Here is a 44,302-nt window from a genome sequence, read left to right as displayed (position 1 = left end):
CCCCGCCGCCCTCCCTATCTGTGGCGGGGCGCGCGCTGGGGGCCGCCCGCCGCGGCGCCAGCTGATCCCGGGCGCGGCCGCGCCGGGGCCCGGGCGCGGCCGCGCTACTGGCCGCGCTACTGGACGGCCGTGCCGGACTTGGCCCAGTTGTCGTGCAGCCGGTCGAGGTAGGACTGCGCCTGGGAGCCCACCTTGACCCCCCGGGCGAAGGCCAGCATGTTGCCCGCGCCGGCGTTGTAGCCGAGGGCGAGGAGCTCGTCGTGGTTCAGCGGCGCGCTCGGCCGCGCCGGGAGCTGCCCGGCCAGGTCGTGCAGGTGCCAGGCGGCCGCCTGGACGGCCAGGTCGCGGTCGTCCGGCAGCTCCTCCCACCGGCGGTCGGCGAAGCGGCCGGGTTTGGTGTCGTCGAAGGCGGCGCGGTGCATGTTGGCGATGCCGAACGAGGCTTCGGGCTTGCCGCGCTGCCAGGCCCGTTCGAGCTCGGGGTCGTGCGGCTTGTACGACTCGTTGTAGAGGATCGCCATCAGCAGCTGCGGGTCGACCCCGGCCTCGGCGGCGTACCGGCGCACCGGGGCCGCGTAGTCGGCAGGGTCGTAGCGGCCGGACGGCTTCGGCGGCGCGGTCGAGGCAGGCGCGGACGCGGAGGGTGCGGCACCGTCCGGGGAGGGGGTGGCCGACGGGGAGGCGTCGGACGACGCCGTGGTGGGGTGGTCGCCGCCGCGGACGATGCCCCACCCGGCCGCGACGAGTACGCCGACGACCAGCCAGCGCCCCCAGCGCGACCCCTGCTGCCCTTCGCTCATCGCTGCCGACCCCTCCCCGTCCGCCCGTGTCCTTGTTCGACCGTCGTACTGCCGATCGTGCCGGTGACCGTGCCCGGTGGCAGGCTACTCGGCCGGCTTCTGCTCGCCGTCGAGGTTGCGCAGGAAGCCCTTGGCCTTCTCGACGCCGGTGTCGATCTGGCCGCTGTACTTGCCGTCCGTGCGGTCGTCGATCACGTCGCCGACCTTGTCCAGGCCCTGCCCGAGCACGTCGCTGTGCTCGCGGGCGAGGTCGGTGGCCTTGTCCGCGAGGTTCTTCAGACTCTCAAACATGGTGACGCTCTGCTCCTCTGACGCGTTCCTGATGGTGTGCCGACGTGGCGGGGGATCATGACCATCCTAACGACGGCCCACCGGGCGCTCGGCCGCTGCCGAAGGACGGCGGATGACTTTGCTGAAATGGATTTGTATGCTCCAGCCCAACTTCTACAGCACTGTAGAAATTGGGAACCGCCACCAGGACGGAACGCGTCCCGGCACGCACAGCGGCGCGCACGCGCCGCGGCAGCCGAAACGAGCGAGGGAAGTGCGCATGGCCGGGCAGCGGGCGAGAACGCCGTACCAGGACGCGGGACCGCGCGCCGAGGACCCCGCCCTGCCCGCGCAGCGCTCTCGCGCGGCCGACCGGGCGGAGCCCGCCGGGCCGCCCGCCGCCCGCCCGCCACGGCCCGCGGCCTCGCGCCGCCGGCCGCAGGCCCGCCGGGCCGGCCGGCTGCCGGTGCTGCTCACCGCCGTCGGCCTGCCCGTCCTCGGCGGCGTCGCGGACGAACTCGGCGGGCCCGGCGTCGGCGTGCTCTTCGCGGTCGGTGCGGTCGGCGGGACGGGCGCCGCGGCGGCGCTGTGCAGCCGGGCCGGCCGCTGGTGGGTCGTCACCGCGGCCCCGCTCGTGGTGCTGCTCGGCGCGGCCGGCATCGAGTACCTGGCGAACCGGGACGCGTACCAGGGCAAGCAGCTCGGCACCGGCGCGCTGCGGTGGGTGGTGGGGGCGTTCCCGGTGATGGCGGCGGCGGTGGGGGTCGCGCTGCTGGTCGTCGCGGTCCGCGTCGCGCTCGACCGCCGACGGCCCCGCAGTGCGGGCACCCCGGCCGGAAGGAGCCGTCGTGGCTGAACGCGTCGCCCGCCTCCGCCCGCGCGGCCGCGCCCCGCGCCGCGGCGCCGCCCCGCTGACCGTCGCCGGGCGCACCCTCGCCTGCACCGTCTCCGTCGCCGTCCTCGGCGCCAGCGGCTTCACCTGGTACGAGTACCGCAGCCTCGACGACGGCATGACCAAGTCCACCGCGCTGAGCGAGGCCAAGAAGAACGCCCCGCCCCACCTCGACAAGTCCGTCAACCTGCTGCTGATCGGCCTCGACAGCCGCAAGGACATGGACGGCAACGACCTGCCCAAGCAGTTCGTCGAGGACGAACTGCACGCCGGGTCGAGCGAGATCGGCGGTTACAACACCAACGCCCTGATCGTCCTGCACATCCCGGCCAACGGCGGCAAGGTCACCGCGCTGTCCGTCCCGCGCGACGACTACGTGCAGACCGCCGGCGCCGACGGCAAGATGCACAAGATCAAGGAGGCCTACGGCATCGCCAAGGTGGCCGCCGAGCAGAAACTCGCCGGCAAGGGGCTCTCCAAGGCCGACCTGGAACGGCAGAGCCGCGAAGCCGGACGCTCCGCCACCATCCAGACCGTGCAGAGCTTCCTCGACGTCCCGATCGACCACTTCGCCGAGGTCAACCTGATCGGCTTCTACGACATCGCCAAGGCCGTCGAGCCGATCCAGGTCTGCCTCAACCACCCCGTCGACGATCCGATCACCGCCCGCACCGCCGCCCACGAGGGCGGCGGCACCGGCCTCAAGCTCCCCGCCGGCATCAGCTCCCTCAACGCCGCCCAGGCCCTCTCCTTCGTCCGCCAGCGCCACCACCTCGCCAACGGCGACCTCGACCGCACCCACCGGCAGCAGGCGTTCATCTCCTCCGTCGAGTACCGGCTCAAGCAGCAGGGCATCCTCAACGACTTCGGGCAGATGCAGAAGCTGTTCGGGGTGGTGAAGAAGGACGTCGTCATCGACAACGAGTGGAACATCCTCGACTTCGCCCAGCAGGCGCCCAACCTCACCGGCGGGAACGTCGAGTTCAACACCCTGCCGATCACCGGGTTCAAGACCGTCGGCGGCCAGGAGGTCAACACCGTCAACCCGGAGCTGATCAAGAAGATCGTCCGGCAGCTGTTCAACCGCGAGCCGGCCCCCGTCCAGGCCGTCCCCGCGCCCACCGAGACGGCCGCCGAGACCGCCACCCCCTCGCCGTCCGCGGCCTCCCCGACCGCGACCAGAGCCGTCGTGGACGTCAACGCCGCCGCGGGCGCCGGCGCGGCCGCCACCGAGTCCAAGGCCCTCACCGAACTCGGCTACCAGCCGGGGAGGATCGGCGACGCCGCCGCCAGGACCAGGGCCACCACCGTCACCTACGGCGGCGGCGCCAAAGCCGACGCCCAGCAGCTCGCCACCCGCTACGGCGTCACCGCCACCGCGGCCGCCGTCGTCGCCCCCGGCCACATCGTCGTCACCCTCGCCGTCACCCGCACCCCCAGCCCCTCCGCCGCCACCACCGGGCCGGGCGACGCGGCCACCGACCCCGCCGCCGGCCTCCCCATGCAGGGCCCCGCCGTCAAGGCGGGCGGCATCCCCTGCGTGGACTGACGGGCGGCGGCGGGCGCCGCGCGGCCGCACCCGCGAGGCGGTGGGCGAACCGGCCCGGCGGCCGAACCGGCCGTCACGGGTGGGGAGTCCGGCCCCGGGCGCGCTGGACCAGCAGGCCGACCAGCCACAGCAGGACCGCCGTGGCGCCCACCGCGGCCAGCACGTAGGTCGCGGGCATGTCGTCGTTGGGGTAGTGGTCACCGGCCACGCGGACGGTGGCCGGGTCGTCCGCCGCCGCCTCCAGGGGGACGGTCATCCCGACGTGCGGCTTCTCCACCCGTTTGAGGCCGAGCGCCGACGTGCGGTAGTCGCGATCCCCCACCCGGTAGGTGACGGTGTAGAGCCAGCCGCCCTTGCGCAGGGCCACGGCGCTGACCGTCCCGTCCACCCGCAGCGGCGCGGCGTCTATGCGGCTCGCGGCCCGCCACTGCGCGGACGCGGCGAACAGGCTCCAGCAGAGCACCAGCAGCGAGACCACCGCGCCCGCCAACGGAAGGGACCACACCCGGCGTAACACTGCCTTCATGGCCGGGACGATACCCGCCCCGTGACGCGCTGTCGGCCCAGCGGGAGGAGCGGTTCCGAGGATGCGTCAATTCTGCTTCCTGGCAAGCCAATAGAGCAGGGCGGCCAGGCTGGTGGCCGCGCCGAGGAGGCAGACGGCCGTCCAGCCCCAGCGCTCGTAGACGACGGTGGAGCCGATCGCTCCCGCCGCGCAGCCGGCGGAGTAGAGCAGCATGTACCCGGCGGTGAGCCGGCTCTGCGCCTCGGGGCGGACCTGGTACAGCAGGTGCTGGTTGACCACGTGCACGGACTGCAGGCCGTAGTCGATCACCACCATGGCGAGCACCAGCCACCACACCGAGTTCGGCAGCAGGGCCGCCGGGATCCAGGCGGCGAGCATGGCCGACAGACCGATGCCGGCGGTGCGTTCGGCCCGGCCGAGGTCGGCCTGGCGGCCCGCGCGGCCGGCGCCCAGAGCCCCGGCGGCGCCGGCCAGGCCGAACAGCCCGATCTGGGTGTGGCTGAGGCTGAACGGCGGGGCGGCGAGCGGGAGCACCATCGGGGTGAGCAGGACGGTGATGGAGGTGAAGGTGAGCAGCGCGAGGACCGCCCGGGCGCGGAGCACGGGCTCCTCGGCGAAGAGCGTGAATACCGAGCCGATCAGCCTGGGGTAGCTGATCCGTGCGGTCTGCCCGGTCTGCCCGGTCTGCTTGGTCCGCGCCGACGGCTGGTGGCGTTCGGTCGGGAGGACGACCGCGACGGCGAGGGCCATCGCGCCGGTGGCGACGGCGGACACCACGTAGACCGCGCGCCAGCCGGCCAGGTCGCCGATGGTGCCGGCGACGGTGCGGGCGAGCAGGATGCCGACCACGATGCCGCTGGTGACGGTGCCGACCACCCGGCCCCGGTCGGCGGGCGCGGCGAGCGAGGCCGCGTACGCGACGACGACCTGGGCGACCACCGCGAGGACGCCGACGGCGGCCATCGCGGCGAGCATCAGCGGCGCGGAGGGGGCGAGTGCGACGGCGGCGAGGGCGAGCACCGAGAGCCCGAGCTGGGCGGTGGTGAGGGTGCGGCGGTTGACACGGTCGCCGAGCGGGACGAGCAGCAGCAGGCCGAGCGCGTAGCCCGTCTGGGTGAGGGTGCCGACGAGGCCGATGGTGGCCGGGTCGATGCCGTAGTCCGCGGCGATGAGGTCGAGCAGGGGCTGCGAGTAGTAGACGTTGGCGACGGCGAGGCCGCAGGCGACGGAGAGGAGCCAGGCGGCGGCGGGTGGCAGGCCGCGCGGAGGCGCTTCGGCGGTGGCGGCGGCGGTGGCGCGGGTGGGCGAGGTCATGGGCGGGTCTTCCTGGTGGCGGGCACGACCAACTGGTTTCAAAGTGCTACCACGCCACCCTGGCATACTGTGGTTTCAATAAGCAACCACGCGACTCGCCGATAGGCTGGGCGCCGACCGGTGGAAGGTGGGAGAAGTGCCGAAGCGCACCACGCACGAGGAGTCGACCTGCCCGGTCGCCCGCCCGCTCGACGTCGTCGGCGACGGCTGGACGCTGCTGATCGTCCGCGACGCCTTCGACGGGCTGCGCCGCTTCGGGCAGTTCCAGAAGAACCTGGGCCTCGCCAGGAACATCCTCTCGGCCCGCCTCGCCAACCTGGTCGCCAACGGGGTGTTCGAGCTCGCTCCGGCCGCAGACGGCAGCCCGTACCAGGAGTACGTGCTGACCGAGAAGGGGCGCGCCCTCTTCCCCGTGATCACCGCGCTGCGGCAGTGGGGCGACGAGTGGTTCTTCGCGGAGGGCGAGCCGCGCGCCCGGCTGGTGGAACGCGGGACGGGCGCGCCGATCGAGACGATGGAGGTCCGTACGGCCGACGGCCGGGTGCTGGGGCCCGAGGACGCCGAGGTGCTGCTGCCCTGAGACACGCCGCCGTCACCGGGGGGTGGGCGGCCGGTGGCGGCCGGTGGTGCCGGGGAATCGGGCGGATCAGCTGGGGGTGGCGCTCCCGGCCGTCGCGGTCTTCGGGGGTTCGGTGGCCGTCGCCGTGGTGCCGGGGGCGGTGCCGTTGGTGGCGTTCGTCGTGGTGGAGCCGGTCGTGGTCGCCGGGGCCTTGGTGCTCGGCGTCCTGGTGGTGGACGAACCTGTGGACGAGCCGGTCGAGGGGCCTGCGGACGCGGACGAGGTGCCGCTCGTCCTGGTCGTTCCGGTCGGGGCGCCCGAGGAGGTGGACGACGTCGCCGAGGCGGAGCCCGCCCCGGTCGAGGTGCCCGAGGATGTCGCCCCGGATGAGGTCGAACCCGAGGTCGTCGCCGAGCCGGACCCGGAGGTCGCCCCGGAGGACGTGGAGGAGGTCGAGGCGGACGTCGAGGCCGTGCCCGCCGGCGTGGTGGGCGTCATCTTCCCCGGCGGCGGGATGCCGGGCGCCAGCGGCCCCCCGGGCGGTCCGACGTTCCGGTCGACCACGTTGATCCGCCCGGTCAGCCGGGAGAACCAGCCGCCCGTCTCGATGTTCACCAGGATGATCTCGGTCACCGGGTGCGGCGCGGGCACCACGACGACCAGCGTGGTCGGGTGGAAGCCGGCCCATGCCTTCCCGGTGTACGTGGCGTCGCTCACCAGCACCGGCGGCTTCAGCGGGTTGCCGCAGGAGCAGCGCACCCGGGGCACGCCCTGGGCGTCCACCAGGACGGCGGTGCCGGCCTGGAGCGCGGACTGGTACTCGACGACGGCGCCGCTCCGGTAGTTGTGGTTGGTGACCCGGGTGTCCACCCGCAGGTAGGCCGAGGTCAGCGAGCGCAGGTAGGACGGGACGTCGGACTGCTGGATGCCCGCGGCGGAGGCCCAGGCGCGGCCGGCGTCCCCGTTGGAGACCATGGCGACCAGACGCTCGGTGTCGCAGCTGGGCTTGGTCATCGTCCCGCCGTACAGCCCGGCGGAGCTGCCCTCGACGCTGTGGATCACCGCCGGGGAGGCGGCCGTGGACCGGCCGCCCGGCCCGGACTGCGGCGCCTGGGCGGACTGCGGTGCCTGCCCGGACTGCGGCGCCTGGGCAGGGGCGGGGGCGCTCACGCCCTGGGTTTCCACCGATGGCGTGAACGGATCCGGCCCCGGGTCGGCCGGGGCCTGGAGGGCCACCTCGTTGGCGACCGGCAGGGTGTCGTGGTGACCGCCACCCTGGCTGTTCAGGATCAGCACCGCAGCCACCGCGGTGACCGCCAGCGTGCCGGCGGCCAACGCGAGCCCCCGCCCGGAGCGCCACCACGGCGTGCGCGGCTCCCGACCCTCGCCGGACGGCGGACCCGACGGCCCGGACGGACCAGGCGGCCCGGACGGACCCGACGGACCCGACAGCCCGGACGGACCAGGCGGCCCGGACGGGGGGCCGGGCGGCCCGGACGGGCCGGATGACCCGGACGGCGGCCCGAACCGGCCGCCGCCCGACGGGGGACCGGCCAGCGGCCCGGACGGGGGGCCGTGGGGCGGCTCGCTCGGCGGCTCGCTCGGAGGGCCGGACGGCGGCGGTTGGGAACTCATCGAGGCTCCGTTTCGCAGGCGGCCGACTGGCGCGCCGACCCGGGAAGCTCCTGCCACTGGCCTCCATTTCCCCCCGGCCCCCCACCCGCCGCAACAGCAGGTGCGGAATCCGTCGCCGAGCGTGCCCGTCACCTGTCGGCCACCCTGGAACGCGAAGCCCGACGCACCGAGGAGGCGCCATGCAGCAGCCCACCACCCGGGTCGCGGGCCCGCCCGGTGCCCTGCGCGGCTGGCTGGACGCGCTCGCCGTGGTGCTGGCCGGGTTCGCCGCCATGGCGGCGGTGGCCGCGCTCGGCCTCTGGCTGGCCGGCGCCGACGACCTCCCGGGCGGCGGCTTCCCGGCCGTGCTGGCCGGGGCGGTGGTGCTGGCCGTCGGTGGAGCCGTCCAACTCGACGGCGGAGCCGGGCAGTTCGCCGCGGTGGACGCCGGGATCAGTGCCATGCCGCTGTCCGTCTCGCTGGCCGGCGCGGTGGTGATGGCCGAGGTGTTCCTGCGTCAGCTGCGGTTCCGCGCGGTGGCCGGCGGCGGTGAACTGCTCGGCCGGATCGCCCGCACGGTGGTGATCTGGCTGGTCGCCCTCGTGCTGCTCACCCTCGGCGCCCGGCACACCTTCGACGTTCCGCTCGGCGGCGACCTGGCGCAGACCATCGGCGGCGTGCTCGGGCTCACCCCGGAGGTCGGCTTCCACGCGGACGCCCCGAGCACCGTCGGCATCGGGCTGGCCTGGCTGCTCGTCGTCCTCGCGGGCACCTTCGCGGTGTCCCGGCGGGCACCGCTGCCGCGCGCCCTGCTGCCCCACCAACTGGCCGTCCGCCCGGCCGCGTTCGCGCTCTGGCTGGTCCTGCTGGCGTACCTGGTGATCGGGCTGGCGGCCGGGGTGCTGACCGCGATCGTGCACGGCAACGCCCGGCAGACCCTGGCCGTGCTGCTGCTCGCCCTGCCCGACCTGGTCTGGCTGGCCTTCGGTGTCGGGCTCGGCGCGCAGTGGCACGGGCGGCTCAGCGGCGCGCTCGGCCTGCCGGTGCCCAGGCCGCTCGCCGAGGTGCTGCGGGCGCCGGACGGGCAGCAGGCCACCATCAGCCTGGGCACCCTCGCCGACCAGGACGCGCGCAGTTGGTGGCTACTGCCGCTGGCCGCCGTGCTGCTGCTCGCGGCCGGCTTCCTCGCCGCGTACCGCTCGCCGCGCACCGTCCGGCTCTGGCAGCACGCCGTCCGGTTCGCTCTGGCCGGCGCGGTGACGGTGCTGCTGGTCGGGCTCTGGACCAGGGCGGACGCCGACTACGGACTGTCGGTGCTCGGCGTCGGCGTCGGCCAGGGCGGCCTCGGCGACCTGATCGGCTCGCTCCTCGGCGGCGCCAACCCGCTGGCCGGCCTCGGCAGCGGAAGCCTCACCCTGAGCCCGGTGCTGTGGACGGCCGTCCCGCTGGCGGCGGGCTGGGGCCTGCTGACCGGCGCGCTGGGCGCCCTGCTGGCCGCCCGCACCGGCCGCCGGGGCGAGGTCTCCAGCGACGACGTGCCCGGCGGCGAGGTCTCGGGCGGCGAAGTGCCGGGGGCGGGGTGACGGCTACCGGGCGGTGCGCGCTCAGAATGCCTCGGCGATGAGGATCGCCGCCGCCGGCAGCGCCTGGGCGAGGGCGCCGCGCCAGACCCTCGGCTCCGAGGCGAAGAGGGTGATCCCGCCGGCGACCATGAACGCGGCGACGTAACTGATCACGGCGCGGCCGGAGGCGGCGTGCCCGGTGTGCAGCAGGACGAGTCCGGCGACCAGGCCGAGCGCCAGGAACAGGTTGTAGAAGCCGACGTTGAAGCGCCACAGCCGGACCTCCGGCGCGTCCGCCGTGCTGCCGGTGAGGAGGAAGCGCACCCGTGGATGGCCGTACAGGAAGCTCTCCAGCGGCCACGCGAGGAGGTGGACCGCGGCGGCGATCACGGCGAAGACCTGGCTCACGGCGTTCATGGCGGTCGGCTTCCTGGGGGTGATGGCGGATGGCGGTGGGTGGTACGGCGCTCACCACGGCGGCGGGTGGACGACCGGGGCGGCCCACGCGGGCGGCTCGGGCACGACGGCCGCCGCGGCGAGCCCGGGGACGGCCGCCTGGACGACCCGGGTGGGCGGCCCGCTCCCGCTCCACGGTCTTGGTGCGGCGCTGTGGCCGGGCACGACGGTGGTGGCCGCGCGCAGCTCGGCGACGAACTGCAGGCAGCTGGCGTAGCGGCCCTGGGGGGCCTTGGCGAGCGCCCGGGCGACCACCGCCCCGACGGCGGTCGGCAGATCCGGGCGGTGGCCGCGCAGCGTGGGCGGCGGGTCGTTGAGGTGCGCCCACAGCAGTGCCACGTCGCTCTCCCGGCGGAACGGCGGTGCGCCCGCGAGCATCTCGAAGACCACGCAGCCGAGGCCGTACTGGTCGCAGCGCCCGTCCAGCGGCTTGCCGGAGATCTGCTCGGGCGCGGCGTAGTCCAGCGTTCCGACGATCTGGCCGACGCTGGTCAGGCCGCTCAGCGAGAGGGACTTCTTGGTGAGGCCGAAGTCCGCCAGGTACAGGTGCTCGGGGTGCTCGCTGTCCGTCCCGGCGGCGACCAGCACGTTGCCGGGCTTGACGTCCCGGTGGACCAGGTCGTGGTCGTGTGCGGCGTCGAGCGCGGAGGCGATCTGCAGGGCGAGTCGGACGGTCCGCTCGGCGGAGAAGGGGCCTCCCCGGTTCATCAGCCCGCGCAGGTCGCCGCCCTCGACGTAGCGCATCGCGATGAACAGGATGCCGTCGTGCTCGCCGGCCTCGAACACCGGGATGATGTGCGGGTGGTCGATCGCGGCGGCGGCCTCGGACTCGTGCATGAAGCGCTGCCGGAACACCTCGTTGCGGGCCAGTTCGGGGGCGAGCAGTTTGACCGCGACGGTCCGGCCGAGCCGCAGGTCCTTGGCCCGGTACACCACGGCCATGCCGCCGCGGCCGATCTCGCGCTCCAGCTGGTAGCCCGCGATCCGGCGCCCGACCATGCCGGCCGGCAGGCCGGGGGCGGACGGCCGGTCGGGGTGGTCGAGCTGGCCGGGCTGATCGATATGGCCCGGGCGGCCGGGGTGGTCCTCGGGCACCCGTTCGGCCGAGGTCACGGCGCGCCCGGCCGGGTGGGGGCGTGCGGACCGGGCGCGGGCCCCGGCGGTGCGGCGGGGGCGGGCGACGGGGCGGGGGGCGGTGTGGGCGACGGCCCGGGCACCGGCCGGTCGGTGGCCGCGTACGTCTGGAGCTGGAGCCCGTCGCAGTAGCACCAGCGGTCGCGCACCGCGTCGAAGACCCAGAGCGCCTCCGCGTCCACGACCAGGCCGATCCGCAGGCCGCGGGTCCGCTCCCGGAAGGCCTCCAGGTCCAGGGCGCCCGCCGCGAGGTCCTCCAGCAGGGCCCGGTAGCGGGCCACCGCGGCCTCGGCCTCCACGAGCGCCGGGCGCGGGTCCGCCGTCCGGGTGGGCGGGCCCCCGGCGGTGGGCGGCGGCTCCGGGAGGGCGACCAGCAGACGGCCGTCGACCCAGGCCGTCCAGCCGTTGGAGCAGAGGATCTGCGCCCAGTCGCCCTGCCGGGCGACCACCCGCACCGGCAGCAGCGCGTCCAGCCGGGTGGCGGGCCGGGCCGGGTCCGGGGCCGCCCAGGTGGCCATCCCGGCCGGTGGGGCGACGTGGGTGGGGCGGAACGCGAACTCGTCCATGGGCGGCTACATTTCCTCCGCCGCGCGAGCCCGCGGCTGCGCGCGGTCATCGCGATGGGACTCGCACCACAGGTCGGTTCCCACTCTACCGGCGGTGGTCGGCCGGGGCCCGGGGCCGCTGTCCAGGACTCATCGCCGCATGATCGCGGGTTCGTGCCGCCGCAGCAGGACCAGCACCAGCAGCCCGTACGCGACCGAGAGGCCGGGCAGCACCGCGATGTCGAACAGCCAGCCGGCGCGCTCGTGGCGGAACATCGGGTCGGCGGTGATCGCGCTCGGGAAGATGCCGTGCAGCTCGACGGTGCGGGCCATCGCGGCCATGCCCCAGCGGGACGGGATCAGCCAGGCGAACTGCTCCAGCCCGGGGACGCCGTGCAGCTTGAGCATCAGGCCGCTGAAGACGATCTGCACCACCGAGAGGAGCACCAGCAGCGGCATGGTGGCCTCCTCCTTGTCCACGATCGCCGAGACCACCAGACCGAGCATCATCGCCGAGAACGCCAGCAGCGCGACCGCGATGATCAGTTCGGGCAGCTGCGGCATCACCACCCCGGTCGGCACCGCCCAGGAGAGGTCCACCCCAGCCAGGCCGACCACGGTCAGCACGACGGCCTGGGCGGCCGTGACCGTGCCGAGCACCACCACCTTGGAGACCAGGTACGCCGATCTGGACAGTCCGACCACGCGCTCGCGGCGGTAGATCGCCCGTTCCTTGACCACCTCGCGCACCGAGTTGGCGGCGCCGGTCAGCAGGCCGCCGATGCACAGCGTGAGCAGGCAGTTCACGGCGTTGTCCGGGGTGAGCCGGGAGCCGGCCATCACCCGGCACATCAGGCCGATCACGAAGGGCAGCGCCACCATGATGGTCAGGAACAGCCGGTCGGCGGCGAGCACCGCGGTGTACCGGCGCACCAGGGTGCCCAGCTGGGAGAACCAGCCCTGCGGCTTCTCCCAGCCGATCGGGTCCCGCCCGGCCGCCGGTGCCCGCGCCGGCCCCGCCGCCTCCGGTGCTCCCGCCGCCTCCGGTGCTCCCGGTGTCGCGGCCGGTGCCACGGCCGGCGTCAGGGACACCGCCTCGGCGGCGACGTACCGCTCGTACTGCGGGGAGCTGCGGAAGCGGCGCTGCCAGGCCCGATGGTCCTCGTTCTCGAAGGCCTCGAAGGCCTCCGGCCACTCCGCGAAGCCGAAGAACGCCAGCGCCTCGCCCGGCGGGCCGTAGTAGGCCGTCCGGCCGCCGGGGGCGAGCACCAGCAGGCGGTCGCACACGTTCAGGCTCAGCACGCTGTGGGTCACCACGACCACCGTCCGGCCGTCGTCGGCCAGTCCGCGCAGCATGTGCATCACCGAGCGCTCCATGCCCGGATCCAGACCGGAGGTCGGCTCGTCGAGGAACAGCAGCGAGGGCTTGGTGAGCAGCTCCAGCGCGACGCTGACCCGCTTGCGCTGGCCGCCGGAGAGGCTGCCGATCACCTGGTCGGCCCGGCCGGCCAGGCCCAGCTCGTGGACCACCTCGACGACCCGGGCCTCCCGCTCGTGCTTCGCGGTGTCGCCGGGGAAGCGCAGTTCGGCGGCGTAGCCGAGCGCGCGGCGGACGGTGAGCTGGGTGTGCAGGATGTCGTCCTGCGGCACCAGGCCGATCCGGCGGCGCAGTTCGGCGTAGTCGCGGTAGAGGTCGCGCCCGTCGTACAGCACGGTGCCCTCGTCGGCGGGGCGCAGCCCGGTCAGCGCGTTGAGCAGGGTGGACTTGCCGGCGCCGCTCGGGCCGGCCACCGCCAGCAGCGCCTTCTCGGCGAGCGGGAAGCTCACGTCGTCCAGCAGCACCCGGTGGTCGGAGCCGACCCGGACCACCAGGTGCCGCACGTCCAGGGAGATCTCGCCGGTGTCGGTGTACTCGACCAGGTGGTCGTCGGCGAGGCAGAGCGCGGAGTGGCCGATGCCGACGATGTCGGCCGGGCCGACCGGTGCCCGCTGCACCGGGCGGCCGTTGTGGTACGTGCCGTTGTGGCTGTCCAGGTCGACGATCTCGTGCCCGCCGTCGGGCAGTTCGCGCAGTTCGGCGTGGTGGCGGGAGACCACCAGGTCGTCCAGGACCAGGTCGTTGTCGTGCGAGCGGCCGATCCGGACCGTGCGGCCGGGCAGCTGGAGCACCGAGCTGGGGCTGCGGAAGGTGCCGGAGGCCCGCGGGGCGAGCAGGGAGGGCCGCTCGCCGGGGTCGTGGCGGGGCAGGCCGGCGAAGGTCGCGGACGGGCCGTCGGCCGGGTCGCCGAAGCGCAGCCGGGTGCCGGGGCCGATGTCCTCGCGCTCGACCCGGCGGCCCTGGTCGTAGGTGCCGTTGGTGCTGCCGGCGTCCTCCAGCAGCCAGTGCCCGTCGGTGGCCCGCAGCACGGCGTGGTGCCAGGAGACCCGGGGGTCGTCCAGGACGACCTCGCTGGTCGGGTCGCGGCCGAGGTGGTAGGCCAGGGCCGGGTCGATCAGCAGCGACCCGGTGTCGGTGACCAGGACGAGGGGCGGCGCGGTGGGTGCGCCCGGGCGCTCTCCCATGCTGGGCATTCTATCGCCGCAGCAGTCCAGCGGCCTTTCCGGATCCTGGGATTGGACTGGACCACTGTGACGGCGCGGCACTATCGTTCGGCGTGCCCGCTCGCCACCCGCAGAACAATCGGGGACGGAACGCATGAGTAGTTGGCCGGTGTTGCGAAGATCCCGGACTGTCAGGGCCGGCCGCGCCCCAGGAACCGTGCTGCACTGCGGCCTGATGGACACCATGCTGGCGGATCTCGCCGTCTCGGTCGTGCTCTACTTCGACCAGGCGCTGGACGAGGACCGGCTGGCTGCCGGACTGGCCCGCGCGCTCGACCGGGTGCCGGTGTTCGCCGGGCGGCTGCGCACCGGCGGGGGAGGCGCCCTCGAAGCGGTCTGCGACGACTCCGGCGTCCCGCTGGACGTCTACACCGTGGACGGCACGCTCGCCGAGGCGATGGGCCGGGTGACGGCCGCCGGCTCCGAACTGGTCGATCCGGTGGACGCTCCGGCCGCGCGCGGCGGCGGTGTCCCGCTGCTCACCGTCCGGGTCACCCGCACCGGAGACGGCGGGACGGTGCTGGGCTGCTCCTGGCACCACGCGATCGGCGATCTGCACAGCTTCATGCTGCTGCTGCGGATCTGGTCGGCGGCGGTCGAGGACGAGGAGCTGCCGGAGGCCGAACTGGTCGAGGACCAGGATGAGTTGCTGGACCGGGTGCTCCCGGCCGAGGACTGCGGACGGCCCGGCTTCCGGGTGCCCTCGACGGCGCAGGCGCAGCTGCTGGCCCGTGAGGTGTCGGTCGGTCCGCGGGCCAACCGGACCGTCCAGATCTACTTCGGGGACGCCGAAGTCGAGCGGATGCGCGCGGAGTTCAGCGCGACGGCCGGCCGCCGGCTCTCCTCCGGTGACGTGCTCTGCGCCCATGTGGTCAGCGCCATCAGGGAGTTGGACGGCGACAAGGAGGAGCGCTGGCTGACCGTACCGGTCAACGCCCGGCGCTGGCTCGGACTCTCGCCCGCCCTGGTGGGCAACCTGCTGGGCGACGTCCACGTGTCGCACCGGCCCGAGGACGGCCCGGCGGCGCTCGCGGGCGCGCTGCGGGCGGCGGTCGAGGAGTTCCCGGCCGCCCACCTCAACCTGCGTTCCAATCTCGGCTTCCTGGCCTCGCTCGGCCGCTCCCGGCTGCGGGACTGCGTGCCGCTGGGCTTCGACCCGCAGCAGCGCCGGTTCAGTTTCTCGAACTGGAGCCGGTTCGGGGCCTATCGGGTGAGCTTCCAGGGGCACCGGCCGGTGTTCTTCAGCCCGGCCGCCAACTATCCGCTGCCCTGGGTGAGTTGGACGGTCGAGGGGTTCGGCGGCGCCGGATACCTGACCACCGTGGTGCTGCCGGCCCGGCTCGCCGCCCGGGTGCGGGGGGCGGAGGGCCGGGCCGCGCTGCACCGCTTCCGGACGGCGGCGGACGAACTGCCCGCTTCGGCCGCCGCCGTCCCGAAGGTGATCTGAGCCGTACCGCGCCGCGTGGGGCGTGACGCGCGGGGTGAGCCGCGCTCGGCCGGGCTACGCGAAGGCGGCCTCGATCGCCGTCCACAGCTGCACCCGGGCGCTCAGCGCGGTGCGGACGGTCTCGGCGCACTCGTCCCACTTGGCCTGGTCGTCGCCGCACAGGTCGATCAGCATCTGCATCGCCATCGGGGTGTGCTGCTCGCCGTCCACCTCGATGTGCCGGGCCAGGTAGTCCTTGAAGACGGTGAGCACGCCGTCCGGGTCGTCGATGCCGACCACCTGGGCGAACATGTCCGGGATCAGGTCCTCGCGGCCGAAGGCGAAGGCGGCGGCCCGGCAGTGCACCGGCGCGTTCTCGATGATCGACCAGGTGGTGCCGGTGAAGTCGACGGCGGCCTGCGGTACCGCGGCGGCCTTCAGCGCCTGCGGGACGGCGGTGCCGGTGCCCAGCAGCCCCAGGAACTCCTCCACCGGGCCCGGGTCGGCGCCGGCCTGCCGCATGCCCTCGACGTACAGCTCGAAGTGGCTGGTGTAGCCCTCCCCGAGTTCGTCGCTCTCCTCGACCAGCACGATCTCGTTGATCAGCCGGCGGCTGGCGGTCGGCCCGCTCGGGACCCACGGGACCTCGACGCTGGTGAGGTCGCGCTGCAGGCTCTTCAGCAGCGACATGAAGTCCCAGACCGCGAAGACGTGGCTGTCCAGGAAGGTGCGGACGCGCCCGATGCTGGTCAGCCCGCCGTACACGCCGTGGCCGACCACCTCGCGGCGCAGCGGGTCGATGGCCTGCTGGAGGCTGGTCAGGCCGGGGTGCGAACGGTCCCAGTGGTAGCGGTTGGTGGACAAGGCGGCTCCTTCTGCTCAGGGGTCTCAGGGGTCAGGGGTCTCAGGGATGCTTGAGGACGGCGTGCAGGGCGTGGCGCAGCTGTTCGCGGCCGGGCTGGAGGGCGCGGTCGAGGGCGGGGGCGAACGGCAGGACGGCGCCGTCGGGGCGGGTGACCCGGCGGGGCGGGGCGATCAGGCGCATCTCCTCGGAGGCGGTGGCCAGCACCTCCGCGGCGAAGCCGCAGCTGCGGTTGGAGTCGTCGAAGACGACCAGCCGGCCGGTGCGTTCCAGCGAGGCTGCGAGCGCGGCCCAATCCAGGGGGTACAGCGTGCGGGGGTCGAGGACTTCGACCGAGATGTCCTCGGCGACCTCGTCCGCCACGGCGAGCGCGTCGTGCACCAGGTGTCCGACGGCGACCACGGTGACGTCGGTGCCGGGGCGGTGGATCCGGGCCCGGCCGAGCGGGATCGGCGCGAGGTCCCAGGTGACGGTCTCGCGCACCGGGAGGGCGGCGGCGGGCGCGAACACCACGACCGGGTCCGGGTCGCGGATCGCCGAGCGCAGCAGCCCGTAGGCGTCGGTCGGGGTGGCGGGCACCACGGTCTTCACCCCGGCGTGCGCGAACAGGCTGTACGGGTGGTCGGAGTGCTGCCCGGCCCAGCCGTCCCGGGAGCCGGACCCGGGCACCAGGCAGGTCAGCGGGACGCTCGCCTGCCCGCCGGTCATCAGCGAGAACTTGTGTGCCTGGTTGACGAGTTGCTCGAAGACCAGGAACAGCAGCGAGGGGATCTGGAACTCCAGCACCGGGCGCCGCCCGGTGAGCGCCGCGCCGATCGCCATCGCGGTGAAGGCCTGCTCGGACAGCGGGGTGTCGACGATCCGCTCGGGCCCGAAGCGGTCCAGCAGGCCGAGCGTCGGGCCGGCCATCCCGGCGCCGATGTCCTCGCCGAAGACGCAGACCGCCGGGTCGTCGGCGAGTTCGTCGGCGATCGCCCGGTTGAGGGCCTTGGTGTACGAGAGCCTGGTCATGCCACCGCCCCGGCCCGGGGCCGCAGGCCGTCGGCGTACAGGTGGTCCAACGCGCCCGCCGGGTCGGGGTGTTCGGAGGCGAGGGCGAACTCCTCGGCGGCGGCGAGCTGGCGGGCCACCGCGTCGTCGAGTTCGGCGACGGCCGGCTGCTCCAGCTGGGCGGCGGCCCGGGGGAGCGGGTCGCGGGCGCGCCAGGCCTCGACCTCCTCGGGGGTGCGGTAGTGCAGCTTCATCCGGCGTTCCATGGTGTGGTGGCCCTCGTAGCGGTAGGTGCGGCATTCCAGGAAGCCGGGGCCGCCGCCGGAGCGGGCCCGCTCCACCGCGCGCAGGGCGGCGGCGCGGACGGCCTCGGTGTCCATGCCGTCCACCTCCTCGGCGGGGATGCCGAAGGCGGCCGCCCGCCCGGTCGCGCTGCCCGCGACCGCGGTGGCGGCGGGCAGGGTGGTGGCGTAGCCGTTGTTCTCGCAGACGAACACCACCGGAAGCCGCCACATCGCGGCGAGGTTGAACGACTCCAGCAGCACGCCCTGGTTGAGCGCGCCGTCGCCGAAGAAGGCCACGGCCACCCGGCCGTCCCCGGCCTGGCGGGCGGCCCAGGCGGCGCCGACCGCGATCGGGGCGCCGGCGCCGACGATGCCGTTGGCGCCGAGGATGCCCAGCGAGAGGTCGGCGGCGTGCATCGAGCCGCCCCGGCCGCCGTTCAACCCGTCGACGCGGCCGGCGAGTTCGGCGAGCAGCCGGTGCGGTGCGGCGCCCCGGGCGAGCACGTGGCCGTGGCCGCGGTGGGTGCTGGTGAGCCGGTCGGCGGGGCCGAGCGCCGAGCAGACGCCGACCGCGACGGCCTCCTGGCCGATGTACGGGTGGATGCCGCCGGGGATCGCGCCGGCCTTCACCAGGCCGAGCGCCAACTCCTCGAAGCCGCGGATCAGCCGCAGCATCCGGTAGCGCTCGGCGGGCGTGTCCAGCGGCGCGGTGCCGGGAGCCGTGGTGCCGGGAGCAGCGGTGCCGGGAGCCGTGGTGCCGGGAGCAGCGGTGCCGGGAGCAGCGGTGCCGGGGGGCGGGGCCGCCGGGAAAGCCGTCACCGCGCCCCTCGCCAGATGGTCGGGCAGAACTGCGGGTCGGCGTAGTCGGGCCGGCCGTCGGCGGTGCGGCGCACCAGCACGTCGTGGTTGTACACCACCGGGCCGCCGTCCGCCCGGGTGTGGTGGCGGTACTCGTTGGCGCCGTCCTGGAGGTGCAGCGAGACGGCCCGGCGCGGGAAGGAGGCCAGGTTGGGGCCGCTGCCGTGGTAGGTGCGGCAGTGGTGGAAGGACATGTGGCCGCGCGGGATGTGCATCGGGACGGTGCGCACCTGCTGCCCGTTGTGGGCGGCGTTGGCGGCCAGGATGTCGTCGAGTTCGGTGCGGTCGCGGTCGGCGAAGTGGCGGGTGGAGTCCTCGCCGGAGTCCAGCTCCCGCCAGCGGTGGCTGCCGTCCACCATGGTGATGGTGCCGTTCTCCTCGCGGCAGTCGTGGAACGGGATGAACGCGGTGAGCATCTCCTCCGAGGTGGAGGTCTGCCAGTAGTGCTTGTCGAAGTGCCAGGGCACCTGGTTGCTCGGCTCCCCGGGCACCGGCGGCTTGTAGATCAGGGTGGCCTGGAACACCCGGATCTCCTCGGCGCCGGCCAGCAGGGCGGCGACCGCGCCGATCAGCGGCTTGCGCAGGATCGCGCCGATGGCGTCGCTCTCGTAGTGCACGTAGTCGTTGTGCCGCTGGATCGGGCCCTGCGAGGGGTCCCAGGCGGCCAGGCGCGGCGGGCGGGCGGGCAGTTCGCGGTCGCGGTGGCCGCCGTAGTAGTGCTCGGTGGCGGCCTGGAGGGTGTCCAGTTCCTCGTCGCTGAACAGCTTCCGGGACAGGTACCAGCCGTGCTCGCGGTAGTGGGCCACCTCCTCGGGCGTGGGCAGCAGGGCGTGTTCGGCCTCGCTGAGGCGGAACTCGACGGCGGTGGTCATGGGGTGTGCCCCTTCTTGAGGTGTGGGCGGCGGTCAGACGGCGGCGTCGGAGCTCTGCCGCTCGACGGCCTCGTACAGGGCCTTGATGTTCGCGGTGCCGAAGGTGCCGGCGCCCTGGCGCTCGATCAGCTCCAGGAAGTACGTCCGCCGCGGGTGGGTGGAGCGGACGAAGATCTGGAACAGCTGGCCGCCGTGGTCCTGGTCGACGAGGACGTGCAGATCGCGCAGGGTCTCCACCGGGATGGCCGTCTCGCCGAACCGCTCGGCCAGGGCGTCGAAGTAGGCGCCCGGGGTGCTCAGGAACTCCACGCCGTTGGCCCGGGCGGTCCGGACGGCGGTGGCGATGTCGCCGGTGCGGAAGGCCAGGTGCTGCACTCCGGCGCCGTCGTGGGAGGCGAGGAACTCGTCTATCTGGCCGGGCCGCCGGGTGGTGTCCGGCTCGATCAGGGTGAAGGTGACCTCGCCGGAGGCGCTCTGCACCACGCTGGAGTCCATGGCCTGCCGGCCGACCTCGATGTACTCGCCGAAGATCCGGTGGAAGCCGAGCGCGGCCTCGCAGAACTTTACGGCGTCGGCGAGTTCGCCGGCCGGGACGCAGATCGCGACGTGGTCCAGGGCGTCCAGCAGGCCCGGTTCGTCGGCGGGTTCGGCCGTGGGCAGCGGCACGAACCTCAGGGCGGTGTCGCCGAAGCCGGCGATCAGCCCGCCGTCCCGGTCCAGCACGCGGGCGCCGTGCCGCTCGGCGCGCTCCAGCGCGGCCTGCGGGTCGGTGCAGGCGAGGGCGAGGGCGGCGACGCCGTCTCCGTGCCGGGCGACGAAGCCGGCCACCGGGTGGTCGGGGTCGGCGGCGGAGGCCAGGTGCATCCGGATCGAGCCCTGGCGCAGCCGGATGGTGCGGGCGCCGTCCGGTGCGGTCTCCGGGGCGTCGGCGGTGAAGTCGAAGTCGGCGCAGAGCCCGGCCGCGGTCTTGTCGGCGTCCGCGCAGTGGAACTCGACGTGGGTGATGGACTGGATGGACAACGGGATCTCCCCCGGAGGGATGGAAGGGCGTGGATCGGCGCGCTACTTGGCGGCCCGGGTGGACGCCGGGCCGAGGATCAGGCTGAGGTTGTGGCCGCCGAAGGCGAAGGCGTTGCTCAGCGCGGCGCGCACCGGTGCGGATCGGGCCCCGCCCCGGACGTGGTCCAGGTCGCAGGCCGGGTCGGGGTCGGTCAGGTTGAGTGTCGGCGGCAGCGTCCCCCTCGCCACCGCCAGGGCGGTCACCGCCGCCTCCAACGCGCCTGCGGCGCCGAGGAGATGGCCGGTGGCACCCTTGGTGGAACTGACCGCGGGCGGGTGCGCGCCGAAGACGGCGTGCAGGGCGGCGGTCTCGGCCACGTCACCGAGCTTGGTGCCGGTGCCGTGGGCGTTCACGTAGTCGATGTCGCCTGGCGCCAGGCCGGCGTTGGCGAGCGCGGAGCGCATCGCGTCGGCGGCTCCGGAGCCGTCGGCGCGGGGCATGGTCGGGTGGTGGGCGTCGGTGGAGGCGCCCCAGCCGATGACGTCCGCGTACCCGGCGGCGCCGCGGGCGTCGGCGTGGTCGGCGCGTTCCAGGACGAGGACGGCGCTGCCCTCGCCGAGCACGAAGCCGTTGCGGCGGGTGTCGAAGGGCCGGCTGGCCTGCTCCGGATCCTCCCAACCCTGGGCGAGCGCACGGGCGTTGGTGAAGGCGGCGGCGATGGTCGGGTGCAGCGAGGACTCGGTGCCGCCGCACACCACCACGTCCGCGTCGCCGGAGCGGATCAGCCGCAGCCCCTCGGCGACGGCCTGGGCACCGGCCGCGCAGGCCGTCACCACGGCCGAACTGTAGCCGCGGATGCCGTGTTTGATGGCGATCCGGGCGGTGGCCATGTTGGAGAGCATGCCCGGCAGCAGGTACGGGCTGACGCCGGGGCGGCCGCGTTCCAGCCGGCGGTGCGACTGCTGCTCGAAGGTCTCCAGTCCGCCGCCGCCGGTGGCCAGCACCACGGCGGTGCGGTGCGGGTCGGCGTCCCGGCCGACGACCAGGCCGGCGTCGGCGAGCGCGTCGTCGGCGGCGGCCAGGGCGAGCAGCACGAAGCGGTCCACGCAGCGGGTTTCGGTGGGCGGCAGCACCTCGCGGCCGTCCACGGCGGGGGCGATCCCGGCGGCGGGCAGCCAGCCGTGCGCCGCGTGGCCCTCGGGGACGGCGGTCAGTCCGGAGCGCCCGGCGTTGAGCGCGTCGAACACCTCGGCGGGCTTGCGGCCGAGCGGCGAGACCAGGCCGAGGCCGGTGACGACGGCGCCCTCGCGGCGGGTCATCGGGCACCGGCCGCGGCGTCGAGGTAGCGCTGGCGCAGCAGCACCTTGCGGACCTTGCCGGTGGGGCCGAGGGGGATGTCGTCCCCGGAGACGACCAGGACCTGGCGCACGGTCGCGGCGGCGGCCTCGTCCAGGGCGGCGATGACGTCCTTGGTCCGGTCGGCGGTCGGGTCGGCGTCGGCGGCGAGGATCAGCAGCACGTCGGTGACCACGCGCTCGCCGTCCCGCACGGCGACCACCGTGCAGTCCGCCACGTCCGGGCGGGCGGCCAGCACCCGCTCCTCCGACATGGCGGTGAACAGCCGCTTGCCGTCGCCGAGTTCGACCGAGTCGACGGCCCGGTCGACGTGGTAGTAGTAGCCCTCCTCGTCCCGGTACATCAGGTCGCCGGTGAGGAAGCGGCCGCGGATCCGGGTGCGGAAGGTGGTGGCCGAGTCGTTCCAGTAGCCGAGTGCCAGGGTCGGTGAGGAGGTGGCGAGTTCGCCGACCTCGCCGGGGCCGAGCGGCTCGCCGTCCGGGCCGACCACCTCGCAGTCGACGAAGGCGTGCGGGCGCCCGACGCAGCGCCCGTAGCGCTCGGTGCCGGGGCCGTGGGTGATGAAGAAGTGCGAGTGGCCCATCTCGGTGGAGCCCAGGCCGTCGACGAACAGCGAGCCCGGCGTCCGGGTGCGGCCCGCGCGGGTGACGGACTCCCGGCTGCCGGCGGCGATCAGGCGGCGGATGTGCACCTCGTGCGCGCAGTCGCCGGTGTTCCACCACAGGGCGACGGTGGCGAGGTCCCGGGCGGCGAGGTCGTGGTGGGCGAGTTCGGCCCAGGTGGCGGCGAAGCCGATCACCCCGGTGGGCCGCCACTGCTCGATCGCGTCCAGCACGCCGGCGCCGGACTGCCGGGACAGCACGGCGAGTTCGGTGTGCGAGCTGAGCGCCAGGTTGAGCGCGATCAGGGTGGCGGCATGCGGCGCGGGCAGTGCGCTGAGCATCCGGTCCTGGCCCTGCGGGCGGGGCAGCCGCAGCCGGTGGCGGATCGCCGCGTACAGGCTCGCGTGCGAGTGGACGACGGCCTTGGGCATTCCGGTGGTGCCGGAGGAGTGGGTGATCGCCACCGGGTCGCCGGACCAGTGCCGGTACGGCTCGGGGGCGGTGTCCGGGTCGCCCGCGCCGAGGGTGGAGATCTCGGGCAGCAGCGGCGCGCCGGGGTCGTGGCCGGCCAGCGCGGCCAGGTGGGCCGGGTCGGCGAGGACCCCGACGGCGCCGAGGCGGGCGATGTAGCGGGCGGCCCGCTCGCCGTCCACGTTGGGGTTGAGCAGCGCGGGGATGGCGCCGAGCCGGGTCAGGGCGAGGAAGGCGAGCACGTGGTCGGCGGCGTCGCTCGCGAAGACCACCACCGGGTCGCGCCGGGTGATGCCGAGGGCGTGCAGGGCGGCGGCGCGGGCCCGGACGGCGCGGTCGAGCTCGCGCAGGGTGAGCGGCTGCCAGGCGGGGTGGTCGTCCACCGGGGTGTCGAAGGTCAGCAGCGGTTCGTCGAGGCCGAGGCCGAGTGCGAGCCGGGCGGTCAGGACGTTGCCGGCGCCCACGTCGGGGTCGTCCGCGATCAGGCTGCGGACACTGCGGATGGTCACGGGGTGGATCCCTCCCTCGGGGCCGGAGACGGCCCGGGCGGCTGATCGGTTGGCGTGGGTCGGGCGGCCGCGCGGGCGGCGAAGGGTGTCGGTGGGCTGTCGGCGGGTGCGACGGGGCCTGGGTGGGTGACGGGGCCGGGTGCTGGTCTGCCGGGTGCGGCTGCTTCAGTCGTCGGGCCTCGTTCATGGGTACGGGCGGCGGTGGCCGGACGGTTCAGCCGGTGACCGAGGCGGTGACTCGGCCGGTGACCGGGACGTCAGCCGGTGACCAGGGCGTCAGCCGGTGACCAGGACGGCCACCGCGTGTCCGGCGGCCTCGCCCGGTCGGTCGTCGCCCGGTTCGGCGGCGATGACCAGCACCTGGTCGGCGTCGCCGTCCGCGAGGAGCAGCGCCGCGAGGTCGAGCGCGTCCGCGGGCACCTGCCCGGGGACGGCGTGGGCCGGGCTGATCGCCACGACGGGGCCGGTCAGGCCCCAGCGGGCGGCGATGTGCCCGAGGACGGCGTTGGGGTTGGACTGGAAGAACAGCAGGGGCGCGGGGCGCCGTCCGGGTTCGGCGCTCTGGTCGATGGCCCGCGCGGTGGCGCGGTCGCCGCCGGCGCTGGCCAGTAGCAGTGCGGTCCGTCCGGGGGCGGGCGGGGCGCCGTGGTGGGCGCGCAGGCAGCGGTCGGCGGTGTCGGCGACCAGCGGGTTGAAGCCGGAGGTGGCGAAGCCGGGTAGCGGTGGCGGCGGGCCGGCCAGGTCGGGGTCGGCCGAGCCGGGGTCGGGTCGGCGGGCCTCGGCGAGGACCCGCAGCCGGGCGGCGGCCGGGGTGGGTGCGGCGCCCGAGCTCGTGGCGTCCGGGTCTGCGGAGTCGGGGTCTGTGGCGTCGGGGTCTGTGGCGTCGGTGGTCATGGTGTGGGTGCCGGGGTACGGGGTCGGCGCCGTCGGACGGCGGGCGGGTGCCGGTGGCCGGTCATGCGGGAGCCACCAGCAGGGCGGTGTTGGCGCCGCCGAAGGCGGAGTTGAGGCTGAGTGCGTAGCGGGGGCGGGCGGCGCGGGGGCCGTCCAGGACGAGGTCCAGGCCGACGTCCGGGTCCGGACCGAGCCAGCCGGCGTTGACCGGGAGCAGGCCGTTGCCCAACGCGCCGATGGTTACGGCGAGTTCGAGCAGGGCGGAGGCTTCCAGGGCGTGCCCGTGGACGGATTTGCTGGAGCTGACCGGGAGTTCGGCGGCGTGCGCGCCGAAGACCCGGTGCAGCGCGCTCGCCTCGGCTTGGTCGGCGAGGGTGGAGCCGGTGCCGTTGGCGTTGACGTAGCCGACCTCGGCCGGGGCGACGCCGGCGCGGGTGAGCGCGGCCTCGACGGCCCGGGCGACTCCGGCGCCGTCCGGTTCGGGGCGGCACACGTGGTGGGCGTCCCCGGCCCGGCCCCAGCCGGCCAGCCGGGCGAGGGCGGCGGCGCCGCGCCGTTCGGCGGCCGGGGCGGCCTCGACCAGCACGGCCGCGGCCGCGTCGCCGAGCAGGGTGCCCGTGCGGCCGGTGCTGAACGGGCGCAGCTCGCCGTCCCGGGCCAGCGCGCGGCCGGCGTCGAAGACGGCGAACACGCCCGGCTCGACCAGGTGCCCGGCCGCGACCAGGACCCGTTCGTGCCGCCCGGTGGCGACCAGCGCCGCGGCGTCCGCGACGGCGGTCGCGGCTGCCACGCAGGCGCCGGTGTACACCCGGGTGACGCCCCCGGTGCCCCAGGCGGCGCGGACGCCGGCGGCCACCGCGTCGGCGGTGCCCCTGGTCCGTTCGTCGCTGTGCAGGGCGAGCAGGACGGGCGTGTCCGCGCCGTCGGCGGCGGTCAGTCCGGCCTGGCGGCAGGCCTGGCCGACGGCGTCGAGCACCGCGCGGGCCAGCGGGAAGGTGTGTGCGAGCGGCACGTCGTCGGGCAGCAGGGCGGCCCGGGTGGTGCGGCGGGCGCTCACGTCGAAGCGGGTGACGGGGCCGAAGGCGGTCTTACCGTGGGCGGCGGCCTCGGTCAGCGGGCCGAGTCCGCGCCCGGCGGCGCTGAGCACGCCGAGCCCGGTGACCACCGGCCGGCCGCGCGGCCGGTGCGCGGAGGGCGCGCCGGTGGTCACGGCCGGGCGCCCACACGTTCGGCCAGGACGGCCGAACGCAGCAGTTCGGTGGCGTCGTCGACCGTCCGGACGGCGCCGAAGCGGTCGTCGTCGAGGTCGACCTGGATGCCGTAGCGCTGCTCGAACTCGGCTATGAGCCAGGTGAGTTCGAGCGATCCGAGGTCGTCGGGCACGGTGTCGGCGGCGCGCTGCCCGAACGCCGCCAGCATCGCGCGGACCTCGGCCCGGTCGGGGAGGGCGGAGCCGCTCACGCCGGGCTGCCGGCGGTGGCAGTGGCGGTGGTGGCGGCGATCCGCTTGACGACGTCGGCGGTGAACTCGTCGAGCGTCATCAGCGCGGTGGTCTCCATCTCGTCGAGGTCGAACTTGATTCCGAACTCGTCCTCGACCTGCACCGACAGCTCGGCCAGTGCGAGCGATTCGAGGTCCAGCCCGGCCGGGCCGAGGTCGGTGTCCCCGGTGACCTCGGAGACGTCGTACTGCATCTCGGTGAGCGAGGCGAGGACGAACTCGCGGACGCGGTCCTGCATGGTGTGGCTCCTTGTCGGGGTGCGTGCGGTGGATCAGAGCGCGGCGGCCGTGGCGGTGGTGCGCAGGGCGGCCGGGTCGCGCAGGAGTTTTCCGGTGGCGGTACGGGGGAGTCGGGGCAGCAGGGCGAGCCGTCGCGGCCGCTTGTAGGCGGCGAGCCGGCGGGCCAGCCCGTCCTGGACGAGGGCGAGGTCGGCGTCGGGTTCGGTGGCGAGGTAGGCCTCGATCGCGCCGTCCTCGAAGACCACGACGGCCTCGCGGACCTCGGGCAGCGAGGTGAGCGTCTGCTCGACCTCGGTGAGGTCGACCTTGAGGCCGCCGATCGAGACCTGCGAGTCCAGGCGGCCGAGGACGGTGACCAGGCCGGTGGCCGGGTCGAGTTCGGCCGCGTCGCGGGTGTGCAGCCAGCCGTCCGACCAGCGGGTCGGGTCGTCCAGCCCCGGGTAGGGCGAGGACTCCGCGCCGATCCGCAGCTCGCCCGCGACCAGCCGCAGCCGCATCCCGTGGACGGGCTGCTTGGCCGGGTGGAGCGTGCCGGACAGGTCGGTGGCGATGACTCCGGTCTCGGTCATGCCGTACATGGTGCCGAGCGGGACGCCGTAGCGGTCGGCGAACAGCGCGGGCAGGCCCGGGCGGACCAGTTCGCCGGCCACGATCATCCGCCGCAGCCCCGGCAGCGCCGGGGGAGTGACGGCGCCGGCCAGCAGTTCGGCGTGGAAGGGCACCCCGATGACGGTGGTCGGCCGGTCGCCGGCGGCGACCGCGGCGAGGATGCCCGCCGCCGTCATCCGCTCGGGCACGGTGAGCGCGACCCGGGCGTGCAGGCTGTTGAGCAGTCCGCCGACCAGGCCGAGCACGTGCACCACGGAGGACAGCAGGACGACCCGCTCGCCCTCGCCGGGGAACTCCACCAGCCGGTGGTAGCAGTCGAGTTCGCGGATCAGGTCGGAGGCCGTGCGGGCGATGACCTTGGCCGGGCCGGTGGATCCGGAGCTGAGCTGGATCAGCGCGTGCCCGGTGCGGGCCGGGAGCCCGTCCGGCAGCCGGACGGCCACCGGCTCGACCTCGGAGAAGCCGCGCAGGGCCGCCGCGGGCCGGTGGGCGGAGCCTACCAGGACCTGCGGAGCCAGCCGCGCCACCGCCGCGTCGACCTCGTGGTCCGTCAAACGGTGGTCCAGCAGGGCCACTTGGGCGCCGAGCCGCCAGCACGCCAGCAGCACCGTGACGAACGCCACCGAGGGCGGCAGCCGTAGCGCGGCGGTGCCGCCGGGGCCGAGTCCGGCCGCGGCGAGGTGTGCGGCCTGTTCGTCGACCAGGGCGCGCAGGGCGTCCCGGTCGAGTGGTCCGCCGAGATGCAGGCACTCCTCGCCTCCGGGACCGGCCAGCAACAGCCGGTCGACCCAGGCGTCCGGGGCGTCGGCGTGCGGCGGCGAGGAAGGCGGAAGTGAAGAGGGGGAAATGCCGGTCAACACCGCTCCACACAAGTGAGGGGATTTTGACATGAACGCCGTTCACAACCAAAACGGTCAATTCCGTTGCCAGACGATTGCACAGACGTTTGGTCAAATCAAGGTCTATACCAATGTGGTTGTTGCTCCTACGCTGCCGAACCGGGGCTGGTCCACGCGTGGCCGCCCGGAATCGAGGACGCCCGTGGGAGAACTCACGCTGGCCGGGATGGAGCACGCCGCGCGCGCGCAACTTTCCCCGGAAATATGGGACTTCATCGAGGGTGGCAGCGGCACGGAACGCACCGTGGCGGCGAACCGGGAAATGTTCGCGCGCTATGCACTGCGCCCGCGCACGATGGTCGACGTCTCCGACTGCTCGCCCGGGCGCACGCTGCTGGGCGCGCAGCTCGGCCTGCCGGTCGGCATCGCCCCGATGGCCTACCACCGGCTGGTCGACCCGGAGGGCGAGACCGCCACCGCGCGCGCCGCCGGCCGCGCCGGGGCCCTGCTGGTCGCCGGCATGTTCGCCAGCCGCACCCTGGAGGAGATCGCGGCCGCCGCCACCGGCCCGCTCTGGCTCCAGCTGTACTGGCTGCGCGAACGCGCCGCGCTCGCCGCCCTGGTCGAACGCGCCGAGGCGGCCGGCTACTCCGCGCTCGTCCTGACCGTGGACGCCCCCAGGATCGGCCGCCGCCTGCGCGACCTGCGCAACGGCTTCGCGATCCCGCCCGCCGTCCGCGCCGTCAACCTGGACCAGGACCTGATGTCGGCCAGCCACCGCGCGACGGACGGCGGCTCGGGCATCGCCGAGCACGCCCGCGAACAGTTCGACCCCACCCTGACCTGGGCCGACCTCGACTGGGTGCGCGCCCGCACCCGGCTGCCGCTGGTCCTCAAGGGCATCCTGACCGCCGAGGACGCCAGGCTCGCCGCCGAGCACGGCGCCGACGCCGTCGTGGTCTCCAACCACGGCGGGCGTCAACTCGACGGCGCACTGCCCTCCCTGGCCGCACTGCCCGAGGTCGTCGACGCCGTACCCGCCGACCTGCCGGTGCTGCTCGACGGCGGGGTGCGCACCGGCGCCGACATCGCCGTCGCGCTCGCCCTCGGCGCCCGCGCCGTCCTGGTCGGCCGTCCGGTGTTCTGGGGCCTCGCCACCGAGGGCGAGGCCGGCGTGCACCGCGTCCTCGACCTGCTGCGCGAGGAACTGGAGCACACCATGGCCCTGTTGGGCCGCCCCCGGCTCGCCGACCTGGACCGCACGGCCCTCGCCCCCTGGCCCTGCCCGGTCGGCTGAACCGCGCACCACCTGCACCACGTTGTCCCTACTGGATGGAGAACAGCAGATGACCGAACCGACCCCCGCGACCGAACGCAACGACCCCTTCCCCGGCTGGGACTGGGACGACCCCGACGGCCTCGCCACCCGCCTGGACGCCTTCAGCGAGCAGGTCGCCACCTGCGACACGCTCGAAGCGCACCCCGGCGGGCTGCCCCGCGACCACGCAGAGTTCCGCGAACTCGGCCTCACCGGAATCGAGTTCGCCGCCTTCCGGACGGCCCACCCGGAAGGGCTCGGCACCGACCTCACCGCCCTGCGCAGCCCCGGCGCCGCCACCGAACCCGGCACCCTCTACCGGGTCGACGGCGACCGCTGGTTCACCCAGCTCGACATCGGCCGGCCGCTGCCCTTCGCCGACGCCTGCGTCGACTGGGTCTACGCCGAGCACCTGATCGAACACGTCACCATGCCGGTCGCGGTCCGCTGGCTGCGCGAGGCGCGCCGCGTCCTGCGCCCCGGCGGCGTGCTGCGCCTCACCACCCCGGACCTCGCCCGCTACCTGGCCGGCTACGCCAACGGGGACGGCTTCCTCGCCAAGCACCGCCGCCGCCTCACCACCCTCGGCTTCGGCCCGCCGATGCCCGCCCGCCCGGCCTTCCTGGTCAACCAGATCTTCCGCCACTACGGGCACCAGTGGATCTACGACCTGGACGAGCTGCGCCACGTCCTCACCCTCGCCGGCTTCGAACCCGAGCGGATCCGCCACTGCGCCTACCGCCAGGGTGCCCGCCCCGACGTCGCCGACCTCGACACCGCGTTCCGCACCGACGAGACCGTCTACGTCGAAGCCGACCGCTAGGCCCTCGGCTCCTCGGTCTCACAGAGCCCTGGACCCCGAAGCCCTCAGACCCCGAGTCCGCCCGCCGACGCCTCCGCACCGGATCTGTACCGAACGGGACCACCCATGCCCCTGCACCCCCAGGCCGAGGCGCTGCGCGCCCGGCGCGCGAGCAGCGGTGCGCCGCCGCTCTACACCCTCACCCTGGCCGAGGCCCGCGCCGCCGACCTCGCCGACATCCGCGCCGCGGCCGGGAACCCCGAGCCGGTCGCCGCCGTCGAGGAGCACCGCATCCCCGGCCCGGGCGGCGAACTCGCCCTGCGGCTCTACCGCCCAGAGCCGTCCGGCCGTCAACTGCCGGCCCTGCTCTACCTGTTCGGTGGCGGCTGGGCCCTCGGCTCGCCGGACACCAGCGACGCGATCTGCCGCCGGCTGACCAACGCGGCCGGCTGCGTCACCGCCTCCGTCGGCTACCGGCTCGCCCCCGAACACCCCTTTCCCGCGGCCGTCCACGACGGCCGCGCCGCGCTGTACTGGCTCGCCGCACACGCCGGCGAACTCGGCGTCGACCCGGGCCGGCTCGCCGTCGGCGGCGACAGCGCCGGCGGCAACCTCACCGCCGCCCTCACCCTGATCGCCCGCGACGAGAACGGCCCGGCCCTGCGCCACCAGCTGCTCGTCTACCCCAACACCGACCATGCCGCCGACACCCCCTCGCTGCGCGAGCACGACGACCCGATGCTCTTCAACCGCCGCTCGGTGGACTGGTACTGGGGCCACTACCTGGCCGACCCCGCCGACGGCGCCCACCCGCACGCCTCCCCGCTGCGCGCTCCCCGCCTGGCCGGACTGCCGCCCGCGACCGTCATCACCGCCGAGTACGACCCGCTGCGCGACGAGGGCGAGCAGTACGCCGAGGCGCTGCGCGCGGCCGGCGTCCCGGTGGAGAGCCGCCGCTACGCCGGCATGCCGCACGGCTTCTTCGCCATGACCGGCACCCTGGACGCGGCCGCCGACGCCCAGCGCTACGCCGCCGAGCGGCTGCGCGAGGCCCTGCGGTGAGCGCGCCCGAGCCCCTGCCCCTGGCCGACCTGCACGCCAGCCTGGCCGACCCGCTGCTGGACGCGATGACCTTCCTCAACGAGGTCACCACCCGCTACCCCGACGCCGTCTCCTTCGCCCCCGGCCGCCCCTACGAGGGCTTCTTCGAACCCGAGGACGTCCCCGCCTACCTGGACACCTACCTCGCCCACCTGGCGGCCCGCGGCCTCGACCGGGACGCCGTGCGCACCGCGCTGTTCCAGTACGGCCCCACCAAGGGGATCATCGCCGACCTGGTCGCCCGCACCCTCGCCAACGACGAGGGCCTGGCGGTGGCCCCCGAGTCCCTGGTGCTGACGGTCGGCGCCCAGGAGGGCATGCTGCTCACCCTGCGCGCGCTGTGCGCCGGCCCGGACGACGTCCTGCTGGTCAGCTCGCCCTGCTACGTCGGCGTGACCGGCGCCGCCCGGCTGCTCGACCTGACGACCCTCCCCGTCGCCGAGGGCCCGGCCGGCGGCCCCGATCCGGAGGCCGTGCGCGCCGCCGCCCGGGCCGTGCGGGCCGAGGGCCGCCGCCCGCGCGCCCTCTACGTCGTCCCGGACTTCGCCAACCCCTCGGGCACCAGCATGCCCGTCGCGGCCCGCACCCGGCTGCTGGAGACGGCCGCCGAGGAGGGCCTGCTCGTCATCGAGGACAACCCGTACGGCTTCTTCGCCCGCGACCCGGGGGAGCGGCCGACGCTCAAGGCGCTCGACCGCCGCCGACAGGTGGTGTACCTGGGCTCCTTCGCCAAGACCTGCTTCCCCGGCGCCCGCCTCGGCTACGTCGTGGCCGACCAGGAGGTGGCCGGCCCCGGCGGGCGGCGCACCCTGCTGGCGGACGAACTGGCCAAGCTGAAGAGCATGACGACGGTCAACACGCCCGCGCTCAGCCAGGCCGTCATCGGCGGCATGCTGCTACGCCACGACTGCCGGCTGCGCGCCGCCAACGCCGCCGCCACGGCCCACTACGCGGCGGGCATGGACACCCTGCTGCGGGAGCTGGACCGGCACTTCCCGGCCTCCGAGCGGCGCCGCTCGGGCGTGTCCTGGAACCGGCCCGAGGGCGGCTTCTTCGCCGTGCTGACCGTCCCGTTCGCCGCCGACGACGCGGCGATGGAGCGCTGTGCCCGCGGGTACGGGGTGCTGTGGACGCCGATGGCGCCGTTCTACCCGGCGGGCGGCGGGGAGCACCGGCTTCGGCTCTCGATCAGCTCGCTGACGCAGGCTCAGATCATCGACGGTGTGGCGAAGTTGGCGGCGTTCATCGCCTCCTGAGCGGCGCCGGCGACAGCAGGAGGGGCCCGGCTCGTGAGCCGGGCCCCTCCTCGTGCACGTGTTCCGTCCTCGTGCGTCGTGCCTCAGCGCACCCGGGTGGAGAACAGCCGGGCCGACCAGTACACCGACAGCACGGTCATCACCACGACGACCAGCAGGCCCTGCCACACCGCACTGTCTCCGAGGTGGCCGGAGAACAGCGCGCGCATGCCCTCCACCGCCCAGTAGAAGGGGTTCCACTTGGCGGTCTGCTGCAGCCAGTGCGGCGCCAGGGTGAGCGGCAGCAGTACCCCCGAGAGCAGCGCGATCGGCTGTGCGAGGGTGTTCACCACCGGTGCCATCGCCGCGTCCGTCGGCACCATCAGCGCGATGCCGTAGGAGATCGCCGAGGTCATCAGCGCCAGCAGCCCGAGCAGCAGGTAGGCGAGCAGCAGGTTCAGCGGGCTCACCCGAAGCCCGAACGGCAGCGCGATCAGGGTGATCAGGACGGCCTGCACCAGCAGCGCCACCATCTCCCGCAGCGCCCGCCCGAGCAGCAGTGCCAGCCGGCTCACCGGTGTCACCCGGGAGCGCTCGATGATGCCGGCCCTCAGCTCGCCGAGCAGGCTGAAGCCGGTGAACAGCCCGCCGAAGATGCACAGCACCGCCAGCAGGCCCGGCACGTACACCTGGTAGGCGTCGGCGTAGCTGCTGGCACCGTCGGGGGCGAGCACCTTCTTCAACAGCGGGGCGAACAGCAGCAGGTAGAACACGGGCTGGATGATCCCGACGGCGATCCAGATCGGGGTGCGGATCATCAGCAGCACCTGGCGCTGGAAGACCAGCCAGGTGTCGCGGGCGAGCTTCATGGTCTCCCCAGGAGTGGGCGGATCAGGACTGCTGGAGCGAACGGCCGGTACGGGCCAGGAACACGTCGTCCAGGCTGGGGCGTTGGAGCTGGACGGTGCCGGGTGTCACGCCCGCCCCGTCCAGCGCGCGCAGCAGCTGCGGGATGGCCGCCGCGCCGTCCTCCAGGTAGAGCCGCAGTCCGTCCTCCCCGCTGAACTCCAGCCGGTGCAGGTAGGGCTGCGGGCGCAGCACCTCGGCGGCCCGCTCGGCGACGCCCTCTCCGGGCTCCAGCCCGAGCAGCACGACGTCGCCGGAGATCTCGCGCTTGAGCACCTCGGGCGTGCCCTCGGCCACCACCTGGCCGTGGTCGACGATCGCGACCCGGTCGCACAGGGCGTCGGCCTCGTCGAGGTAGTGCGTGGTGACGACGACGGTCATGCCCTCGGTGCGCAGTCGGCGGATCTCCTCCCACACGTACGCCCGGCTGGCCGGGTCCAGCCCGACCGTGGGCTCGTCCAGGAACAGGACCCGGGGCTCGTGGATGACGCCGAGCGCGATGTCCACCCGGCGGCGCTGGCCGCCGGAGTAGGTGGCGCACGGGCGGTCGCCGAAGTCGGCCAGGTCGAAGGCCTTGAGCGCGCCCTCGGCGGCCTGGACGGCCTGCGCCTTGGCGGCGCCGTACATCCGGGCCTGGAGCACCAACTCCTCGCGGGCACTGACGGTGTCGGTGGTGCCGCCGCCCTGGGCGACGTAGCCGATCCGGCGGCGTACACCGGCCGGGTCGGTGAAGAGGTCGGCCCCGGCGATGCTGGCCTGACCGCCGTCCGGGCGGATCAGGGTGGCCAGCATGCGCAGGGTGGTGGTCTTCCCGGCGCCGTTGGGCCCGAGGAAACCGTAGATCTCGCCCGCGTCGACGGACAGGTCGATGCCGCGCACGGCGTCGACGGTGGGGTTCCCGCCGCTCTTGCGGGAGGTCTTCTTGCGGTAGGACTTGCGCAGTCCCGTGGTCTCGATCAACCGGAACTCCCGTGCTGGGATGGGCTGCCACGGCACCTGGGAAGGCGGTGCTCGGCACCTGCGAAGGCGGTGCTGGGCGCCACCCTAGGACGAATCCCGGCCCGGAGACAATGGCCTAGACCAATGGACGTTGATCTTCCGGTCTGCTACAGGGCCCCCGGCAGCGGCTGCCGGAAGTCCCGCCCGGTGCGGGCCGCCAGGGCCTCCAGCCGGTCCGCGGCAGCGGCCGCCCCGCCGCCCGCGCGCAGCGCCTCGCCGACCCGAACCGCGCCGCGCCGGTAGTCGGCCGTGTCCAGAACGGCCCGCAGGGCCTGCGCCAGCCGCTCCGGCGTCACCCGGGCGAACGGCACCCGCAGCCCCGCCCCGGCCGCCGCCACCTGCGCCGCGACGAACGGCTGGTCGTGCCGGATCGGTGCGGTGACCAGCGGCAGGCCGTGCGTCAGGGCCTCGCCGACGGTGTTCATCCCGCCGTGGCACAGCACCGCGTCCAGCGCGCCGCGCGCCATCAGCTCCAGCACCGGCGCCCGGTCCACCGCGACGGCCTGCGGCGGCAGTTCGGGCAGCAGCTCGCGCGGGGCGGCGAACACCGGCTGCACGTCGTCGCCGCACAGCTCCAGCGCCCGGGCGGCCCGCGCGTGGAAGTCCGCGCCCAGCTCGCCGGCCAGCGTGCCCATGGTGACCAGCACCCGCCGGCGCCCGGGCAGCAGCCGCTCCCACGGGAAGTCCGGATCGGCCGGCCGGGCGGACTGGACCGGGCCGACCAGCGCGTGATGCGGGGGCGGCGCGTCGTCACCGGTCAGCGCGGGGCCGGTGGTCGCCAGCACCAGGGCGGGGGAGAAGCGCGGGTCCACGTACTCCTGCGCGGGCAGTCGGGCGCGCTCCCACAACCCGCGCAGCAGGCCGGTCATCCAGGCCTCCACCTGCGGCAGTGCCCGGTACGGGCGGCCCAGTTCCATCGCCCCGGGCGCGAAGCTCGCCCACGGCAGGCCGTGCCGGTGGGCGGCCAGCGCGCCCGCCGGGGTGTGCTGGTCGACGAGCAGGACGTCCGGCCGGAACTCCCGCACGATCGCGTCCAGCGGCTTCGCGGTGAACCGCGCGTACGGGACGATGAAGCCCTCCCAGAGCGAACGCAGCGCGGCGAGCCCGTGCCCGCCCTGCGCCCGGAACGCCCGGGTGCCGGTGCCGAGGACCTGGGCCCCGGGGCCGAGCAGCGGGCGCAGCACCGACTCGGTGCCGGTCCAGGCGACGTCGTGTCCGCGCGCGGTCAACTCGGCGGCGATGCCCGCCGCGGGATTGACGTGCCCGGTCAACGGGGGCATCACCAGCAGGAACCGGGTCATCGCGCACGCTCCTCGGGGATCAGGTTCTGCAGGTCGGCGACGGTCAGCGCTTCCAGGGCGGCCAGGTCCAGCCCGGCGCGCAGCCGGGCCAGGTCGGCCGCCGGGCCGAAGCGTTCGCGCAGGCGCCCGGCGAGTGCGGCCAGTTCGCCCTCGTCGAGCAGCAGGTCGCCGTCCAGCCGGGCGTCCGGGGTCAGCCGGTCGGCCCAGCCGGGTGGCGCCCCGGCGGCCTCGGCCAGCAGCGCGACCAGCTCGGGGTGCAACGGCGCGGAGGGGTGGTGCGGTTCACGGTCGGACGACGTGTGAGAAATGGCATCGGACATCGAAGGGGTCTCCCACCTGTTCGACGGCACGGGGGGTGAACGCGTCGGCTCCGCGGGCGGATTCGGCGGCCTCGGGGGCGAACGCGACGGTGAAGGGCCCGAGATCACTTGTGCGACCAGGCGGGCGTCGGAATACTAGCCCGCGTGACAGCACTGGAGGCAGTGGCCGTTCACCTCCCCCCGCACGCCGTGCCCATCGAGGCGGTTGGTGAGCGGATCGGCCTGACCCCACGTCAACTTCGACTCTTCCGCCGCTTCCACGGACTGGACCAGCTACGTCTGGACCCGTCCGGGACGCTGCCCGACCTGCTTGACTCCGCCCTCGACAACCTGCCTGAGCTGCGCGGACGCGAACGGGACGTCCGCTTCGTGATCCACGCGCGCAGCATGCCGGTGGCGGTGCCCTACCCGCTCAACCCACTGCACGACCTGCTCGCCCCGCGCGGCCTCGCACACGCCAACGCCTTCACGGTGACCCACCACGCGTGCGCGGTGGGCCTGCTGGCCATCGACCTGGCCGGCCGGCTGCTCGCCGCCGAGCCCGACCCTCGGGCGCTGGCGCTCATCCTGGCGGGCGAGAAGACCTTCACCAAGGACGCCCAGGTGGTGCCCGAGACGGGCATCTTCGCCGAGGGCGCGGCCGCCTGTCTGGTGAGCGCCGACGGCGAGCGCCACCGGGTGCTCTCCTTCGCGGTGCGCCAGCGCCCGGAGTTCGACGGCCGGCTGGCCGAGGACGCGGACCTCCTGGCCCGCTACCAGCGCGAGTACCCGAACGTGATGGTGGAGGCGATCGAGTCCGCCCTGGACGAGGCCGGTCTGGACCTCTCCGACCTGGCCGCGGTGCTTCCGCACAACGTCAACCAGGCGTCGTGGCGGATGATAGCGCGCCGGATCGGCTATCCGCTCGACAAGGTGGTGCTGGACAACGTGCTGTCGGTGGGGCACAGTTTCGCTGCGGACAGCCTCATCAATCTGCACACCGCCACCACGCGGGGGCTGCTGCGCCGCGGCGACCACTACCTGATCGCCGCCGCCGGTGTCGGAGCCACCTTCTCCGCGATGGCGGTCCGCTGCTGACGAAGCGTCGGCTTCGTCCATCCTTCCCACGCCAGACCACTCTCCCACGTACGACGGGACGGGACACCCATGTCAGAACCTGTGGTCCAGACCACTGACCCCGAGCTGCGCGAGCGGATCCGCACCGGAATCGGCGAGCTGCTGCCCCGCGTCCTCAAGCGCGAACTGCCCGAGATCCCCGAGAACGCCTGCCTCTTCGACGACCTCGGCCTCACCTCCGCCGGCACCATCGAGCTCATCCTGGAGCTGGAGGAGTCGCTCGACATCCAGGTGGACGTCGAGCAGATCACCGAGGACGACCTGCGCTCGGTCACCAAGCTGGCCGACTACGTCGCCGGACACGTCATCCCCGAGGACTGACCGGGTGGCCGACCACGGCCTGCGGATCACCCGGGCGCTCGCGCGGCGCTTCGACGGCCGCTCGGAGGCCTCGCTCGACCCGGACCTGCGGGTGTTCGTCTCCGACCTCGTCCGCCCCTACGGCCTGCCGCTGCGCGAGGACCTGCTGCGCGAGGGCGTCGGCCACTCCTACGAGGAGCTGGCCGCCGACCTGCTGCGCGAGGCGCTCGCCGAGGACGAGCCCGTCGACCTGCTGATCCTGGCCTTCGACACCCCGGACGTCCGACCGGGTGCGCCGTCCTCGCTGGCGCTCAGCCGATCCTGTCCGGGCACGCCGCTCGCCTTCGCGGTCTGCGACCAGGGCGTCGCCGCGGCCTTCACCGCGCTGCGCCTCGCGGTCGACTACCACCGCACCGGATCCTGCCGTCGGGCGGTCGTGGTGCTCGCCGAGCAGACCGCGCTGCACCACGAGCCGGCCGCGCCGGTGGCGCTGCCGGAGCGGCACGGCGTGGTGGTGCTGGTCTGCGAGGAGGCCCCCGGGCCTGACATGACCGTCCAGCAGCTGCCCGGTGTCGAGCTGCCGGACGCGGCGGTGCGGGCCCGGGCCGCCGAGCTGGGGCCCGACCCGGTGCTCGTGCTCGGCCCCGGGCTGGCCGGTGCCGAGGAATCGGCGGCCCAGCCGTTCACCGGGGCCTGGGCGGAGCTCGCCGAGCAGCTGCCCGCCTGGCGGGCGCGGGGGCGCCCCGTCGTGGTCGCCGACCTGGACCGCCGGCTCGGCGTGCTGAGCACGTTGACCCTTCCGTAGTCATGGTTCGGTTCATGCCAACTCTCCTGTCTCGCACAGGAATTGATGAACCCTCGGTTTGGTGGACGATTGGTCTGGACCAGCGAGTGAGGTCGCTGGTAGCGTCCCGATCGCACTCCCGCTGAACCCTTCCCCGGTGAGCCGAAAGGCGCGTACGACGTGACCCCGTACGGCGAGACACAGACCAGTAGGCGGATCGAGGTCCGGTACGAGGCCCCGGCCGAGGGTTCGACTGTCGATTCGGGGCCGCTCACGCTCGGCCAGGACAACATGATCCGGTGCATCGGGCGTGACGCCCCCGAGCAGATCAACAAGGATTCGCTCTGGCCCGTCCCGGACGGCACCTCGGTGTCGGCCGGGCTGGCCGCCCTGCGCCGGCTCGTCGAACGGCACGAGTCGCTGCGCACCTCCTTCCCCGCCGGCCCCGGCGAGGACGGCTTCCCGGAGCGCCAGGTGGTGCACCCGGAAGGCCGGTTCACCGTCACCGTGATCGAGGCGGGCGACCGCAGCGACGCACAACTGGACGTACTCGCAACGGAGTTGGGCCGGGCCGACATCGCCGTTCCGTTCGACCTGGCGGCCGCCCCGCGGCTGCGCCTCACCCTTGTCGCGGACGGCGAGCGACTGCTGCGGCTGGTCGCGGTGGTCTGCCACGCGGGGGCCGACGGCGCCGCCACCGCGCTGCTGATCCAGGACTGGCTGGACCTCGCCGCCGGCAAGGACCTCCCGCCGGTCACCGCCCCGACCCCGCTGCGGATCGCGGACGCGGAACGGAGCGCGCAGGGCCGCCGCAAGTCGGCCGCCGCCCTGCGGTACTGGGCCCGCAGCCTCGCCACCGGCCCGCAGGTGGTGTTCGCCGACGCGCGGATCACCGGCCCCCCGCACGACCTCTCCGCCGTCCTGGTCCGCTCCCGCAGCGCCGCCGAGGACCTCGCCGCCGTCTGCCGCCGCACCGGCGCGAGCCCGTCCGTCGTCCTGCTCGCCGCCTTCGCCGCGCTCGTCGCGCACCGGTCGGGCCGCACCGGGCTGGCGCTCTCGGCGCTCTCCGCGAACCGTCAGCGCGCCGCCCTGGTCGATCACGTCGGCACCCTGGCGCAGGACGCCCTGATCCTGCTCGACACCGGAGCGGCCGACCTCGACCAGCTGATCGGCCGGGCCAAGGCGGCCTCGCTGAGCGCCTACTGGCACAGCACCCTGGACGCCGAACAGGTCTGGCGGCTCATCGAGGACTGCGCCCACCTGCGCGGCAGCCGCTTCCCCCGCCATGTCGTGGTGAACGACCTGAGCCTGACCATCCCCGCCGCCGTCGCGGACGCCCAACCCGCCGCGGCCGCCGACCCCGAACTGATCCGGCTGCCCGCCCCACAGCTGCCGGTCCGGCTGATGTTCACCATCCTGCGGATCAGCGGCAGCCTCGACTTCGCCCTGATCAGCTGCCCGCAGGTGCTGGACCCGGACGAGACCGACCAGTTCGCGCGGGCGCTGCTCGCGGTCCTCGCCGCCGCCGTCCGCGGGCCCGTGCCGCTCGACGCCCTGCCCGGCGTCGACGGCGTGCCGACGCCCGACCGGAGCGGGGAGTGGCACCTGGTCGACGGCACCTGGATCGACCTGGCAGCCGTCCGCGCCCTGCTGGAGGCCGCCCTCGGCGCGCGGGCGGAAATCGAACTGGCGCTGGACGAAGGAAGGCTGACCGCCAGGCTGACCAGCGCGGACCGCGAACTCACCCCGGCCGTCGCCCACCACGCGGTGGTCGCCGCGCTGCCCGGCCGCGACACGGCGATGGCGCCGCACCACTACGTCGTCCGGCACACCGGCCCCGGGGCGGAGACCGTCACCTCCGGCGGCGGCCGCGACCCGGACATCGCCGCCCGGCAGACGGTGCTCACCTGAACGGGGGAGCACGGGCAGACGCGGGCGGGCTCACTCCAACGGGTCCTCGCCGTCCCACCGGACGTCCCACGAACACGCCGAGGTCGCCCCCGAGGTGAGCCCCCACGGGCTCGGCACCTCCTCCTCGTCCTCGTCGCCCTGCAACGGCAGCCGGTCGATCACCGCGACCAGCCGCGGCGGCAGTTGCGGCGCCAGCCCGTGGTGGACCCGGGACAGGATGTCGCGCCGTACGTCGTCCGGCAGCAGCGGCCTGGTCATCCGCAACGGCATCGGCCCGGAGGGGCGTCCGGTCGCCGCCAGCTGGTCCGACCAGGCCCGCCAGTAGTCGGCGTCGTCGTTCTCGCCGAGCTTCAGATGGTGCAGGTGCAGGCAGTACGCCGCCGTGCCGCAGCCCGATCCGGCGGCGAAGCGCCACCAGAACTCGGCGCCCTCCTCCCGCCCGGTCGCGTACAGCAGTGCGGCGAACACCTCGGCGCCCTCGGGCTGGATCCGGCGGGCGTTCACCAGGAGGTCGAGCCCCCGGGAGGCGTCCGGCGTGCCCAGTACCAGGGCCACCACCAGGCCCAGTTCGAAGGCGGCCTGCTCGAACTCCGACGGCAGGTGTGTCGGCGCGGCCGTGAGCCGGGCCTGGCGCAGTGCGGCGATGCGCTCGGCGTGCGCGCGTTCCGGCCGGGGCACGTGGACCACCGCACGCCCCCCGCCGCTCGTACCCGCCCCGCCGCTCGCACCTGCCCCGCCGCTCGTTCCCGCCCCGCCGGGCGGGTCCGCGTCCGGCCCGGGCGTCACAGCTGACCCGCGTGGTCCGGCAGTTCACCCGCTCGGTCGGCCGGTCCGCCCGAGCGGTCGGGCAGTTCGCCCACGCCGAGCCGGCGCGCCAGCCGCTCCCGCGCGTGCCGCAGGTTGGAGTGCACCGTCGCCACCGGCCGCCCCAGGTAGGCCGCGATCACCTTGACGTGCAGGCCCAGCAGGTACCGCAGGATGATCACATCCCGCTGCCGGTCCGGGAGTTCGAGGATCGCCGCGTACAGCCGCACCTCGTCCGCCTCGCTGTGCAGGAGCCCGTTCGCGACCTGCTTGAACGCGCCGATCACGGCGGCGAAGGTGACGGCCTCCACCGCCACCGGTTCCTCGGCGGACATCCAGTCCGAGACGTGCCGGTTCGCCAACCTCCAGGCGTACGCGGCCGGCTCCTCGAACCGCAGCACCTGCGGCCAGCAGCGGGCCAGGTCCGCCTTCACGGCCTCGACCACCAGCGCGGCGTCCGCCTGGCCGCCTATCCTGGTCAACGCGAGAGCGTGCCAAGCGGGTTCATGGGTTTCGCAGAACGACGCGTAGGTGAGGTCCAGTCGGAGGCCGAGGTCGCCACCGGCCTCCCGGTCCGACTCCGGGCCGTCGGCGCGCTCCAGCGTGGGCCCTCCCCGGTACCCGCGCACGGGGGCGCCCCTGTCGATCGTCATCGAGCCTGCTTTCCGTGGCCGCCGGCAGCTCGGCGGGCCACTCGAGGGTCGGGCTGTCTGCGCCCATCCTCAGTCCATCCGGCCCGTCACTCCAGGCCGCATTCCGAACACAGATCGTCATCCGATGGGATCAGTCGACTGGTTGGAGCGCGGCGGTCCGCGCTCGACCTCCGGATACGGTGGGCACCAATCGACAGGTGTCCGCGACGCCAAGGGGAACGCGATGAGCCGCTACGACGGAGTCGACCTGCGGCTCAACATGCCGCACTCGGCCCGGATGTACGACTACTACCTCGGCGGCTTCACCAACTTCGCCGCCGACCGCGAGGCCGCCGGGCACGCCCTCGCCGTCGCACCCTGGCTGCGCGTCACCGCCCGCGCCAACCGGTCCTTCGTCCACCGCTCCACCCGCGCCCTCGCCCGGGCCGGCATCGACCAGTTCCTCGACATCGGCACCGGCATCCCCACCCCGCCCAACCTCCACGAGGTCGCCCAGAGCGTCGAACCGTGCGCCCGCGTCGTCTACGCCGACAACGACCCGATCGTGCTCTCGCACGCCCAGGCCCTGCTCACCGGCACCCCCGAAGGCCGCACCGCCTACGTCGAGGCCGACGTCGCCGACCCCGTCCGCCTCCTCGCCTCGCCCGGCCTGCGCGACACCATCGACCTCGCCCGGCCCGTCGCACTCTCCCTCAACGCCCTCCTGCACTTCGTCCCCGACACCCGCGGCGCCCACGAGCTCGTCGAGCACCTCAAAGCGGCCCTCGCCCCCGGCAGTGCCCTGGTGATGACCCACGTCACCCCCGACTTCGCCCCGGCCGAGATCGCCGGCCTGGTCCGGATCTACGAATCCGCCGGCACCGCCGCCCAGGCCCGCACGCTCCCCGAGTTCACCCGCTTCTTCGACGGCTGGAGCCTCATCGCCCCCGGGATCGTCCCCACCCCCCACTGGCGGCCCACCCCCACCGACCCGCCGGCCACCGCCCCCGAGGCCGCCGCCTACGCGGCCGTGGCGCTCAAGCCCTGACCCCTCCCGCCCGGTCCAGCCCCTTCCACCCGTGCGGCCCCGCCGTCCCGGGGACAGACTGGTGGTGGATCGATGCTGCCCGTGAGGCTGGGAGAGGCATGCTGCTGGGACTCACCACCGCCCTGGTCGCGACCGTGTGCTTCGGGTTCGGGGCGGTGTTCCAGGCGCGCGGGGCGCGGTCGGCGCCACAGGCGGACCGGGTGCGGGCGGGGCTGCTGGCCGCGCTGGCGCGGTCGTGGGAGTTCCTGCTCGGTACGGCACTGGACATCGTCGGTTTCGCGCTGAGCATCGTGGCGCTGCGCAGCCTGCCCCTGTTCCTCGTACAGGCCGTCACCAACGCGAGCCTGGCCGTGACGGCGCTCGCCGCCGTCCGGCTGCTCGGGGCACGGCTGCGCCGGGGGGACGTGACGGGAATCGTCGCCGTGGTGGTCGGCCTGACGCTGCTGGCGCTGGGGTCGGGCCGGGAGGGCCGGGAGCACGCCCCGCCGCTGTTCCACTGGGTGCTGCTCGCGACGACCGCCGTGATGCTGCTGCTGACCCTCGTCCTGGTGCGCCGGGCCGGCACCGTGGCGGCGGCCGGCCTGGGGCTGCTGGCGGGGGTGGGGTTCGGGGTGACGAGCCTGGCGGTGCGGGTGATGGACGCGTCGAGCCTGGTCACCGTCCTCACCGACCCGGCGGCGTACGCGCTCGCGGTGGGCGGCCTCGGTGGCTACCTGGCGTACGCGCTGGCCCTGCAGCGCGGCACGGTCACGGCCGCGACCGCCGCCGGGACGGTCGCCGAGACCTTCGGCCCGGCGCTGGTGGGCGTGGCGGCGCTGGGCGACGCGGCCCGTCCGGGGTTCGAGTGGTGCGCGCTGGCGGGCTTCGCGGTGGCGGTGGGCGGCACCTTCCTGCTGTCCAGGTTCGGGGAGTTGGAGGGGCAGTCCGCGGAGGTGGCCGCCGGGCGGCCGGGCGCGGCGGACCGGGACCCTGAACCGGGTCCGGATCCGGAGGCGGACGCGGAGCCGGCCGCCCCGCCCCGGTAGCCCGGGTGGCGCCGCCGTGCGAAGGTGACTTGCCGGACAATTCGGACGGTGACACGCCCACGGAGCGGCAGGTGCGCGATGGCGGACGAAGCCCAGTCGGGCCCCCGACGGCCGGGGTCCGCCGACCCTCCGGTCGTGCTCGTCACCGGCGCCTCCTCGGGCATCGGCCTGGCCACGGCCGTCCGCCTGGCCGACGCCGGCTGGCGGACCCTGCTGTCCGGTACGGACCGCGCCCGCCTGGACGAGGTCGCCGCCCGGACCTGCGGCCGCGTCCTGCCCGAGGACCTGAGCAAGCCGGACGGCCCGACCCGGCTCGCGCAGGCGGCCCTCGCGGAGACCGGCCGGGTGGACGCGCTGGTCGCCAGTGCGGGCCTGGGGTGGCGCGGACCGTTCGCGGACACCCCCTCGGACGTCCTGGACCGGATGATCGAGGTCAACTTCGCCGCCCCGCTGCGGCTGGTCCGCCTGCTCCTGCCGGGCATGCTGGAGCGCCGCCGGGGCCGGATCGTGCTGCTCGGCTCGATGGCCGGCCAGGTCGGCGTGCGCGACGAGTCGGGGTACGCGGCGACCAAGGGCGGACTGGCGATGTTCGCGGAGAGCCTCTGGTACGAGCTGCGCGGCACCGGGGTGGGGGTGCGTCTGGTGCTGCCGGGCCCGGTGGACACCCCGTTCTTCGACCGGCGCGGCACGCCCTACCAGCGGGAGCGGCCACGGCCCGTCCCGGCGGAGCGGGTCGCCGACACCGTGGTCGCGACCATCACCACCGGGCGCGACCGGCTCTTCGTGCCGCACTGGCTCGGCTTCCCGGCCCGGATCCACGGCGTGGCGCCGGGCGTGTTCCGGCGCATGGCCTCCCGCTTCGGGTGAGCCGGGTGAACACCGCGACCCGGGTGCTCGCGACGGCGGCCGCGGTGGAGTTCGCGCACCTGGCCCCGGCGGCGGTGCGCCTCCCGGCGCTGCGCCGCACGCTGGCCCGCCGAACCGCCGGCCACGGCGCCGACCCGCGCCACGTCGCCCTGACCTTCGACGACGGCCCCGACCCGCGCGGCACCCCGGAGATCCTGGACGCGCTGGACGCCCTGGGCGGTGTCCGGGCGACCTTCTTCCTGCTGGGCCCGATGCTGGAGCGCGCCCCCGCCCTCGGCCGGGAGCTGGTGCTGCGCGGCCACGAGGTGGCCGTCCACGGCTGGCACCACCGGCCGCAGTGGTACCCGGCCCCGGCCCGTGACCTGCGTGAACTGCGCCGCGCCACCGAGGCGGTGACCGCGCTGTGCGGGGTCCGCCCGCACTGGTACCGCCCGCCGTACGGGGTGCTGACGGCCGGCCCGGCCCTGGCCGCCCGGCGGCTGGGCCTGCGCAGCGTCCTGTGGACGGCCTGGGGCCGCGACTGGACGGCGGAGGCGACCGGGGCCTCCGTCTACGCGACCGCCCGCCCCGGCCTCACCGGCGGCGCGACCCTCCTCCTGCACGACTCCGACTGCACCTCCGCCCCCGACTCCTGGCGGGCCACCCTCGCCGCCCTCCCGCTGATCGCCGCCCACTGCCGCGCCCACTCGCTCACCCTCG

The 44,302-nt window shown here is 74.7% G+C and carries 44 protein-coding genes (1 of these 44 only partly in view); 17 read left to right on the top strand and 27 right to left on the bottom strand.

What is annotated here, in order from left to right:
• Window positions 1-116 precede the first annotated feature (116 nt).
• The gene (locus ACIQVZ_RS25515) at window positions 117-800 is read right to left on the bottom strand and encodes a transglycosylase SLT domain-containing protein (RefSeq protein WP_350885510.1); all 684 of its coding nucleotides are present in this window, start codon (window positions 798-800) and stop codon (window positions 117-119) included.
• 84 nt (window positions 801-884) lie between these two features.
• Window positions 885-1,091 carry an antitoxin gene (locus tag ACIQVZ_RS25510; protein ID WP_280680643.1) on the bottom strand — a complete coding sequence of 69 codons (207 nt, stop codon included), beginning with the start codon at window positions 1,089-1,091 and terminating at the stop codon, window positions 885-887.
• 259 nt (window positions 1,092-1,350) lie between these two features.
• On the opposite strand from ACIQVZ_RS25510, the gene ACIQVZ_RS25505 reads away from it, so the two are divergent.
• Together ACIQVZ_RS25505 and ACIQVZ_RS25500 are read left to right on the top strand one after the other, a co-directional pair.
• Window positions 1,351-1,926, top strand: coding sequence for a DUF6542 domain-containing protein (locus tag ACIQVZ_RS25505; protein WP_402453056.1), 576 nt, complete (start codon window positions 1,351-1,353; stop codon window positions 1,924-1,926).
• Window positions 1,919-3,511, top strand: a complete 1,593-nt coding sequence (locus tag ACIQVZ_RS25500; protein ID WP_402453054.1) for an LCP family protein — start codon at window positions 1,919-1,921, stop codon at window positions 3,509-3,511. The genes ACIQVZ_RS25505 and ACIQVZ_RS25500 overlap by 8 nt, the downstream gene beginning before the upstream one ends.
• A 73-nt stretch (window positions 3,512-3,584) precedes the next feature.
• On the opposite strand, the gene ACIQVZ_RS25495 is transcribed toward ACIQVZ_RS25500, so the two are convergent.
• Both ACIQVZ_RS25495 and ACIQVZ_RS25490 read right to left on the bottom strand, forming a co-directional pair.
• Window positions 3,585-4,037: a hypothetical protein gene (locus ACIQVZ_RS25495; RefSeq protein WP_350885516.1), complete on the bottom strand. Its 453-nt coding sequence runs from the start codon at window positions 4,035-4,037 to the stop codon at window positions 3,585-3,587.
• Between the two features lie 66 nt (window positions 4,038-4,103).
• Complete coding sequence (locus tag ACIQVZ_RS25490) at window positions 4,104-5,351, bottom strand: MFS transporter (protein ID WP_402453051.1); 1,248 nt, start codon at window positions 5,349-5,351, stop codon at window positions 4,104-4,106.
• A gap of 136 nt (window positions 5,352-5,487) precedes the next feature.
• Between ACIQVZ_RS25490 and ACIQVZ_RS25485 the strand changes: the two genes are divergently transcribed.
• Window positions 5,488-5,931, top strand: coding sequence for a helix-turn-helix domain-containing protein (locus ACIQVZ_RS25485; RefSeq protein ID WP_350885520.1), 444 nt, complete (start codon window positions 5,488-5,490; stop codon window positions 5,929-5,931).
• Window positions 5,932-5,997: 66 nt separating this feature from the next.
• Here ACIQVZ_RS25485 and ACIQVZ_RS25480 read toward each other — a convergent pair whose 3' ends face one another.
• Window positions 5,998-7,245, bottom strand: a complete 1,248-nt coding sequence (locus ACIQVZ_RS25480) for a DUF6777 domain-containing protein (protein WP_402453049.1) — start codon at window positions 7,243-7,245, stop codon at window positions 5,998-6,000.
• Window positions 7,246-7,724: 479 nt separating this feature from the next.
• On the opposite strand from ACIQVZ_RS25480, the gene ACIQVZ_RS25475 reads away from it, so the two are divergent.
• Window positions 7,725-9,107: a streptophobe family protein gene (locus ACIQVZ_RS25475; RefSeq protein WP_402453047.1), complete on the top strand. Its 1,383-nt coding sequence runs from the start codon at window positions 7,725-7,727 to the stop codon at window positions 9,105-9,107.
• Between the two features lie 21 nt (window positions 9,108-9,128).
• Here ACIQVZ_RS25475 and ACIQVZ_RS25470 read toward each other — a convergent pair whose 3' ends face one another.
• The 4 genes from ACIQVZ_RS25470 to ACIQVZ_RS25455 form a co-directional block, all read right to left on the bottom strand.
• The gene (locus ACIQVZ_RS25470) at window positions 9,129-9,503 is read right to left on the bottom strand and encodes a DUF1304 family protein (protein WP_402453045.1); all 375 of its coding nucleotides are present in this window, start codon (window positions 9,501-9,503) and stop codon (window positions 9,129-9,131) included.
• 51 nt (window positions 9,504-9,554) lie between these two features.
• Window positions 9,555-10,541 carry a serine/threonine-protein kinase gene (locus tag ACIQVZ_RS25465; RefSeq protein WP_402453072.1) on the bottom strand — a complete coding sequence of 329 codons (987 nt, stop codon included), beginning with the start codon at window positions 10,539-10,541 and terminating at the stop codon, window positions 9,555-9,557.
• Between the two features lie 110 nt (window positions 10,542-10,651).
• Window positions 10,652-11,242: a hypothetical protein gene (locus tag ACIQVZ_RS25460; protein ID WP_402453043.1), complete on the bottom strand. Its 591-nt coding sequence runs from the start codon at window positions 11,240-11,242 to the stop codon at window positions 10,652-10,654.
• Between the two features lie 129 nt (window positions 11,243-11,371).
• Window positions 11,372-13,783 (bottom strand): FHA domain-containing protein, encoded by a 2,412-nt coding sequence (locus ACIQVZ_RS25455; RefSeq protein WP_402453041.1) that lies wholly within the window; start codon window positions 13,781-13,783, stop codon window positions 11,372-11,374.
• Window positions 13,784-13,997: 214 nt separating this feature from the next.
• Between ACIQVZ_RS25455 and ACIQVZ_RS25450 the strand changes: the two genes are divergently transcribed.
• A complete protein-coding gene (locus ACIQVZ_RS25450) occupies window positions 13,998-15,269 on the top strand; it encodes an acyltransferase (protein WP_402453040.1) in 1,272 nt (423 codons plus the stop codon).
• Window positions 15,270-15,323: 54 nt separating this feature from the next.
• On the opposite strand, the gene ACIQVZ_RS25445 is transcribed toward ACIQVZ_RS25450, so the two are convergent.
• The 12 genes from ACIQVZ_RS25445 to ACIQVZ_RS25390 form a co-directional block, all read right to left on the bottom strand.
• Complete coding sequence (locus ACIQVZ_RS25445) at window positions 15,324-16,112, bottom strand: DUF3050 domain-containing protein (protein ID WP_402453038.1); 789 nt, start codon at window positions 16,110-16,112, stop codon at window positions 15,324-15,326.
• A 40-nt stretch (window positions 16,113-16,152) separates the two neighbouring features.
• On the bottom strand, window positions 16,153-17,121 hold the full coding sequence (locus ACIQVZ_RS25440; RefSeq protein ID WP_363582520.1) for a transketolase C-terminal domain-containing protein: 969 nt from the start codon (window positions 17,119-17,121) through the stop codon (window positions 16,153-16,155).
• Complete coding sequence (locus ACIQVZ_RS25435) at window positions 17,118-18,059, bottom strand: thiamine pyrophosphate-dependent dehydrogenase E1 component subunit alpha (RefSeq protein WP_402453070.1); 942 nt, start codon at window positions 18,057-18,059, stop codon at window positions 17,118-17,120. Before ACIQVZ_RS25435 ends, ACIQVZ_RS25440 begins: the two co-directional genes overlap by 4 nt.
• A 140-nt stretch (window positions 18,060-18,199) precedes the next feature.
• On the bottom strand, window positions 18,200-19,114 hold the full coding sequence (locus ACIQVZ_RS25430; RefSeq protein ID WP_350885540.1) for a phytanoyl-CoA dioxygenase family protein: 915 nt from the start codon (window positions 19,112-19,114) through the stop codon (window positions 18,200-18,202).
• A 33-nt stretch (window positions 19,115-19,147) separates the two neighbouring features.
• Window positions 19,148-20,134: a 4-hydroxyphenylpyruvate dioxygenase gene (gene hppD, locus ACIQVZ_RS25425; protein WP_350885542.1), complete on the bottom strand. Its 987-nt coding sequence runs from the start codon at window positions 20,132-20,134 to the stop codon at window positions 19,148-19,150.
• A gap of 42 nt (window positions 20,135-20,176) precedes the next feature.
• Window positions 20,177-21,433: a beta-ketoacyl-[acyl-carrier-protein] synthase family protein gene (locus ACIQVZ_RS25420; RefSeq protein WP_402453035.1), complete on the bottom strand. Its 1,257-nt coding sequence runs from the start codon at window positions 21,431-21,433 to the stop codon at window positions 20,177-20,179.
• Complete coding sequence (locus ACIQVZ_RS25415; RefSeq protein WP_402453033.1) at window positions 21,430-23,052, bottom strand: class I adenylate-forming enzyme family protein; 1,623 nt, start codon at window positions 23,050-23,052, stop codon at window positions 21,430-21,432. Before ACIQVZ_RS25415 ends, ACIQVZ_RS25420 begins: the two co-directional genes overlap by 4 nt.
• Window positions 23,053-23,328: 276 nt before the next feature.
• A complete protein-coding gene (locus ACIQVZ_RS25410; RefSeq protein WP_402453031.1) occupies window positions 23,329-23,946 on the bottom strand; it encodes a hypothetical protein in 618 nt (205 codons plus the stop codon).
• A gap of 61 nt (window positions 23,947-24,007) precedes the next feature.
• Entirely contained in the window at window positions 24,008-25,156 is a 1,149-nt protein-coding gene (locus ACIQVZ_RS25405) for a beta-ketoacyl synthase N-terminal-like domain-containing protein (RefSeq protein WP_402453029.1), read from the bottom strand.
• Entirely contained in the window at window positions 25,153-25,407 is a 255-nt protein-coding gene (locus tag ACIQVZ_RS25400) for an acyl carrier protein (RefSeq protein ID WP_350885552.1), read from the bottom strand. Before ACIQVZ_RS25400 ends, ACIQVZ_RS25405 begins: the two co-directional genes overlap by 4 nt.
• Window positions 25,404-25,685 carry an acyl carrier protein gene (locus ACIQVZ_RS25395; RefSeq protein ID WP_350885554.1) on the bottom strand — a complete coding sequence of 94 codons (282 nt, stop codon included), beginning with the start codon at window positions 25,683-25,685 and terminating at the stop codon, window positions 25,404-25,406. Before ACIQVZ_RS25395 ends, ACIQVZ_RS25400 begins: the two co-directional genes overlap by 4 nt.
• A 33-nt stretch (window positions 25,686-25,718) precedes the next feature.
• Window positions 25,719-27,155, bottom strand: a complete 1,437-nt coding sequence (locus ACIQVZ_RS25390; protein ID WP_402453027.1) for a class I adenylate-forming enzyme family protein — start codon at window positions 27,153-27,155, stop codon at window positions 25,719-25,721.
• 181 nt (window positions 27,156-27,336) lie between these two features.
• On the opposite strand from ACIQVZ_RS25390, the gene ACIQVZ_RS25385 reads away from it, so the two are divergent.
• The 4 genes from ACIQVZ_RS25385 to ACIQVZ_RS25370 all read left to right on the top strand — a co-directional run bounded on the left by ACIQVZ_RS25385 (window position 27,337) and on the right by ACIQVZ_RS25370 (window position 31,611).
• The gene (locus ACIQVZ_RS25385; RefSeq protein WP_350885558.1) at window positions 27,337-28,431 is read left to right on the top strand and encodes an alpha-hydroxy acid oxidase; all 1,095 of its coding nucleotides are present in this window, start codon (window positions 27,337-27,339) and stop codon (window positions 28,429-28,431) included.
• A gap of 49 nt (window positions 28,432-28,480) precedes the next feature.
• Window positions 28,481-29,275, top strand: coding sequence for a class I SAM-dependent methyltransferase (locus tag ACIQVZ_RS25380; protein ID WP_402453024.1), 795 nt, complete (start codon window positions 28,481-28,483; stop codon window positions 29,273-29,275).
• A 105-nt stretch (window positions 29,276-29,380) separates the two neighbouring features.
• Entirely contained in the window at window positions 29,381-30,316 is a 936-nt protein-coding gene (locus tag ACIQVZ_RS25375) for an alpha/beta hydrolase (protein WP_402453022.1), read from the top strand.
• Window positions 30,313-31,611, top strand: a complete 1,299-nt coding sequence (locus tag ACIQVZ_RS25370) for a PLP-dependent aminotransferase family protein (RefSeq protein WP_402453020.1) — start codon at window positions 30,313-30,315, stop codon at window positions 31,609-31,611. Before ACIQVZ_RS25375 ends, ACIQVZ_RS25370 begins: the two co-directional genes overlap by 4 nt.
• A gap of 83 nt (window positions 31,612-31,694) precedes the next feature.
• Here ACIQVZ_RS25370 and ACIQVZ_RS25365 read toward each other — a convergent pair whose 3' ends face one another.
• The 4 genes from ACIQVZ_RS25365 to ACIQVZ_RS25350 form a co-directional block, all read right to left on the bottom strand.
• Window positions 31,695-32,459, bottom strand: a complete 765-nt coding sequence (locus ACIQVZ_RS25365; RefSeq protein ID WP_350885566.1) for an ABC transporter permease — start codon at window positions 32,457-32,459, stop codon at window positions 31,695-31,697.
• A 22-nt stretch (window positions 32,460-32,481) separates the two neighbouring features.
• Window positions 32,482-33,456 carry an ATP-binding cassette domain-containing protein gene (locus ACIQVZ_RS25360; protein ID WP_402453018.1) on the bottom strand — a complete coding sequence of 325 codons (975 nt, stop codon included), beginning with the start codon at window positions 33,454-33,456 and terminating at the stop codon, window positions 32,482-32,484.
• Window positions 33,457-33,602: 146 nt separating this feature from the next.
• On the bottom strand, window positions 33,603-34,796 hold the full coding sequence (locus ACIQVZ_RS25355; protein WP_402453016.1) for a glycosyltransferase: 1,194 nt from the start codon (window positions 34,794-34,796) through the stop codon (window positions 33,603-33,605).
• On the bottom strand, window positions 34,793-35,116 hold the full coding sequence (locus ACIQVZ_RS25350) for a hypothetical protein (protein WP_402453014.1): 324 nt from the start codon (window positions 35,114-35,116) through the stop codon (window positions 34,793-34,795). The genes ACIQVZ_RS25355 and ACIQVZ_RS25350 overlap by 4 nt, the downstream gene beginning before the upstream one ends.
• 144 nt (window positions 35,117-35,260) lie before the next feature.
• Between ACIQVZ_RS25350 and ACIQVZ_RS25345 the strand changes: the two genes are divergently transcribed.
• From ACIQVZ_RS25345 to ACIQVZ_RS25330, 4 genes are all read left to right on the top strand, one after another.
• Window positions 35,261-36,193 (top strand): 3-oxoacyl-[acyl-carrier-protein] synthase III C-terminal domain-containing protein, encoded by a 933-nt coding sequence (locus ACIQVZ_RS25345; RefSeq protein ID WP_402453012.1) that lies wholly within the window; start codon window positions 35,261-35,263, stop codon window positions 36,191-36,193.
• Window positions 36,194-36,262: 69 nt separating this feature from the next.
• Window positions 36,263-36,553, top strand: a complete 291-nt coding sequence (locus tag ACIQVZ_RS25340) for a phosphopantetheine-binding protein (RefSeq protein WP_079136143.1) — start codon at window positions 36,263-36,265, stop codon at window positions 36,551-36,553.
• A gap of 4 nt (window positions 36,554-36,557) precedes the next feature.
• Window positions 36,558-37,337, top strand: a complete 780-nt coding sequence (locus tag ACIQVZ_RS25335; RefSeq protein ID WP_402453009.1) for a hypothetical protein — start codon at window positions 36,558-36,560, stop codon at window positions 37,335-37,337.
• A 159-nt stretch (window positions 37,338-37,496) separates the two neighbouring features.
• Window positions 37,497-39,227: a condensation domain-containing protein gene (locus ACIQVZ_RS25330; protein ID WP_402453008.1), complete on the top strand. Its 1,731-nt coding sequence runs from the start codon at window positions 37,497-37,499 to the stop codon at window positions 39,225-39,227.
• A gap of 30 nt (window positions 39,228-39,257) precedes the next feature.
• Here the strand turns inward: ACIQVZ_RS25330 and ACIQVZ_RS25325 are convergent, their stop codons facing one another.
• A complete protein-coding gene (locus ACIQVZ_RS25325; RefSeq protein WP_350885581.1) occupies window positions 39,258-39,905 on the bottom strand; it encodes a hypothetical protein in 648 nt (215 codons plus the stop codon).
• 104 nt (window positions 39,906-40,009) lie between these two features.
• Window positions 40,010-40,684 (bottom strand): sigma-70 family RNA polymerase sigma factor, encoded by a 675-nt coding sequence (locus ACIQVZ_RS25320; protein ID WP_350885583.1) that lies wholly within the window; start codon window positions 40,682-40,684, stop codon window positions 40,010-40,012.
• 223 nt (window positions 40,685-40,907) lie between these two features.
• Between ACIQVZ_RS25320 and ACIQVZ_RS25315 the strand changes: the two genes are divergently transcribed.
• The 4 genes from ACIQVZ_RS25315 to ACIQVZ_RS25300 all read left to right on the top strand — a co-directional run.
• On the top strand, window positions 40,908-41,711 hold the full coding sequence (locus ACIQVZ_RS25315; RefSeq protein ID WP_402453005.1) for an SAM-dependent methyltransferase: 804 nt from the start codon (window positions 40,908-40,910) through the stop codon (window positions 41,709-41,711).
• Window positions 41,712-41,809: 98 nt separating this feature from the next.
• Window positions 41,810-42,736: a hypothetical protein gene (locus tag ACIQVZ_RS25310; protein ID WP_350885587.1), complete on the top strand. Its 927-nt coding sequence runs from the start codon at window positions 41,810-41,812 to the stop codon at window positions 42,734-42,736.
• Window positions 42,737-42,871: 135 nt separating this feature from the next.
• Window positions 42,872-43,603, top strand: a complete 732-nt coding sequence (locus ACIQVZ_RS25305; protein ID WP_402453003.1) for an SDR family NAD(P)-dependent oxidoreductase — start codon at window positions 42,872-42,874, stop codon at window positions 43,601-43,603.
• Between the two features lie 5 nt (window positions 43,604-43,608).
• Window positions 43,609-44,302 carry the 5' portion of a polysaccharide deacetylase family protein gene (locus ACIQVZ_RS25300; RefSeq protein WP_402453001.1) on the top strand. Its footprint extends 44 nt past the window's final position, so 694 of the gene's 738 nt are visible here — the first part of the coding sequence; it begins with the start codon at window positions 43,609-43,611; its stop codon lies beyond the right edge, outside the window.

The organism is Kitasatospora sp. NPDC098663, from assembly GCF_044760075.1.
Classification (GTDB): Bacteria; Actinomycetota; Actinomycetes; order Streptomycetales; family Streptomycetaceae; genus Kitasatospora.
This window is presented reverse-complemented; position numbering and strand designations above follow the sequence as displayed.

Excerpts from the sequence above, each read along its gene's own strand:
- ACIQVZ_RS25515 (WP_350885510.1), bottom strand. The coding sequence starts at position 800 with ATGAGCGAAGGGCAGCAGGGGTCGCGCTGGGGGCGCTGGCTGGTCGTC.
- ACIQVZ_RS25510 (WP_280680643.1), bottom strand. The coding sequence starts at position 1,091 with ATGTTTGAGAGTCTGAAGAACCTCGCGGACAAGGCCACCGACCTCGCC.
- ACIQVZ_RS25505 (WP_402453056.1), top strand. The coding sequence starts at position 1,351 with ATGGCCGGGCAGCGGGCGAGAACGCCGTACCAGGACGCGGGACCGCGC.
- ACIQVZ_RS25495 (WP_350885516.1), bottom strand. The coding sequence starts at position 4,037 with ATGAAGGCAGTGTTACGCCGGGTGTGGTCCCTTCCGTTGGCGGGCGCG.
- ACIQVZ_RS25490 (WP_402453051.1), bottom strand. The coding sequence starts at position 5,351 with ATGACCTCGCCCACCCGCGCCACCGCCGCCGCCACCGCCGAAGCGCCT.
- ACIQVZ_RS25475 (WP_402453047.1), top strand. The coding sequence starts at position 7,725 with ATGCAGCAGCCCACCACCCGGGTCGCGGGCCCGCCCGGTGCCCTGCGC.
- ACIQVZ_RS25470 (WP_402453045.1), bottom strand. The coding sequence starts at position 9,503 with ATGAACGCCGTGAGCCAGGTCTTCGCCGTGATCGCCGCCGCGGTCCAC.
- ACIQVZ_RS25465 (WP_402453072.1), bottom strand. The coding sequence starts at position 10,541 with ATGGTCGGGCGCCGGATCGCGGGCTACCAGCTGGAGCGCGAGATCGGC.
- ACIQVZ_RS25460 (WP_402453043.1), bottom strand. The coding sequence starts at position 11,242 with ATGGACGAGTTCGCGTTCCGCCCCACCCACGTCGCCCCACCGGCCGGG.
- ACIQVZ_RS25455 (WP_402453041.1), bottom strand. The coding sequence starts at position 13,783 with ATGGGAGAGCGCCCGGGCGCACCCACCGCGCCGCCCCTCGTCCTGGTC.
- ACIQVZ_RS25450 (WP_402453040.1), top strand. The coding sequence starts at position 13,998 with ATGGACACCATGCTGGCGGATCTCGCCGTCTCGGTCGTGCTCTACTTC.
- ACIQVZ_RS25440 (WP_363582520.1), bottom strand. The coding sequence starts at position 17,121 with ATGACCAGGCTCTCGTACACCAAGGCCCTCAACCGGGCGATCGCCGAC.
- ACIQVZ_RS25435 (WP_402453070.1), bottom strand. The coding sequence starts at position 18,059 with ATGCTGCGGCTGATCCGCGGCTTCGAGGAGTTGGCGCTCGGCCTGGTG.
- ACIQVZ_RS25430 (WP_350885540.1), bottom strand. The coding sequence starts at position 19,114 with ATGACCACCGCCGTCGAGTTCCGCCTCAGCGAGGCCGAACACGCCCTG.
- ACIQVZ_RS25420 (WP_402453035.1), bottom strand. The coding sequence starts at position 21,433 with ATGACCCGCCGCGAGGGCGCCGTCGTCACCGGCCTCGGCCTGGTCTCG.
- ACIQVZ_RS25410 (WP_402453031.1), bottom strand. The coding sequence starts at position 23,946 with ATGACCACCGACGCCACAGACCCCGACGCCACAGACCCCGACTCCGCA.
- ACIQVZ_RS25395 (WP_350885554.1), bottom strand. The coding sequence starts at position 25,685 with ATGCAGGACCGCGTCCGCGAGTTCGTCCTCGCCTCGCTCACCGAGATG.
- ACIQVZ_RS25380 (WP_402453024.1), top strand. The coding sequence starts at position 28,481 with ATGACCGAACCGACCCCCGCGACCGAACGCAACGACCCCTTCCCCGGC.
- ACIQVZ_RS25375 (WP_402453022.1), top strand. The coding sequence starts at position 29,381 with ATGCCCCTGCACCCCCAGGCCGAGGCGCTGCGCGCCCGGCGCGCGAGC.
- ACIQVZ_RS25365 (WP_350885566.1), bottom strand. The coding sequence starts at position 32,459 with ATGAAGCTCGCCCGCGACACCTGGCTGGTCTTCCAGCGCCAGGTGCTG.
- ACIQVZ_RS25355 (WP_402453016.1), bottom strand. The coding sequence starts at position 34,796 with ATGACCCGGTTCCTGCTGGTGATGCCCCCGTTGACCGGGCACGTCAAT.
- ACIQVZ_RS25350 (WP_402453014.1), bottom strand. The coding sequence starts at position 35,116 with ATGTCCGATGCCATTTCTCACACGTCGTCCGACCGTGAACCGCACCAC.
- ACIQVZ_RS25340 (WP_079136143.1), top strand. The coding sequence starts at position 36,263 with ATGTCAGAACCTGTGGTCCAGACCACTGACCCCGAGCTGCGCGAGCGG.
- ACIQVZ_RS25320 (WP_350885583.1), bottom strand. The coding sequence starts at position 40,684 with ATGACGATCGACAGGGGCGCCCCCGTGCGCGGGTACCGGGGAGGGCCC.
- ACIQVZ_RS25315 (WP_402453005.1), top strand. The coding sequence starts at position 40,908 with ATGAGCCGCTACGACGGAGTCGACCTGCGGCTCAACATGCCGCACTCG.
- ACIQVZ_RS25310 (WP_350885587.1), top strand. The coding sequence starts at position 41,810 with ATGCTGCTGGGACTCACCACCGCCCTGGTCGCGACCGTGTGCTTCGGG.